The sequence below is a fragment of the Pseudomonas sp. Leaf48 genome, from assembly GCF_001421885.1.
Taxonomy (GTDB): Bacteria; Pseudomonadota; Gammaproteobacteria; order Pseudomonadales; family Pseudomonadaceae; genus Aquipseudomonas.
Window position 1 is genome coordinate 113,867 of record NZ_LMLH01000030.1, and the last position, 55,904, is coordinate 169,770.

53 protein-coding genes and 1 pseudogene (2 of these 54 running past the window's edge) are annotated in these 55,904 nt (G+C 59.7%); 28 read left to right on the top strand and 26 right to left on the bottom strand.

From position 1 onward, the window contains the following. On the top strand, positions 1 to 1,057 hold the 3' portion of the coding sequence (gene amn / locus ASE98_RS21230; RefSeq protein WP_177336991.1) for an AMP nucleosidase. The gene continues 443 nt to the left of window position 1, outside the view; the window shows 1,057 of its 1,500 coding nt (coding positions 444-1,500); its start codon lies beyond the left edge, outside the window; it ends in the stop codon at positions 1,055 to 1,057. A 72-nt stretch (positions 1,058 to 1,129) separates the two neighbouring features. Further along, positions 1,130 to 1,765, top strand: coding sequence for a pseudouridine synthase (locus tag ASE98_RS21235; RefSeq protein ID WP_060543285.1), 636 nt, complete (start codon positions 1,130 to 1,132; stop codon positions 1,763 to 1,765). Here ASE98_RS21235 and ASE98_RS21240 read toward each other — a convergent pair. From ASE98_RS21240 to ASE98_RS26715, 3 genes are all read right to left on the bottom strand, one after another. After that, positions 1,760 to 1,969: a DUF2788 domain-containing protein gene (locus tag ASE98_RS21240; protein WP_039594082.1), complete on the bottom strand. Its 210-nt coding sequence runs from the start codon at positions 1,967 to 1,969 to the stop codon at positions 1,760 to 1,762. The genes ASE98_RS21235 and ASE98_RS21240 overlap by 6 nt on opposite strands. Positions 1,970 to 2,179: 210 nt before the next feature. Next, on the bottom strand, positions 2,180 to 2,659 hold the full coding sequence (locus ASE98_RS21245; protein ID WP_007937367.1) for an Lrp/AsnC family transcriptional regulator: 480 nt from the start codon (positions 2,657 to 2,659) through the stop codon (positions 2,180 to 2,182). A 256-nt stretch (positions 2,660 to 2,915) separates the two neighbouring features. Continuing rightward, a complete protein-coding gene (locus ASE98_RS26715) occupies positions 2,916 to 3,071 on the bottom strand; it encodes a hypothetical protein (RefSeq protein WP_156465539.1) in 156 nt (51 codons plus the stop codon). A gap of 14 nt (positions 3,072 to 3,085) precedes the next feature. On the opposite strand from ASE98_RS26715, the pseudogene ASE98_RS27340 reads away from it, so the two are divergent. Beyond that, positions 3,086 to 3,378 (top strand): annotated as a pseudogene (locus ASE98_RS27340) (hypothetical protein); the annotation flags it as partial. 84 nt (positions 3,379 to 3,462) lie between these two features. On the opposite strand, the gene ASE98_RS26185 reads toward ASE98_RS27340, so the two are convergent. The 3 genes from ASE98_RS26185 to ASE98_RS21260 all read right to left on the bottom strand — a co-directional run bounded on the left by ASE98_RS26185 (position 3,463) and on the right by ASE98_RS21260 (position 5,482). Further along, positions 3,463 to 4,188, bottom strand: coding sequence for a peptidase E (locus ASE98_RS26185; protein WP_162237409.1), 726 nt, complete (start codon positions 4,186 to 4,188; stop codon positions 3,463 to 3,465). Between the two features lie 2 nt (positions 4,189 to 4,190). Continuing rightward, complete coding sequence (locus ASE98_RS21255; protein ID WP_060543286.1) at positions 4,191 to 5,186, bottom strand: ThiF family adenylyltransferase; 996 nt, start codon at positions 5,184 to 5,186, stop codon at positions 4,191 to 4,193. A gap of 62 nt (positions 5,187 to 5,248) precedes the next feature. Then, positions 5,249 to 5,482: a hypothetical protein gene (locus ASE98_RS21260; RefSeq protein WP_060543287.1), complete on the bottom strand. Its 234-nt coding sequence runs from the start codon at positions 5,480 to 5,482 to the stop codon at positions 5,249 to 5,251. A 301-nt stretch (positions 5,483 to 5,783) separates the two neighbouring features. Between ASE98_RS21260 and ASE98_RS21265 the strand changes: the two genes are divergently transcribed. Then, positions 5,784 to 6,863 (top strand): DUF6515 family protein, encoded by a 1,080-nt coding sequence (locus tag ASE98_RS21265; protein ID WP_060543288.1) that lies wholly within the window; start codon positions 5,784 to 5,786, stop codon positions 6,861 to 6,863. On the opposite strand, the gene ASE98_RS21270 is transcribed toward ASE98_RS21265, so the two are convergent. Then, positions 6,848 to 7,753, bottom strand: coding sequence for a cation diffusion facilitator family transporter (locus ASE98_RS21270; RefSeq protein ID WP_060543289.1), 906 nt, complete (start codon positions 7,751 to 7,753; stop codon positions 6,848 to 6,850). The two genes, ASE98_RS21265 and ASE98_RS21270, sit on opposite strands and share 16 nt — an antisense overlap. A 28-nt stretch (positions 7,754 to 7,781) precedes the next feature. Then, positions 7,782 to 8,201: a hypothetical protein gene (locus ASE98_RS21275; protein ID WP_060543290.1), complete on the bottom strand. Its 420-nt coding sequence runs from the start codon at positions 8,199 to 8,201 to the stop codon at positions 7,782 to 7,784. 352 nt (positions 8,202 to 8,553) lie between these two features. Between ASE98_RS21275 and hrpB the strand changes: the two genes are divergently transcribed. Next, a complete protein-coding gene (gene hrpB / locus ASE98_RS21280) occupies positions 8,554 to 11,070 on the top strand; it encodes an ATP-dependent helicase HrpB (protein ID WP_060543291.1) in 2,517 nt (838 codons plus the stop codon). Between the two features lie 115 nt (positions 11,071 to 11,185). Here hrpB and ASE98_RS21285 read toward each other — a convergent pair whose 3' ends face one another. Beyond that, positions 11,186 to 12,265, bottom strand: a complete 1,080-nt coding sequence (locus ASE98_RS21285; protein WP_060543292.1) for an endonuclease/exonuclease/phosphatase family protein — start codon at positions 12,263 to 12,265, stop codon at positions 11,186 to 11,188. Between the two features lie 75 nt (positions 12,266 to 12,340). After that, positions 12,341 to 13,015: a YciC family protein gene (locus tag ASE98_RS21290; RefSeq protein ID WP_060543398.1), complete on the bottom strand. Its 675-nt coding sequence runs from the start codon at positions 13,013 to 13,015 to the stop codon at positions 12,341 to 12,343. A gap of 177 nt (positions 13,016 to 13,192) precedes the next feature. Between ASE98_RS21290 and ASE98_RS21295 the strand changes: the two genes are divergently transcribed. From ASE98_RS21295 to ASE98_RS21305, 3 genes are all read left to right on the top strand, one after another. Next, positions 13,193 to 13,954: a DUF2076 domain-containing protein gene (locus tag ASE98_RS21295; RefSeq protein WP_060543399.1), complete on the top strand. Its 762-nt coding sequence runs from the start codon at positions 13,193 to 13,195 to the stop codon at positions 13,952 to 13,954. A 120-nt stretch (positions 13,955 to 14,074) separates the two neighbouring features. Continuing rightward, a complete protein-coding gene (locus ASE98_RS21300) occupies positions 14,075 to 14,554 on the top strand; it encodes a LabA-like NYN domain-containing protein (protein WP_007946629.1) in 480 nt (159 codons plus the stop codon). Positions 14,555 to 14,576: 22 nt separating this feature from the next. Beyond that, on the top strand, positions 14,577 to 15,188 hold the full coding sequence (locus ASE98_RS21305) for a 3'-5' exonuclease (protein ID WP_060543293.1): 612 nt from the start codon (positions 14,577 to 14,579) through the stop codon (positions 15,186 to 15,188). A 130-nt stretch (positions 15,189 to 15,318) separates the two neighbouring features. On the opposite strand, the gene ASE98_RS21310 is transcribed toward ASE98_RS21305, so the two are convergent. After that, on the bottom strand, positions 15,319 to 15,771 hold the full coding sequence (locus ASE98_RS21310) for an Lrp/AsnC family transcriptional regulator (RefSeq protein ID WP_060543294.1): 453 nt from the start codon (positions 15,769 to 15,771) through the stop codon (positions 15,319 to 15,321). 164 nt (positions 15,772 to 15,935) lie between these two features. Between ASE98_RS21310 and yedA the strand changes: the two genes are divergently transcribed. Both yedA and ASE98_RS21320 read left to right on the top strand, forming a co-directional pair. After that, positions 15,936 to 16,862 (top strand): drug/metabolite exporter YedA, encoded by a 927-nt coding sequence (gene yedA, locus ASE98_RS21315; protein WP_060543295.1) that lies wholly within the window; start codon positions 15,936 to 15,938, stop codon positions 16,860 to 16,862. Positions 16,863 to 16,927: 65 nt separating this feature from the next. Beyond that, positions 16,928 to 18,265 carry a DEAD/DEAH box helicase gene (locus ASE98_RS21320; RefSeq protein ID WP_060543400.1) on the top strand — a complete coding sequence of 446 codons (1,338 nt, stop codon included), beginning with the start codon at positions 16,928 to 16,930 and terminating at the stop codon, positions 18,263 to 18,265. A gap of 188 nt (positions 18,266 to 18,453) precedes the next feature. Here ASE98_RS21320 and ASE98_RS21325 read toward each other — a convergent pair whose 3' ends face one another. Beyond that, positions 18,454 to 19,731, bottom strand: a complete 1,278-nt coding sequence (locus ASE98_RS21325; protein WP_082457605.1) for a TIGR03862 family flavoprotein — start codon at positions 19,729 to 19,731, stop codon at positions 18,454 to 18,456. A 232-nt stretch (positions 19,732 to 19,963) separates the two neighbouring features. Continuing rightward, on the bottom strand, positions 19,964 to 20,884 hold the full coding sequence (locus tag ASE98_RS21330; protein ID WP_060543296.1) for a histone deacetylase family protein: 921 nt from the start codon (positions 20,882 to 20,884) through the stop codon (positions 19,964 to 19,966). Between the two features lie 74 nt (positions 20,885 to 20,958). On the opposite strand from ASE98_RS21330, the gene ASE98_RS21335 reads away from it, so the two are divergent. From ASE98_RS21335 to ASE98_RS21345, 3 genes are all read left to right on the top strand, one after another. Next, the gene (locus tag ASE98_RS21335) at positions 20,959 to 21,528 is read left to right on the top strand and encodes a GNAT family N-acetyltransferase (RefSeq protein ID WP_060543297.1); all 570 of its coding nucleotides are present in this window, start codon (positions 20,959 to 20,961) and stop codon (positions 21,526 to 21,528) included. Between the two features lie 103 nt (positions 21,529 to 21,631). Next, a complete protein-coding gene (gene tesB, locus ASE98_RS21340; protein WP_060543298.1) occupies positions 21,632 to 22,501 on the top strand; it encodes an acyl-CoA thioesterase II in 870 nt (289 codons plus the stop codon). Next, on the top strand, positions 22,498 to 23,091 hold the full coding sequence (locus ASE98_RS21345) for an HAD family hydrolase (protein ID WP_060543299.1): 594 nt from the start codon (positions 22,498 to 22,500) through the stop codon (positions 23,089 to 23,091). The genes tesB and ASE98_RS21345 overlap by 4 nt, the downstream gene beginning before the upstream one ends. A gap of 109 nt (positions 23,092 to 23,200) precedes the next feature. On the opposite strand, the gene ASE98_RS21350 is transcribed toward ASE98_RS21345, so the two are convergent. The 3 genes from ASE98_RS21350 to ypfJ (ASE98_RS21360) all read right to left on the bottom strand — a co-directional run bounded on the left by ASE98_RS21350 (position 23,201) and on the right by ypfJ (ASE98_RS21360) (position 26,029). Further along, a complete protein-coding gene (locus ASE98_RS21350; protein WP_060543300.1) occupies positions 23,201 to 24,160 on the bottom strand; it encodes an alpha/beta fold hydrolase in 960 nt (319 codons plus the stop codon). Beyond that, on the bottom strand, positions 24,161 to 25,054 hold the full coding sequence (ypfJ, locus tag ASE98_RS21355) for a KPN_02809 family neutral zinc metallopeptidase (RefSeq protein ID WP_060543301.1): 894 nt from the start codon (positions 25,052 to 25,054) through the stop codon (positions 24,161 to 24,163). Positions 25,055 to 25,189: 135 nt separating this feature from the next. Further along, positions 25,190 to 26,029: a KPN_02809 family neutral zinc metallopeptidase gene (gene ypfJ, locus ASE98_RS21360; RefSeq protein WP_060543402.1), complete on the bottom strand. Its 840-nt coding sequence runs from the start codon at positions 26,027 to 26,029 to the stop codon at positions 25,190 to 25,192. 176 nt (positions 26,030 to 26,205) lie between these two features. Between ypfJ (ASE98_RS21360) and ASE98_RS21365 the strand changes: the two genes are divergently transcribed. The 3 genes from ASE98_RS21365 to ASE98_RS21375 all read left to right on the top strand — a co-directional run bounded on the left by ASE98_RS21365 (position 26,206) and on the right by ASE98_RS21375 (position 28,864). Beyond that, positions 26,206 to 26,982, top strand: coding sequence for an IclR family transcriptional regulator (locus ASE98_RS21365; protein ID WP_060543302.1), 777 nt, complete (start codon positions 26,206 to 26,208; stop codon positions 26,980 to 26,982). A 180-nt stretch (positions 26,983 to 27,162) separates the two neighbouring features. Further along, positions 27,163 to 27,990, top strand: coding sequence for a DMT family transporter (locus ASE98_RS21370; protein WP_060543403.1), 828 nt, complete (start codon positions 27,163 to 27,165; stop codon positions 27,988 to 27,990). Positions 27,991 to 28,189: 199 nt separating this feature from the next. Continuing rightward, a complete protein-coding gene (locus tag ASE98_RS21375) occupies positions 28,190 to 28,864 on the top strand; it encodes a TetR family transcriptional regulator (protein WP_060543303.1) in 675 nt (224 codons plus the stop codon). A 168-nt stretch (positions 28,865 to 29,032) separates the two neighbouring features. On the opposite strand, the gene ASE98_RS21380 is transcribed toward ASE98_RS21375, so the two are convergent. From ASE98_RS21380 to ASE98_RS21390, 3 genes are all read right to left on the bottom strand, one after another. Then, positions 29,033 to 29,944, bottom strand: coding sequence for a LysR family transcriptional regulator (locus tag ASE98_RS21380; RefSeq protein WP_060543304.1), 912 nt, complete (start codon positions 29,942 to 29,944; stop codon positions 29,033 to 29,035). A gap of 109 nt (positions 29,945 to 30,053) precedes the next feature. Then, positions 30,054 to 31,133, bottom strand: coding sequence for a tRNA (uridine(54)-C5)-methyltransferase TrmA (gene trmA, locus ASE98_RS21385; RefSeq protein WP_060543305.1), 1,080 nt, complete (start codon positions 31,131 to 31,133; stop codon positions 30,054 to 30,056). Beyond that, positions 31,130 to 32,425, bottom strand: coding sequence for an NCS2 family permease (locus ASE98_RS21390; RefSeq protein WP_060543306.1), 1,296 nt, complete (start codon positions 32,423 to 32,425; stop codon positions 31,130 to 31,132). The genes trmA and ASE98_RS21390 overlap by 4 nt, the downstream gene beginning before the upstream one ends. Before the next feature lie 223 nt (positions 32,426 to 32,648). Between ASE98_RS21390 and ASE98_RS21395 the strand changes: the two genes are divergently transcribed. Both ASE98_RS21395 and ASE98_RS21400 read left to right on the top strand, forming a co-directional pair. After that, complete coding sequence (locus ASE98_RS21395) at positions 32,649 to 33,095, top strand: DUF4879 domain-containing protein (protein WP_060543307.1); 447 nt, start codon at positions 32,649 to 32,651, stop codon at positions 33,093 to 33,095. Between the two features lie 68 nt (positions 33,096 to 33,163). Further along, complete coding sequence (locus ASE98_RS21400; protein WP_060543308.1) at positions 33,164 to 33,718, top strand: DJ-1 family glyoxalase III; 555 nt, start codon at positions 33,164 to 33,166, stop codon at positions 33,716 to 33,718. Positions 33,719 to 33,721: 3 nt separating this feature from the next. On the opposite strand, the gene ASE98_RS21405 is transcribed toward ASE98_RS21400, so the two are convergent. Next, entirely contained in the window at positions 33,722 to 34,960 is a 1,239-nt protein-coding gene (locus ASE98_RS21405) for an MFS transporter (protein WP_060543309.1), read from the bottom strand. 480 nt (positions 34,961 to 35,440) lie between these two features. Here ASE98_RS21405 and ASE98_RS21410 point away from each other — a divergent pair, with 480 nt between their 5' ends. The 3 genes from ASE98_RS21410 (at position 35,441) to ASE98_RS26190 (ending at position 38,118) form a co-directional block, all read left to right on the top strand. Further along, positions 35,441 to 36,877 carry a cytochrome ubiquinol oxidase subunit I gene (locus tag ASE98_RS21410; RefSeq protein WP_060543310.1) on the top strand — a complete coding sequence of 479 codons (1,437 nt, stop codon included), beginning with the start codon at positions 35,441 to 35,443 and terminating at the stop codon, positions 36,875 to 36,877. A gap of 3 nt (positions 36,878 to 36,880) precedes the next feature. After that, positions 36,881 to 37,888 (top strand): cytochrome d ubiquinol oxidase subunit II, encoded by a 1,008-nt coding sequence (gene cydB / locus ASE98_RS21415; protein WP_060543311.1) that lies wholly within the window; start codon positions 36,881 to 36,883, stop codon positions 37,886 to 37,888. Positions 37,889 to 37,950: 62 nt separating this feature from the next. After that, positions 37,951 to 38,118: a DUF2474 domain-containing protein gene (locus tag ASE98_RS26190; RefSeq protein WP_082457606.1), complete on the top strand. Its 168-nt coding sequence runs from the start codon at positions 37,951 to 37,953 to the stop codon at positions 38,116 to 38,118. 52 nt (positions 38,119 to 38,170) lie between these two features. Here the strand turns inward: ASE98_RS26190 and ASE98_RS21420 are convergent, their stop codons facing one another. After that, the gene (locus ASE98_RS21420; protein WP_060543312.1) at positions 38,171 to 39,295 is read right to left on the bottom strand and encodes a methyltransferase; all 1,125 of its coding nucleotides are present in this window, start codon (positions 39,293 to 39,295) and stop codon (positions 38,171 to 38,173) included. Between the two features lie 175 nt (positions 39,296 to 39,470). Beyond that, positions 39,471 to 40,175 carry a helix-turn-helix transcriptional regulator gene (locus ASE98_RS21425; RefSeq protein ID WP_060543313.1) on the bottom strand — a complete coding sequence of 235 codons (705 nt, stop codon included), beginning with the start codon at positions 40,173 to 40,175 and terminating at the stop codon, positions 39,471 to 39,473. 300 nt (positions 40,176 to 40,475) lie between these two features. Here ASE98_RS21425 and ASE98_RS21430 point away from each other — a divergent pair, with 300 nt between their 5' ends. Beyond that, complete coding sequence (locus tag ASE98_RS21430) at positions 40,476 to 41,252, top strand: ferredoxin--NADP reductase (protein ID WP_060543314.1); 777 nt, start codon at positions 40,476 to 40,478, stop codon at positions 41,250 to 41,252. 47 nt (positions 41,253 to 41,299) lie between these two features. On the opposite strand, the gene mscL is transcribed toward ASE98_RS21430, so the two are convergent. Then, the gene (gene mscL, locus ASE98_RS21435) at positions 41,300 to 41,713 is read right to left on the bottom strand and encodes a large-conductance mechanosensitive channel protein MscL (RefSeq protein ID WP_060543315.1); all 414 of its coding nucleotides are present in this window, start codon (positions 41,711 to 41,713) and stop codon (positions 41,300 to 41,302) included. Positions 41,714 to 42,335: 622 nt separating this feature from the next. On the opposite strand from mscL, the gene radA reads away from it, so the two are divergent. Next, positions 42,336 to 43,703, top strand: a complete 1,368-nt coding sequence (gene radA / locus ASE98_RS21440; protein ID WP_060543316.1) for a DNA repair protein RadA — start codon at positions 42,336 to 42,338, stop codon at positions 43,701 to 43,703. Between the two features lie 39 nt (positions 43,704 to 43,742). Here the strand turns inward: radA and ASE98_RS21445 are convergent, their stop codons facing one another. Continuing rightward, positions 43,743 to 44,111: a PilZ domain-containing protein gene (locus ASE98_RS21445; protein WP_060543317.1), complete on the bottom strand. Its 369-nt coding sequence runs from the start codon at positions 44,109 to 44,111 to the stop codon at positions 43,743 to 43,745. A 158-nt stretch (positions 44,112 to 44,269) separates the two neighbouring features. Here ASE98_RS21445 and ASE98_RS21450 point away from each other — a divergent pair, with 158 nt between their 5' ends. The 3 genes from ASE98_RS21450 to yjiA all read left to right on the top strand — a co-directional run bounded on the left by ASE98_RS21450 (position 44,270) and on the right by yjiA (position 47,684). After that, positions 44,270 to 46,336, top strand: coding sequence for a carbon starvation CstA family protein (locus ASE98_RS21450; protein WP_060543318.1), 2,067 nt, complete (start codon positions 44,270 to 44,272; stop codon positions 46,334 to 46,336). A gap of 14 nt (positions 46,337 to 46,350) precedes the next feature. Continuing rightward, complete coding sequence (locus ASE98_RS21455; protein WP_008052036.1) at positions 46,351 to 46,548, top strand: YbdD/YjiX family protein; 198 nt, start codon at positions 46,351 to 46,353, stop codon at positions 46,546 to 46,548. 164 nt (positions 46,549 to 46,712) lie between these two features. Then, on the top strand, positions 46,713 to 47,684 hold the full coding sequence (gene yjiA, locus ASE98_RS21460) for a GTPase (RefSeq protein WP_060543319.1): 972 nt from the start codon (positions 46,713 to 46,715) through the stop codon (positions 47,682 to 47,684). 69 nt (positions 47,685 to 47,753) lie between these two features. On the opposite strand, the gene glyA is transcribed toward yjiA, so the two are convergent. Then, entirely contained in the window at positions 47,754 to 49,007 is a 1,254-nt protein-coding gene (gene glyA / locus ASE98_RS21465; protein ID WP_060543320.1) for a serine hydroxymethyltransferase, read from the bottom strand. A gap of 351 nt (positions 49,008 to 49,358) precedes the next feature. Then, the gene (locus ASE98_RS21470; protein ID WP_060543321.1) at positions 49,359 to 53,207 is read right to left on the bottom strand and encodes a bifunctional diguanylate cyclase/phosphodiesterase; all 3,849 of its coding nucleotides are present in this window, start codon (positions 53,205 to 53,207) and stop codon (positions 49,359 to 49,361) included. 289 nt (positions 53,208 to 53,496) lie between these two features. On the opposite strand from ASE98_RS21470, the gene ettA reads away from it, so the two are divergent. Continuing rightward, positions 53,497 to 55,161, top strand: a complete 1,665-nt coding sequence (gene ettA, locus ASE98_RS21475; protein ID WP_060543322.1) for an energy-dependent translational throttle protein EttA — start codon at positions 53,497 to 53,499, stop codon at positions 55,159 to 55,161. Positions 55,162 to 55,534: 373 nt separating this feature from the next. Beyond that, positions 55,535 to 55,904, top strand: the start of a protein-coding gene (gdhA, locus tag ASE98_RS21480; protein ID WP_060543323.1) for an NADP-specific glutamate dehydrogenase. 968 nt of this gene lie beyond the right edge of the window; only the first 370 of its 1,338 coding nucleotides appear in the window; it begins with the start codon at positions 55,535 to 55,537; its stop codon lies off the right edge, out of view.

The following is a 55,904-nucleotide window of genomic DNA, read 5'->3' on the forward strand; positions in this document are numbered from 1 at the left end:
CGTCACCGCTGCGGTGCTGGCGCGGGTGTTCCCCAGTACCGACCTGTCGGCGGCAACCGATGGCATTGCCGACGGACTCTACGATTGGGAAAACACCGACCCACTGCCCCTGGCACTGTTCGATGCCGCACGGGTGGATTTCTCCCTGCGTCGACTGGTGCATTACACCGGCAGTGACTGGCGGCATGTGCAGCCGTGGATTCTGCTGACCAACTATCACCGTTACGTCGACCAGTTCATCGTCCATGGCCTGGAGCAGCTGCGCAACGACCCGCGTTTCGTGCGCATGGTGCTGCCGGGCAACGTGATCATCGAAAAGACCATGGATCACGGGGAAGCCTCGGCAATTGCCGCCGGCGTGGTCTGGCACCGCTACCAGATGCCGGCGTATCACCTGATCGCCAGCGATGGCCATGGCGTGACCCTGGTGAACATCGGCGTCGGCCCGTCCAACGCCAAGAACATCACCGACCATCTGGCGGTGCTGCGTCCGCATTGCTGGCTGATGATCGGCCACTGCGGTGGCTTGCGGCAGTCGCAAACCATTGGCGACTACGTGCTGGCGCACGCCTACATGCGCCGCGACGGGATCCTCGACCGGGTCGTGCCGCCGAACATTCCCATTCCGGCCCTGGCCGAAGTGCAGCTCGCCCTTCAGCAGGCGGCGGCCAATATCACCGGGGAGAAAGGCGATGAACTGAAAAAACGCCTGCGCACCGGTACCGTGCTGACCTACGACGATCGTAACTGGGAACTGCGCTGGGCCCAGGAGCGTCCGTTGATCAACCTGTCCCGCGCCGTAGCCGTGGACATGGAAAGCGGCACCATCGCGGCGCAAGGTTATCGATTGCGGGTGCCTTACGGCACGCTGCTGTGTGTATCGGACAAGCCGCTGCACAGCGAAATCAAGTTGCCGGGTTCGGCGAACGCCTTCTATGAACGCGCGGTCAGCCAGCACCTGAAGATCGGCATCGAAGCGGTGGATCTGTTACGCACCGAGCTCAACTCGTTGCACTCGCGCAAGCTGCGCAGCTTCGACGAACCGCCGTTCCGCTGACGGTTGTCATGGTCATTTGGCGGTCTGGGCACTAGCATTGTCAGCCCAGACCGTTAGATGTTCTTACTTCCCATGCCTCGTCCGCCACGTCCTGCCTCTCGCCGTCCCGGCGCAAATCCTGCGAAACCCGCCCCGCGTCGCGTCGCCAAGGCGCCCCCGACCGAGCCGAAACTGATCCTGTTCAACAAGCCGTTCGATGTGCTGACGCAATTCAGCGACGGCGAAGGGCGCGCGACCCTCAAGGACTTCATCGAGATTCCGGGCATTTACCCGGCAGGACGTCTGGACCGAGATAGCGAAGGCTTGCTGCTGCTGACCAATGACGGCCAGCTTCAGGCGCGGATTGCCGACCCGAAACACAAACTGGCCAAGACCTATTGGGTGCAGGTGGAGGGCGAGCCGAGCGCCGAGCAGTTGCAGCGCTTGCGCGACGGTGTCGAGTTGAATGACGGCATGACCTTGCCCGCCGAGGCGCGGCAACTGCAAGAGCCGCAACTGTGGCCGCGCAATCCACCGGTGCGCTTTCGCAAAAGTGTGCCGACCAGTTGGCTGGAATTGGTGATTCGCGAAGGGCGCAACCGGCAGGTCCGGCGCATGACGGCAGCGGTGGGGTTGCCGACGTTGCGGCTGGTGCGGGTCAGGATCGGCGACTGGACGATCGAAGGGCTCGATCAGGGCCAGTGGAAAGAGGTGCCGGCGCGCTTATAGGGTGCCGCTCTCGATCAGGCCGATCACCACACTCTTGATGATGAAGGCGGCCACGCCAAGACCCAGCACAAAGAACAGAATGAACGAGCCGAACCGCCCGGCCTTGGACTTCTTCGCCAGATCCCAGACGATGAAACCCATGAAAATGATCAGGATGCTGACCAGTCCGGTCATCATCCACTCTTCGAAAACTGCAGGATCCATCGGACATCTCCAGCGCGGGGGCGGCTAAAAGGGCGCGGGGAGTATACGGCACGCTGGGTTGGTGCAGCATGGGCCTGCGGCGGTGTGTCGCAGTCATTCGTCGCCTGTGCCGGCCCCATCGCTGGCAAGCCAGCTCCCGCAAGGTTTAACGCCGATCACAACATTGCGAACGACACAAAACCTGTAGCTGGCTTGCCAGCGATGAGGGACTCAGCTACGCAGATGAGTCAAAGGCAGTTCGGTACTGTTCAAAACCTGATTCAGCACAAAACTCGAACGCACGCTGGTAACGCCTTCAATCCGGGTCAAATGCCCGAGCAGCAGTTTCTGGTAGTGGTCCATATCCGGTACCACGACCTTGAGCTGATAGTCAGCGTCCATCCCGGTCACCAGGCTGCACTCCAGCACTTGCGGCAGGGTGCGAATCGCCGCTTCGAAGTTCTCGAAGCGCTCCGGAGTATGGCGGTCCATGCCGATCAGCACATAGGCAGTGAGGCTCAGGCCAAGCATTTTGCGGTCGAGCAGGGCGACCTGGCGGGAAATGTAGCCGTCATCTTCCAGTTGCTTGACCCGGCGCGAACATGGTGAAGGAGACAGGCCGATGCGCTCGGCCAGCTCCTGGTTGGAGATGCGCGCGTCGCGTTGCAATTCCGCCAAAATGCTCAGGTCGTAACGGTCGAGTTTGCTCATCAATCAGGTCCTTGTCGTAACTATTGCGGCAGATTATGTATCTTGGGTTAAAAATTGCGCAAGTGATGTTTATTTGAGCAATCTTCGCAATCCTTTGTCGCCGCCTCAGGCCTATTCTTATCACCAGAATCACTGCTCGGACAAACAGTCCAGTGCGGCCCGCCCAATCAGGCCCGCCGCGGTCGCCACCCCCACAGGGGATGTGCCGGCCCCCGAGCTACACACTGTCCAGAAGACGGCGTGAGGTGAGCCGACGTCAAAAGCGTCGAGCCAGGACGAAGTTCTCAAGGGGAGGCCGACGGGTCTCCCCTTTTTCTTGTGCGAATAAGCCTCCCCGCCCACCGCTGGCCGGTAAGGCCTGGCTTGCCAGCGATTTTTTGATTTTCACTTCCTCGGTCAGTTCGACATTCATCAAGGTTTTCACTCATGGAATTGCATCTAGAAATCGTCGCCCTCTTTTCCCTCGAATCGGCTTATTAGTCGAAAGATCAGAGCCTGATTTTGCGGGATGATCTGGTCATGGGGGATTTCCGGCGGGATGTGTTTGAGTTGTTGGTGCGTCGGGGAGATGTCGAAACGACCCAGTAAATGAGTGCATGGGTTTGGCGCTGGACGCCATCGGTGGTGTGGACAAGCCGTTGGGGCGGGAACCGCAGGGATTGGCGGCTGAGTCCAGCAATCAAAAAATGGAGCAGCTTGATGCCCCACTAATCTCGCTCACCTCGGCAGAAAACGGGTACCCCCCCGCCATGACGTGGGAGGGTGGATGCAGTCACCCTTTACGTTTGGACGGCTTGCAGGGATTACAATGGCAGTTTTTCACCGGAGGCAAATCGATCAGCGCGCACCTCACCAGACTGCTCTGTGTAGATGTAAGCGTATGCGCGAGGGAGAGAAGTGAAGACTTGAGCGACACCATTCTCCCAGAAGATCGCAGCGCCATTGTCACAAGCAACGGCCCTTTCTCCGGACGAGCCAACAAGATTCAGCAGAGGTTCATGTCTCTGCTCTTTATCGAGGTGAGGGCAGAAAACGCCCGGCAGAAAACCCAGCCCTTCAAGCCGCTTCAGGCTCCAGCTTGAACCTTCAACGGCGCAGAACCGATCCGAGTCGCTAAGCCCTGCTTCATACCAGCAGATCGCTCCAGCACTCAGACCAGACAGGACGGTGCCATTTTGTCCTGCTTGGCGAAGGGCCAGATCGATTCCGTAGTCTCGCCAGATTTTGAGCATCCTTTGCGTATTTCCGCCGCCCACATACACAAGGTCAGCAGTTAGAATTTTTTGTATCGCATCTTGTTGAGAGAAGTTTGATTTTGTAGCCAGGAGAAAATCAACTTTGCACCCAAGCTGCTTGCCATAGACATGCTGAAAAGTTTTACAGTATCCCTCTGCGTCGCCACTTGCGGTTGGGATAAAGAGGGCTTTCGGCTCGCGTTTGTCTGTCTGACTGCAGATAAAATAATCCAGCTCTAAAGTTTCGAGCTGTGAAATTTCACCGCCTCCAATTGTTATAACTTTCACGCTCACCCCTAGTTCAAAAATGCTTCACGACGCGAAAATGGAATCCAAGATAGGCTAAGCCCAGTACTTTCCTTACGCCAAGATGTACTTTCAGGGAACCCTATCGCATGAATTGCGGATGATGCAACCACACCGGCTACTTCTACATTCATTGGCCCAAAACTTGGCCCAATGAAATTTGGGGCCCTTGTCCACATAATTGCGTCAGAATCATCTTCTGTTTGCGCGTCCGGTTTGCCGAACGCTTTCACCAATGCTGTGTACTGGTAGTAGCCGCAGGAGATGGTTAAGAAGCCATGTTTATGCGCTAAATCCTTCAGTTTCTCTTGAGCAACTCCTAGTGGTTCATCAGCTGACAGTACAACCACATCCACACCTCTGGTCAGTTCATCAAGTTGGCTGTCGTCAACTTGCTGCACGAGTGCACGGCAGCTTCTCAGTGAATAGCGACGCTCCAAGGCATTTTTCAATACTTCGACTTTTGGTCGTCCAACATCATTCCTTTCCCAGAGGAACTGCCGATTTAGGTTGCTCGCTTCAATAGTGTCGGGGTCAACAAGGATCAGGTCTTCAATGCCAGCGCCAGCAAGCTGCATGGTAACGAGCGAACCGATGCCGCCACATCCAATAATTAATGCCCGAGCATTTCGGATATGTTCAAATGCTTTGATTAATTCTTGGCAGTTGCGAGAAATACAGCAAAAATAAGATGCAGTTCTACTGGTCTTTTCATTACGCAGGAGCTCACGCGCCGCGAAAACTTGCTCTTCATCGCCAAAAAGAATAGAGCTCGATAAAACCAGAGCTTCGAAGACTGCTTCCTGAGTGGGTGGAAGAGGGACCTGTATAATTCCATTCGGTCCTGCAATGTATGCAAACTCTGCGCCCTTGATGCCCTCGATAACGGCCGGACGTAACAAGCCGACCACTTTATTGTTTGCATAAACAATAGAGTCGGATATCCGTTCATCTCCGACGGATAGAGATTTTATTAGAGAGTCCATTCCAGCCTTCCGTTATATTGCAAAGGAGAGACCAGCGATTGCCGGTCTCGAGTGGAGTAAACTTAGTTGCAAGCAAGCGGGTGCGGCTTCATGAACAGCTTGCAAGTAGTCACAGCAACCATATGCCCTGCTTGTTGCTGGGCTAAGGGAGCTGTTTTGGAGGTAGGGTTGGTAACCAAGACTTGCGACAGATCCTTTACAAGATCTTTGTCAAACGAAGCCTGATTTTCTGCCATGGCAGCAGCGTGGGCTGAAAGAAGGAGGGTTGCAGCGAAAGTTACCGATTTAACATGCATCTTCTATCTCCTGATAGTGCGTATTTCGTGTCAATGACACGTCATTAGCGAGGCTAACCTTGCCTCATTGCGAATGATATCGAGATTCATTATCAAGTGCAATAGTTTGTCACTAACTTGCGGGCGCCCAGAATTCATGGGCAGGCCTACGGAGTCCCGCCACAGGGCCAACCGACTCAATTCTGAACGCGTTTGCTACGCGGCCCTCAATAAATAAACTGCGCGGCGGATAACCTGTCGCAGAACCGGCCCTGGCTTTGCCAGTCTTATGTACAGGCCCTAACCCGCAGTGAGGAAGAGCATGAAGTCGCGCATCTGGCGTTTGGCCGGTGTTGGTTTGCTGTGTGTCAGTGTCACTGCGCAATCGCTGGCCGATCAACCGCAGAACCGGGGTCCCGATGGCGGCCAGCACGGATCTGACGGTCATCAGGGCAACAACCGGGGCGGTGGTGGCAACTATCAAGGGCAACCGCAAAACGGTCAGCCTCACTATCAGCCACCTGCGCAGGGCAACGACGTCATTCGTGGCGACAATAGCCGTCAGTTCGAGCACAACGGCCAGGATCAGCATAACGGCAAGAACCCGAACAATGGTCAGTGGCAGAACCGTCCGCAACCGGATTTGAACAGCCCGGTTCGATCACCGCCGCCCTCACCGCAACTTCCCGCCAACGACCTGCCGATTTCGGGCCGGCCAGACACCGTGCGCCAGACCCAGCAACCGCAGCGTGGGTACTATCAGGATGTGCCGCGACGCAATGACTACAACCAGCGGTGGAATGGCTATATCGGCGCACCTTCCAGCGACAATCATTGGCAGGGGCGACCGGACGGGCACGGCAACGGTTGGGGCCCGGGGCCGAAGTATCGCCCCGGCCAAGTCATCGACCGCTTCCCGGACCGTGATTACCGCGTACCTTACCGTGGCATGGATTACTTCTACTCCGGCGGTTACTGGTATCGCCCATTGGGTCCGCAATATGTGGTGGTGGAGCCGCCGCGTGGTATTCGGGTCAGCTATTTGCCGGACTTTGCCCAGCAGGTCTGGGTGGGTGGGGCGCTGCTGTTTCTCGCGGCCGGCTCGTATTACGCCTATCAGGCCAATACCCAGGATTACGTCGTGGTGGAGCCGCCGGTTGGCAGCGCGCAATCGCAGCCACAATCGGCCGGCAATGGTTATGACGTAGTGGCGTACCCGGTCAACGGCCAGTCACCGGAGCAGGTCAGCCGGGATGGCTACGAGTGCTATCAGTACGCAGTGCAACAGAGTGGTTTCGACCCGCGAACCGCCACCTATCAACCGGACCCGTCGGTGGTGCAAAGCTACCGTCAGGCCCAGGGGAACTGCCTGGGAAGTCGCGGATATCAGGTGACTGAATGAGCCCTGGCAGCGTTCATCACTTCCTGCGGATCGGCGTGCACCAGCACTTCGGCCCGGGGGTAGGCGTCGTGAATTGCCGCGGCTGCCTGATCGCTGATGCCGTGGGCGACTGACAGCGTCAGTTCCCCCGGCAGCTCCAGATGCAACTGCACGAACCATTGGTTGCCGGAGATCCGTGTGCGCAGATCATGTGCACCCAACACCCCGGGCACGCTGCAGGCCAGCTCCAGCATGTGCTGGCTGATATCCGGCGGCAGCTCTTCATCCATCAACACGGTAAAGCTCTCACGGGCGATCTGCACCGCGCTCCAGAAAATGTACGCGGCAATACCCAGGCCGAACCAGGGGTCGATCTGGTGCCAGCCGAACCCGGCGAGCACCAGCGCCACCAGAATGCTGCCGTTGAGCAGCAAGTCCGAACGGTAATGCAGGGAGTCGGCGCGCACGGCATTGGAACCGGTGGCCTTGACCACCCGATGTTGCAGCATCAGCAAGGCCAGGGTCAGCACCAGCGAGAACACAATCACCCCGATGCTGATCCACGGCGCGCCGACCGGCTCAGGATGCTTCAGCCGCTCGAATGCCTGTAGGGCAATCAGCACCGCACTGCCGCCAATGAACAATGCCTGGGCCATGCCCGCCAGCGACTCTGCCTTGCCGTGCCCATAGCGATGATCGTCGTCGGCCGGGCGCAAGGCGTAATGCACCGCCAGCAAGTTGAGCAACGAGGTGACACCGTCGAGGGCCGAGTCAGTAAGCCCGGCGAGCATGCTCACCGAGCCGCTCAACCACCAGGCGATGGCTTTGGCGACGATCAGCGTGCACGCCACGGCTACCGAGGCACGGGTCGCCAGCCGCAGCAGGCGGGCGTGTTCGGAGCTGGAAATCATAAGTGCGGCTTTTCCTCTGATGCGGCGATTACGCCGCAGGTTGCAGGCCGAACATCGCCAGTTGCTGAGTACTGCCCTTGTGCTGGATCAGGCGTGGATCATCCAGCGGCAAGCTGCGACCCAACTCACGCTGCAGAATAGACTGCAACTTGAGGTTATCGACCTTGCCGTCGGCGCCGATGGCTTCCTGGAGTTTTTCCGGGGCCACCTGGGCGGTCTTGCCTGGCTCGAAGTAGATGGCGCCGGTGGCGAAGTCGACGGCAAAGGCAATCAGCCCGGGGATGATGTAGAACAGCAGGCCCACAGCGTCGAGCACGACCACGGCCGGGTCGATCTTGCCGTCGATCTGGCCACGGCGATCGGGGTAGAAGATCGAACCGCAGGCGGTGATCTGGGTCAGCAGGGTGGCGACCAACACACCGCCAATCAGGCGAAAGGGAACACGCATGGCAAATCTCCTGAGTAGAACGTCTAGAGCGTCACTGGTTTGAGCCCAGAGTACGCCAAACAGTTCGCCGTTATACTCGTGCCCGCAGGGCGTGCCCACAGTAAATTGCGGTCGCGTCTCACCCCTACAGAGATAGTTGAGGATGAACGTTGTTTTTTTCAGTTCAACAACGCGTAACGGCTGGCAGTTGTAATCGGGGTTTGGCCCTGCGAGCTGAAGCTGTGGACGCGCCATGCTGCGTTGCGCAGCTTGGTAAGGAAACGACCCTTGCCTGCGTCCCGCGCCTTGCCTGGCACGCCCACTGCTTCAACGCGACTCGCAATTTACTGTGGGCACGCCTTGGGGAGCCAGCATGATTTCTTTGCCAATTGATGAAGTTTTACCCGCCCTGCGTGAAGCCCTGGCGTCACGCCACGAAGCCGTGCTCGAAGCACCACCCGGCGCCGGTAAAACCACCCGCGTGCCATTGGCCTTGCTCAACGAGCCATGGTTGGCCGGGCAGACCATCCTGATGCTCGAACCGCGCCGCTTGGCGGCGCGGGCGGCGGCGGAGCGCCTGGCCAGTGAGCTCGGCGAAAAGGTCGGCGAAACCGTGGGCTATCGGATTCGCCTCGACAGCAAGGTCGGGCCCAGGACCCGCATCGAAGTGGTCACCGAAGGCATTCTCACCCGGCGTTTGCAGGATGATCCGGCGCTGGAAGGCGTGGGTCTGTTGATCTTCGACGAGTTTCACGAGCGCAGCCTCGACGCCGATCTGGCGCTGGCCCTGAGCCTGAACGGCCGGGAGCTGCTCCGTGATGATCAGCCGCTGAAAATCCTGTTGATGTCGGCGACCCTGGAAGGCGAGCGCCTGGCCGGGTTGCTCGATGACGCGCCGATCCTGCGCAGTGAAGGGCGCATGTACCCGGTGGCGATGCGCTGGGGGCGACCGTTCCAGGCCGGAGAATTCATCGAGCCGCGCCTGGTGCAAACCGTTCTCGAAGCCTTGAATGACGAAACCGGCAGCGTGCTGGTGTTTCTGCCGGGGCAGGCGGAAATCCGTCGAGTGCATCAGCAACTGGCCGATGCCCTCGGTGACAATCCACAGATTCTGCTCTGCCCCTTGCACGGTGAACTGGACCTCGCCGCGCAGCGCGCCGCGATTGATCCGGCGCCGACGGGCAAGCGCAAAGTGGTGCTGGCCACCAACATCGCCGAAACCAGCCTGACCATCGACGGCGTGCGGGTGGTGATCGATGCCGGGTTGGCACGGGTGCCGCGCTTCGATCCCGGCAGCGGCATGACCCGTCTTGATACCCAGCGCATTTCCAGAGCCAGTGCTACCCAGCGCGCAGGTCGCGCCGGGCGTCTGGAACCGGGCGTTTGTTATCGCTTGTGGTCCCAGGACCAGCACGAACAATTGGCGGCTTACGGCAGTGCGGAAATTCTCTCGGCGGACCTCGCGGGCCTGGCCTTGCAACTGGGTCGTTGGGGCGTGACACCCGGGCAGTTGGTGTGGCTCGACGTGCCGCCTGCTGCCGCTTACGCCCAGGCCCAGGATCTGCTCGTGCGGCTGGGCGCCCTGGATGGCGAAGCGCTGACCCGTCACGGCCAGGCCATGGCTGAACTGCCGGCGCACCCGCGTATCGCCCATCTGCTCCTGCGCGGCCAGGCACTGGGTTTGGCGGACATGGCCTGCGATGTTGCGGCGCTGTTAGGCGAGCGCGATATCTTGCGCGGTGCCGGCGCCGATCTGCACAGCCGGCTGGTGCTGTTGTCCGGGGAGGAAAAGGCGGCTCGCGGCGCGCAGGGCGGAGTCCAGCGCGCGCGGCAACTGGCGCGCCAATATCGCGGGTACCTGCGTGGCAAGGCGGCGGAGCCGGTTGGCGACCCTGACCACCCGCGCTGGCTTGGAGCCTTACTGGCGCTGGCCTATCCCGACCGGGTTGCCCAGCAACGCCGTGCCGGTGGTGCGGAATATCGCTTGGCCAATGGTCGTGCGGCGCTGTTCGCCGAGGCTGACAGTTTGATGAAGCAGCCCTGGCTGGTGATTGCTGATCTCGGCAGTCGTCAGGGGCAGCGTGAAGAACGGATTTATCTGGCGGCGGATTTCGATCCAGCGCTGTTCGATTCAGTGTTGGCCGAGCAGGTACGCAGCGTCGACCAACTGGACTGGGACGAGCGTGAAGGCGTATTGCGTGCCGAGCGCCAGCGCAAGGTCGGTGAACTGATCCTCAGTCGCGAACCTTTGACCGGCCTCGACGAAAACGCCCGCAGCCAGGCGTTGGTGAACCTGGTGCGACGCAAAGGCCTGGAACTGCTGCCGTGGACCCCGCAGCTGCGCCAGTGGCAGGCGCGGGTGGCGTTGTTGCGGCATCTGGATCTTGCCGGCAAGGGTGAAAGCCAATGGCCAGACGTCAGCGACGCGGCGCTGCTAAAGAACCTGGAACAGTGGCTGATGCCCTATCTGGGCAAGGTCTCGCGGCTCAGCCATTTCGCCAACCTGGACCTGTCGAGCATCGTCCACAATCTGCTGCCATGGCCGCTGCCACAACGGCTGGATGAGCAGGCGCCGCATCACCTGAGTGTGCCCTCGGGCTCGTCGATTCGCCTGGATTACAGCGAGCAGCCACCGATCCTCGCAGTGCGTTTGCAGGAACTGTTCGGCCTGGCCGAAACCCCGCGCATCGCCGGAGGCCGGCAGGTGGTGAAACTGCATCTATTGTCGCCGGCACGACGTCCGGTGCAGGTGACCCAGGATCTGGCGAACTTCTGGGCCAGCACTTACGCCGAGGTGAAGAAGGATCTGAAGGGGCGCTACCCCAAACACTACTGGCCGGATGACCCGCTGGTGGCCGAGGCCACCGCGCGGATCAAACCTCGCAAGTGATCAACCGGGCCCGACGCTGCTCTACGATTTACGCATTTCCCCGTAGGAGCCGGCTTGCCGGCGATGGCGGCCGAATGGGCGAGTCCATTCAATTGCACAGATGCGTGGGTTGAGGCTAAGGGGCTGCCGGCAACAGAAACCGGGCAATCACCGGCAGGTGATCGGAGATGCGCAACGTATCGTCCTGCCGCACCTGCGCCTGCACTCGCTTGATTCGCGGACTGTAGAACAGGTAGTCAACGGTCCGGTCCGGACCGTTCAACCCGGGATCGTTCGGGTAGTGGGTCAGCCACCGTTCGCGGTCGACGCCACCGGCTTCGTTGTTGGTCGGGATCATCGGGTACTTGTCCCACAGCAGGTGCAACGCGCTGTCGGCGGAGTAGGGCGTGCGTTGCTCATCGGGCAGGCGTCGGTACTGGCCCAGCGGCAACAGGTTGAAATCGCCACCGATCAGCCAGGGGGTGCCGCCGCCTTCGTACTTGTCGAGGACTTTGGCTACGGCGCTCACCTGGTTTTGCAGGGTTTTGTCTGCCTGTGTCGCGCGCTCCAGATGGGTATTGAGCACCGCCAATTGTCCGCCGTCACTCAAGGGCAGATAGGCCACCAGCAAGGCATCCCTGGGTTTGAACTGACGGCTGATCGGGTTGCCCGGCGCATTCGGCAGTTGCAGGCGTTCGGCATGGTTGATCTGGTAGCGGCTCAGGGTTGCCAGTTGCCGGCCGACACTGCCGAAAATGTGTGGCTCAGGGACGAAATCGGCTTTCCAGTCGAAGGCGCTGGTGCTGCATGGATAGAGGTCGGCGAGCCGTTCATTGAGCAGTTTGAGCTGGTGCTGGTAAGCGCTGGTCTTGGCGTCGTCGTCGAGTTCCTGCAACAGCACGATGTCCGGCTGCTCGTCGCGAATCACCCGGGCCACTTCGTCGAGGCTGAAGGCCATGTCTTCCGGTGTGGGTCTTTCGTCGGCGCCAGCGGCCAGGTCATTCCAGAACACGTACCGCTTGCCTGCCAGATACTGAACGTTCCACGTCATTACCTTCAGCGCCTGGCCGGGAACCAGGGTCGGTGCCTGCGTACTGCAACTGACGGGCAGCACTTCCCTGGCTTCGGGACGCCAGGTCACGCTGTAGATCAGCATGCCGATTGGTCCGATAACAAACAGCAGGCCCAGCAGGGTGTAGCGCAGTAGACGGGTCATGGCTCGGCTTATAAGCGTTACAGGATTGTTCCCGAGCATACCTGAGAGCGCAGGCGGCACCCAAGGGCAGGGTGGTCAGAGCGGTCTGTCATTTGCGTCGGCGACCGGGCTGATCAGCATGAACAAACGAAACAGCACCACGCTGGTAAACAACTGCAGAAAACTGTGGGCGCTGTCGATCAACAGGGAAATCACAGGATTTTGTGGCTCCGGATAGACCGCCAGTGTGGCGCCCTTGAGCAGCCACAACGGCCCCATGACACAGAGGATGCACAGCAGGATGCGCAGGAAATTACCGCGGGTCATGCGCAGGCTTTCCTTCATCGCCGCCAGTGGCGCCAGGCCACGCAGCACCAGCAGGTATTCGCCGAACGCCAGGGTCACCATCAGGTAGATGCCCGGCAGGAAATACAGCGACAGGCCAAGCAGGATCAGCAAGGTGTTGAGCGCCGTCAGCAGGGCGAAGCGCGGCCACAGGCTTGCAGACATCGCCAGCAGGTCGCGGTTGCGGGGTGATTCGCCACGGCTGCGCGCGTCCAGAAAGAGGATCAGCGCAGCGGTGTACAGCGGATACACCAGCAAGCCGACGATCACACTGATACCGGGGAAACTGTCCGGCTCGGTGGAGTGGTCGACCACTTGCTGCAGCAGCGCCTCCACAATCACCAGAGGCAGGCACAGTTGCACGATCTGTCTCAGATTGCGCTGGAAGAAATACAGGGAGTCACGCAGTACATCTAACGGATTCATCAGTCGGTATCGCAGATTGGAAGCAGTGGCCCACTTTAACCGATGAAGTGCTGCGGCACGCAAACGTAAACGTTCGGTAAAGCTCATTGAAACAACTTGTTTCAGCCTCCATTAAGGTCGGGCACCTTATCCTCTGTGATAAAGGCAACGATTTTCCCGGCAATGTGCGAGGTCGCCATGAACAGCGAAGAACAAACCCTGATCGATGGACTGTTTTCCCGGCTGCAACAGGCCGAAACGGACTCAGCCCCGCGCGACGCCCAGGCTGAGGCGCGGATCAAGGAACACCTGACGCGCCAACCGGCGGCAGGGTATTTCATGACCCAGGCGATTCTGGTGCAAGAGGCGGCAATCAAGAGCCTCGACGAACAGAACAAACAACTGACCCAGCAACTCCAGCAGTTGCAGGACCAACTGCAACAGGCCAAAACCCAGGCAGCCCCGGCACCGGGCAGCGGCGGCTTTCTGTCGAGCATTTTCGGTGGCGGGCCTCGTGAGCCGCAGCCCGCGCCGACCCAGAGTGCGTCGCCCTCCAGCGGTGGCTGGCGCGAGCCAGGGCGGTCGTCATTCGGTGCGCAACAGCCGCAACAGAACTTCGCCGCCCCGCAGCAGGGCTATGCGCCGCAGCAACAGGCTCCGGCAGCGGCCGGCAGCAGCTTTCTCGGCGGTGCGCTGAAAACCGCAGCGGGTGTAGCGGGTGGCGTGATGCTGGCGCAAGGCATCAGCAGCCTGTTCCATCAAAATCAGCAGCCAGAGGTTGTCGAGGTCATCAAGGAAGAGCCCGCCCAGGTCAATGATCAGGGCAACAACGGCTGGGGTGATGACCAGCGCATGGCCGGTAACGACTCCTACAGCAACGATCAAGGCGGTTTCAGCGACGCCGACTACAGCAATGACGACTCGTCGTTCTTCGGCGGCGACGACGATTCCTACGTCTGACGCGCCATTCGTCCGGAGCGCTGCGGCGCTCCAGACCGATTATTCGCGGAACAATCCTTCGGGCTGGCATACTGGGCGACTTTTCGGCCCTGGTGCCTGATTCAGCCTCGAGGAAAACCGGTGAAAAAAATCGCAGTGTTCGCCGATGTCCAGAACCTCTATTACACCGTGCGTCAGGCTTATGGTTGCCACTTCAACTACGCCGCGCTGTGGGCTGACATCAGCAAACAGGGCGAGATAGTCGAAGCCTATGCCTACGCCATCGACCGTGGCGACAGCAAGCAGCAGCAGTTCCAGCAGATCTTGCGCAACCTCGGTTTCACCGTAAAGCTCAAACCCTACATCCAGCGCAGCGACGGCTCGGCCAAGGGCGACTGGGACGTGGGCATAACCCTCGACATCATGGACGCCGCCGACCATGTCGATGAAGTGGTACTGGCTTCCGGCGACGGTGATTTCGACATGCTGCTTGAACGCATCATCAGCAAGCACGGGGTGCAAGCGGTGGCCTACGGCGTGCCGGGCCTGACCGCCAACTCGCTGATCCGCGCCGCCAGTCGCTATGTGCCGATCGAAGGCGCTTTGCTGCTCAAGAATTGATTTTTACGGAGTTGAACCAGGTTTGGAACGCATAGCAGTCATCGACTTTGAAACCACCGGGATCGCCCCGAGCAGCAGCTGCCGGGCCACGGAAATTGCCGTGGTGATCCTTGAACAGGGGCGCATCGTCGAGCGTTACCAGAGCCTGATGAACGCCGGCGTGCGCGTGCCGGCCTTCATCGAGCAACTCACCGGCATCAGCAACGCCATGCTGCGCACCGCGCCGTCGGCCGAGCAGGTGATGAACGAGGTCAACGAGTTCGTCGGCTGCACGCCGTTGCTGGCGCATAACGCGGCCTTCGACCAGAAGTTCTGGGACTTTGAACTGGGGCGGATCAAACGCACCCGCCTGCAGAACTTTGCCTGTTCGCTGCTGCTGGCCCGGCGCCTGATGCCTGCGGCGCCGAACCACAAACTCGGCACCCTCACCACCTTCGCCAACCTGCCCCATACCGGCAAGGCTCACCGGGCCATGGCTGATGCGGAAATGGCGGCCAACCTGACGGCGCACCTGGCCGAGGAACTGCGCCAGAAACACGGCCTGCGCGAGTTGTCCCATGATTTGTTGTGCAAGTTGCAGAAAGTGCCAGCGGCGAAAGTAACCGAGCACCTCAAGCGCTATCGCGGGTTCTGAATACACCGCATAACCCCTGTGGGAGCGGGCTTGCTCGCGAAAGCGCCAGTTCAGTCAATATCATTGTTGAATGACACACCGCTTTCGCGAGCAAGCCCGCTCCCACATTAGACCTATTGTGGTCTTGGGTTTATTTGCCATTCCCCTCGATATGCCCCAACGGCACCCGCTTCTCGATGGCGCTCGATAGCACAATCGACGTCTTGCTGAAGCCAAACGTGGCGATCCGGTTGATCAGCTCCTCCAGCTCCGGCATCGAGCCCACCGCCGCTTGCATGATCACGCACGGGTCGCCGGTCACCCGGTGGCACTCGGTCAATTGCGGAATCTTGATCAGGTCATCGTAGGCCTTCTGGTTGCCGTGCTGGTTCAGGCGCAGTTCGATCACGCACTGGATCGGCAGGCCGAGCTTGGACATGTCGACTTTCGCCTGATAGCCGGTGATCACGCCGCTGGTTTCGAGCTTGGCTACTCGCTCGGCCACGGCCGGGGCGGACAGGTTGACCTTGCGCGCCAGGTCCGCGTAGGACGCGCGACCGTTTTCCAGCAGAGCGCTGAGCAGCATGCGGTCGTACTTATCCATTGGGTTACTCCTGAAAATAGCCGACTTTCGAAAACACGGTTTATAGCGCTGAAGTCCGTGTTTTGAAAAGTGTACTGGCGCTTTAAACAGGTTTTGTAACTTATTTTCCGGCGCTGGCCTTTCTAGAATAGCCGTTCACTTGTACTTGCCTGTGAGCTGCCTCCATGTCCGGCCTTCGTCGCTTTCCCTTACCCTTGATCGCTGCCTTCTTCGCCTTGTATGTGATCTGGGGTTCGACTTACCTGGTGATTCGCATCGGCATGGAATATTGGCCGCCACTGCTGCTCGCCGGGGTCCGCTTTGTCATCGCCGGGTCGTTGATGTATGCCTTCCTGCGCTGGCGCGGGGCACCGGCGCCGACCTGGGCGCAATGGAAAGCCGCCGGGATCATCGGAGTCTTGTTGCTGGCGTGCGGTAACGGCGCGGTCAGCGTGGCCGAGCATACGGGTGTGGCTTCCGGTGTAGCCGCATTGGCGGTGGCGACCGTGCCGCTGTTTACCTTGCTCTGCGGCTATTTCTGGGGCGCGCGAAATACCCGTCTCGAATGGGCCGGAATCGTGCTCGGGCTGGTCGGCATCGGCATGCTCAACTTGGGTTCCAACCTGCAATCTAGCCCGTTGGGGGCGGCCTTGCTGATTTTTGCAGCGGCGACGTGGGCGTTTGGCTCGGTCTGGAGCAAGCATTTGCCGCTGCCCCAGGGGGCGATGGCCAGCGCTGTGGAAATGCTGGTGGGCGGTGTCGTGTTGCTGATTGCCAGCGCAGTCAGCGGTGAGCACCTGGAAAAGGTGCCGCCGATCGAAGGTTGGGCTGCGTTGGCGTATCTGACCGTGTTCGGCTCGATCATCGCCTTCAACGCCTACATGTATCTGTTGAAACATGTGCGCCCGGCAGCAGCTACCAGTTACGCCTACGTCAACCCGGCGGTGGCGGTGCTGTTGGGGATCGTGTTCGTCGGCGAGACCATTGGTATCGAAGAAGCCCTGGCGATGGCGGTGATCATCAGCGCCGTGGTGCTGATCGGATTGCCACAGTGGCGCAAGGCGCCGGTTCAGCGTGCCGCAGCAGTGCCGACAGAATCCCGTGTGAATTAGGGTAAACTGCGCGGCATTGCACATTTGTTATGCACAATCGCGCTGAATTTTCCTACGGTACTCCCATGACTTTCGCCACCCTTGGCCTGATCGAACCTTTGCTGCGCTCCCTTGAGACGCTCGGCTACCAGACCCCGACGCCGGTCCAGGCGCAAGCCATTCCGGCGGTGCTGGCCGGTCGTGACCTGATGGCTGCCGCCCAGACCGGCACCGGCAAGACTGCCGGTTTTGCCTTGCCACTGCTGCAGTTGCTGGCCATGGAAGGGCCGAAAGTCACCGCCAATTCGGTACGCGCGCTGATCCTGGTGCCAACCCGTGAACTGGCCGAGCAGGTTCACGAAGCGGTGCGCCAGTACGCCGAGAATCTGCCGCTGCGTACCTACGCGGTGTACGGCGGTGTCAGCATCAACCCCCAAATGATGAAGCTGCGCAGCGGTGTGGATCTGCTGGTGGCGACGCCGGGGCGCCTGCTCGACCTGTTCCGCCAGAACGCGCTGAAGTTCAATCAGTTGCAAACCCTGGTGCTGGATGAAGCCGATCGCATGCTCGACCTGGGTTTTTCCGAGGAATTGGCGAATATCTATAAAGCGCTGCCGAAAAAACGCCAGACGCTGCTGTTCTCTGCGACCTTCTCCGACGACATCCGCCTGCTGGCCGGGCAAATGCTCAACGACCCGCTGAGCATTGAAGTCAGCCCGCGTAATGTCGCGGCCAATACCGTCAAGCAATGGGTGGTGACGGTGGACAAGAAGCGCAAGCCGGAACTGTTCGTGCACCTGATGCGCAAGAACAAGTGGAAGCAGGTGCTGGTGTTCGCCAAAACCCGCAACGGCGTGGACGCGCTGGTGGAAAAACTCCAGGGCCTGGGCGTCAATGCCGACGGTATCCACGGCGACAAACCCCAGGCGACTCGTCAGCGCGCGCTGGATCGTTTCAAACTCAGTGAAGTGCAGATTCTGGTCGCCACCGACGTTGCCGCCCGTGGTCTGGACATCGAAGACCTGCCGCTGGTGGTCAACTTCGACTTGCCGATCGTCGCTGAAGACTACATCCACCGCATTGGTCGTACCGGGCGTGCGGGTGCAACCGGGGAGGCGATTTCCCTGGTGTGCGCTGATGAAGTGAATTTGCTGTCGGCGATCGAGACCTTGACCCGTCAGACGTTGAAGCGTCAGAACGAGCCGGATTTCGAACCTGAGCACCGGGTGCCGGATACCGATGCCAGTGGCCAGGTGATCAAGAAGCCGAAGAAACCGAAGAAGCCCAAGGCGTCTGGTGGTGGCGGCAAACGCAACCTTGGCAAATGGGTGGATAGCGGGGAGGTGGCGCCGGCGGAGCCTTCGATCAAGCCTGTGCGTAAGGTGCCAGTGTTTAATACGGGGCCGCGTAAGCGTAAGCCTTGATTTGAGTGCCTGGCTTTAGAGCCGCCCTCACCCTAACCCTCTCCCGGAGGGAGAGGGGACTGATCCGGGATTGCTTACGAACTATTGCGACCTGTGATACCGAGTCGAACTCAAATTTTGATGAGTCCCCAATCGGCTCCCTCTCCCTCCGGGAGAGGGCTGGGGTGAGGGGCGGTTTTGACGAGCGATCAAGAACCTGAATTCAACCACTCCAAAATCCCCAACCCCGCAGCCCGCCCACTGGCAAAGCACGCAGTCAGCAAATACCCCCCGGTCGGCGCTTCCCAATCCAGCATCTCCCCCGCGCAAAACACCCCAGGCATCTGCTTGAGCATCAAACGCTCATCCATCGACTCAAACAACACACCACCGGCGCTGCTGATAGCTTCGTCCAGCGGACGGGTTTTCATCAGTGTTACCGGCAAGGCCTTGATCGCTTTGGCCAGCAGGCCTGGATCGGCAAAGGCTTCGGCCGCTGTCAGCTCGCGCAAAAGCGCCGCCTTCACCCCATCAATACCCAACTGACTGTGCAGATGCTTGGCCATCGAGCGTGAACCCCGAGGTTTGCTCAACGCAGTCTGGATCTTATCCACAGGCCGGCCCGGTAGCAGGTCCAGATGAATGGTCGCCGAGCCATGTTGGTTGATGGCTTCGCGGATCGGCGCCGACAGGGCGTAGATCAAACTGCCTTCGATACCCGTTGCGGTAATCACGCATTCGCCCAGCCGTGGCACGTCGTCATTGAGGCCGATGGCGATGTTTTTCAGTGGGGCACCGGCGAATTTGCTGACCATCAATTCGCTCCAGGCTTGCACCTCGAAGCCGCAATTGCTCGGTTGCAAGGGCGCTAGTCCTACACCGTGTTGCTCCAGGGGCAGCATCCACGCGCCGTCCGAGCCCAGGCGTGACCAACTGCCGCCGCCGAGGGCGAGCAGGGTGGCATCGGGATGTAAGGTCTTTTCGCCCTCGGGGCTGTCGATACGCAGTGCGCCGTGGGCATCCCAGCCGAGCCAGCGGTGACGGGTGTGGATAACTACGCCGCTGTCGCGCAGGCGTTTGAGCCAGGCGCGCAGCAGAGGCGCTGCTTTCATGTCGGTGGGAAACACCCGGCCGGAGCTACCGATAAAAGTGTCGATGCCCAGGTCGTGAATCCACTGGCACAGGGCATCGGCACCGAAGCCACGCAGCAGTGGGGCAATGTGCGGCGCGCGTTCGGCGTAACGCGAGAGAAAGGCCGGGTAGGCTTCGGAATGAGTGATGTTCATGCCGCCGACGCCGGCCAGCAGGAACTTGCGTCCGACCGAGGGCATGCCGTCATACAGATCGACCTTGACCCCGGCCTGGCTCAACACCTCGGCGGCCATCAGGCCGGCGGGGCCGCCGCCGATGATGGCGACATGGGCGGGAGAAGAGGTCGGGGCTTGAGTCATGGCTTGCACTGCGGTCTGGCGAGATAAGCCGGATATTCTAGCAGCCCGGATCCCTGTAGGAGCGAGCCTGCTCGCGAAGATATACCCGTCACATTAGCGTTGGCTTACACACTTACGTCATAGCGGAGCCCGGAGCAAGTTGATGAATTTGAGACTGGTTAAAAAACAGCCAGCGCCCTGTAGCCTGCAGATGGCGTGGTCTGTAGTCCCTTTCACTCATGTTATCCACAGGCCGTTCCACAGGCATTGTGGGTAAAGCATCCACAGATCAATGACAGCCTGATGACTGCCAGACCCGTTGCGCACTGTGATGCAGGATGCCATGGCGGCGCGCCAGGGCATGGCGGTCCTTGCTGTAACCACCGCCGATCACGCCGACCACCGGGATATCGCGCCCCAGGCAATGGCGCATCACGCTTTCATCGCGGGCGGCAACACCTTCGTCGGTCAGCTTCAGATAACCGAGGGCATCGTCCTTGTGCACATCGACCCCGGCGTCATACAACACCAGGTCGGGTTGGTAGAGCGGCAGCAGATAGTTGAGCGCATCGTCCACCACTTTCAGGTAGTCGGCGTCACCCATGCCATTGGGCAGCGGGATGTCCCAGTCGCTTTCGGCTTTGCGTGCGGGAAAATTCTTTTCGCAGTGCAGGGAAACGGTTACGGCCTCCGGGGTGTTGTGCAGTATCCGTGCAGTCCCGTCGCCCTGATGCACGTCGCAATCGAAGATCAGCACGCGGTTGACCCGGCCGCTTTGCAGCAGGTAATGGCTGATCACCGCCAGGTCATTGAAGATGCAGAACCCGGCCGGATAGTCGTAATGCGCGTGGTGGGTACCGCCGGCCAGATGACAGGCCAGGCCATGCTCAAGCGCTTGTTCGGCCGCCAGCAATGAGCCGCCGACTGCACGCACGGTGCGCCGGGCCAGGGCTTCGCTCCAGGGTAAACCGAGGCGTCGCTGGTCTTCGCGGGACAGGTCGCCACTCATGTAGCGTTCGATATACGAAGGGTCATGGGCCAGAGCTAGTATCTCGGCAGGGCAGAGTTGTGGACGCAACAGATCGGCGTCCCGGGTCAGGCCGCTGTCCACCAGGTGATCGCGCAACAGGCGAAACTTGTCCATGGGGAAGCGGTGATCAGCCGGGAACTCGGGGCTGTAGTCTTCGTGATAGATCAGCGGTAGCGGCATCATGATTTCGTGTATGAATGATCGAATGATCCTACCAGCGATGTAGACTCGCGGCATGGAAAGAAGGGGGCACGATGGAGCCGATACTGGAACTCGAGAGCGCGAGGCTGCTGATGCGGCAATGGCGCGACGAAGATTTGCCCGAGTTTGCGGCGATGTGCGCCGATCCGCAGGTGATGCGTTATTTTCCAGCGCCTTTGAGCCGACTGGAAAGTGCTGCTTTGATCGGGCGTATTCGTGGGCATTTTGCAGAGCATGGTTTTGGCTTCTGGGCGCTGGAGCGCAAGGACACCGGCCAGTTCATCGGGTTGACCGGGCTGGCCGTGGTGGGTTTTGATGCGCCCTTTGTCCCGGCCACTGAAATCGGCTGGCGCCTGGCTCGCGAGCACTGGGGCCTGGGGTATGCCAGTGAAGCCGCGTGGACCGCTCTGCGTTGCGGGTTTGATCGCCTGCCGCTGAAGGAAATCGTAGCCTTCACCACGCAAACCAATTTGCCGTCGGAGAAGGTCATGCAAGCCATCGGCATGCACCATGCCCCGGCGGACGACTTCGACCATCCGCGACTCGACCCCGATCATCCCTTGCGCCGGCATGTGCTGTATCGCATCAGCCGTGAACAATGGCTGCAAACCTTGCATGGATAAGCTGGCCCGGACGTTTACAATGCCCCCATGGGCCCTGTCCCGAAACTGAATCGACCGTCGCAGCCAAGACTGCGCGGCAATGTGTTGCGTGAGGAGAGTCTGAATGAGCCAAGTGTTGGAAGATCTGGTTGACCTGCTGACTCTGGAACCGATCGAAGAGAACCTGTTTCGTGGTCGCAGCCAGGACCTGGGTTTTCGCCAATTGTTCGGCGGACAGGTACTCGGCCAATCGCTGTCGGCAGCCAGTCAGACGGTGGAAGAGGCGCGTCATGTGCATTCGATGCATGGTTACTTTTTGCGTCCTGGCGACGCCGGTTTGCCGGTGGTTTACCAGGTTGACCGGGTGCGCGACGGTGGCAGCTTCAGTACGCGCCGGGTGACTGCGATCCAGAAAGGCCATCCGATCTTCACCTGCAGCGCCTCGTTCCAGTATGACGAAGAAGGCTTCCAGCACCAGACCGATATGCCGCAAGTGGTCGGTCCGGAAAACCTGCCTTCGGAGTTGGAGATCACCCAGCAACGTGCGCACCTGATCCCCGAAAAAATGCGCGAAAAGCTGCTGTGCCCAAAACCGATCGAATTCCGACCGGTGACCGAGAACGATCCCTACAACCCGCTGCCGTGCGACCCGATCAAGTACGTCTGGTTTCGCGCCGATGGCGCCCTGGCCGACTCGCCGGCGCTGCACAAGTATCTTCTGGCCTATGCGTCGGACTTCGGTCTGTTGGTCACATCGATGCAGCCCCATGGCAAAACAGTGTGGAACAAGGACATGCAGGTCGCCAGCCTCGATCACGCCCTGTGGTTCCACGCCGATCTGCGTGCTGACGACTGGCTGCTGTACGCCATGGACAGCCCGTGGGCCGGCAACTCGCGTGGGTTCTCCCGCGGCAGCGTGTACAACCGCGCCGGGCAACTGGTGGCATCGGTCACCCAGGAAGGGCTGATCCGTCACCGCAAGGACTGGGCGTGAGCCTGGCCGAGGTGCGTCACTGGGTGTTCGACATGGACGGCACCCTGACCGTGGCGGTGCATGATTTCGCGGCGATTCGCGTGGCGTTGGCGATTCCTGCCGAGGACGACATCCTGACCCACCTCGCCGCGCTGCCGGCCGAGGAAGCCGCCGCCAAGCACGCCTGGTTGCTCGAGCATGAACGGGATCTGGCGCTGGGTTCGAAGCCGGCGCCGGGGGCGGTAGAGTTGGTGCGTGAACTGGCCGGGCGCGGTTATCGCCTGGGCATCCTTACGCGCAATGCCCGTGAGCTGGCGCACGTCACGCTTGAGGCCATCGGCCTGGCCGACTGCTTTGCGGTGGAGGATGTGCTGGGCCGCGATGAAGCACCGCCCAAACCACATCCCGGTGGCTTGCTGAAACTGGCTGAAGCCTGGAAGGTGCCGGCCAGCGAGATGGTGATGGTCGGTGACTATCGCTTTGATCTCGATTGCGGGCGAGCGGCGGGGGCGCGAACAGTGCTGGTGAATCTGCCGGATAATCCATGGCCGGAATTGACTGACTGGCATGCGGCGGATTGTGTCGAGTTACGGCAGATGCTCTTGGCTTGAGGGCATTGTTGTCTGCTCTGATGCCTTCGCGAGCAAGCCCACAGTTGATCGCATTCTCCCTGTGGGAGCGGGCTTGCTCGCGAAGGCGCCCGATCAGACAACACAAAACTCACTGCCCAAACAACGCCATCTGCCCCTGCGGTGAACTGAACATCCCATCCCCTTCATGCCCGACCCCGGGCACTTCGATCAGTTGCTGGTTCAATCCGGTTGGGGAAAGGCGCTTCAGATAGTCGAAGTAATTGCGCCCGCGGGCCAGTCGATTCGGGCCCTGGGCCAGGGCCTCGCACCCCTTGTCCAGCGCTGGATGGTTCGGGTCGTTGTCTTGCTGCCCCAACAGGTAAACGACGTCTCGCGTGAGGTACTTTTCCTGCAGCTGCGCGGCAGTTCGTCCTTCGGCGTAGGCAGGCAAATCCGCCAATCCGTACTTCCAGCGATTGAACTGTGGGCAACCGGCGTGGCTGAACACTACAGGGCGGCGTTCATCGAACCAGGCGTAAGAGGACGGGTTGGCAATCACGTAACGCAGCTGCACGCCGGCCGCTTGCAGGGCCGGCTGATCGTGGCCGAGCAGCGCGTATCGCTGAACCACCTGGGCGCCACCAGAGTGACCGGCGATGACGATCTGTTTCACATCGGGAAACTGCTGGCGATCGCCAAGGCGCGCGATGATTTCATCGAGTGCTGCGTAGGAACTGAGGGGGAATGGACCTGTGGATAAGCCGCCGGCCATCCACTCGTTGCCTTGCCAGCGCAGTACTGTATCAGCCACCGGGTGTGCTGCAACGTCGAGTTCGTTGACAAACTGCGGAGCGATCACCAGGGTCGTCGCGCTTTGCCCACCCAGCTCAGCGGCCCGCTCGGCGCTGTGCAAATAGGTTTGGGCATTGCGCAAACGGCCGTGAAGGATGACAAGCACCCGCTCGATTCTGGCCGGGGCCGGGCTGATGCCAACGACCATTTCACCTTCTTTCAACAGCAGGCGTCCGGGACTGAGTTCTTCGACCCCATGCTCGGCCGCCTGGGTACTTGTGCAAGTGATCAACAACACCAACAACCAATTTTTCATCTACAGATTTTTCGCCGCAAAGGTATCGCACTGGCTTACCTGGCCCTGGGCGAAACCGGTTTTGAACCAGCGCACCCGTTGCGCCGATGTACCGTGGGTGAATGAGTCTGGCACTACGCGGCCCTGACCCCGTTGTTGCAAGCGGTCATCGCCGATGGCGTTGGCCGCGTTGAGGGCTTCTTCGATGTCGCCCGGTTCCAGCCAGTTCAGGCGTTTCTGCGCATTGTTGGCCCAGACTCCGGCCAGGCAATCAGCTTGCAGTTCCTGGCGGACCAGCAAACCGCCGTCTCCTTCCATCTGCCGTCCCTGTTGGCGCGCTGCCTGAATTTTTGCCGAAACGCCAAGCAAGGTCTGCACATGGTGCCCGACTTCGTGAGCGATCACGTAGGCCTGAGCGAAGTCACCCGCAGCGGAAAAGCGTTGGGACATCTCCTGGAAGAAACTCATGTCCAGATAGACCTTCTGGTCTGCCGGGCAATAAAACGGACCGGTTGCCGAAGTGGCCAGGCCACAGGCCGAGTTGACGCGATTGCTGAACAGCACCAGGGTCGGGTCCTTGTATTGGCGACCAGCCTGCTGGAATATCTGGCCCCAGGTGTCTTCGGTATCGCCCAGGATCGAGCGCACGAATTCCGCGCCCTCGTCAGTGGCCGGTGGCGCCTTGCCGGGCTGGTGGGTGGCGGGCGCAGATTGCTGTTCCATCTGCCCGGTCAGTTGTCCGAGGATTTGCATCGGGTCCTGTCCGGTGATCCAGCCGATGCCGACGATCAGCACGATAGCCGTCAGGCTCAGACCCTTGCCGCCGCCAAAGCGCATGCCGCCACCGCCACCGCCGCCATCATCGCCACGGGCGTCGACCACGTTGTCGCTGCGCCGGCCTTTTTTCCATAGCATGTGCGAATCCTCTTTTGAACCGGGTAAAGAACCGTGCGCTGAGTGTTGCTGCTCAGCGTAAGCGGCGCCAGTCCGGTCGTCAGACATTGTTGAGGGGCACAGGTTCTGTACGGGGGTGAAGTTCTGGGTGCGCTATTACAGTTCCTCGGCGTTAAAAGTGTCGCAGGTATCGATTTTCCCGCTGGTAAAACCTGCCTTGAACCAGTTTGTCCGTTGCTGCGACGTTCCATGGTTGAACGTTTCCGGGCGCACAGTCCTGTTGGCGGAACGCTGCAAGGAGTCATCGCCAAACGTAGCCGCGGCGTTCAATGCCGCGTCGATGTCTCCTGGCTCCAGCCAGTCGAGGCGTCGTTGCGCATGATGCGCCCAGACCCCTGCCAGGCAGTCGGCCTGCAGTTCCGCCCGGACCTCCAGACCACCATCACCGGTGACTCGCTGGCCATGGTTCAGCGCCTGCTCGAACGGGTCGGACATACCGAGTTCCAGTTGCACGTGATGGCCGACCTCGTGAGCGAGCACGTAGGCCTGGGCGAATTCACCGATCACGGCGTGCTGTTCGCCCATGATTCGAAAGAATTCCAGATCCAGATAGATCCGCTGATCTTGCGGGCAATAAAACGGCCCGGCACTGGAACCGGCAAAACCACAGGCCGAATTCACACTGTTGCTATAGAGGGTGAGGGTAGGCAGCGGGTAGCGTTGTGCGCTTTGGGAAAATAGTTGTGCCCAGGTGTCTTCGGTATCGCCCAATATCGACTGGACGAATTGCAACTGCGGATCATCAAGCGTCTGTGAAGAAGGGGTAATTGATAGGTTGTTCGACGTTGTGTCCAGTGTCGAGTAAACACCCGCGCCTCCCAGCGTGGCGGTAATAGCCAATGCGATGAAGGTCTGTTTCCCTGTGATTTTGCGGGCTTCCTTGCCCTCGCGAGTGTCGTTCACGTTGTCGCTGCGTCTTGCTCTGTTCCATAACATGTCTGCGGTTTCTCCATAGATGAAGGCGGTCACGCCTGCGTCCATGAATAACGCCGTTGGCAAATTTATGCCGGGCAAATATGTAAGGTCAGATTAATCCCGGCGCTAACCTGGTTCCGGATTTCGCATTTGCGCAGCTATATTTTAGAATCGACCAAAGTCTTCAGGAACGTCCCATGGCTGGCAGTCAAATAGAGCGTGTTTTCAGCTTGCTGGAGAGTCTTGCCGGGGACCCGCAGGGGGTGCCGATGCAGACCCTGGCCGAACAACTGGAGATTCCCAAAAGCGCGACTCATCGTCTGCTCGCCGAGCTGATTCGTTTGGGTTACGTGCGCCAGAATCCGGAAAACCTGCGTTATCACTTGTCGACCAGACTGGTTGCCCTGGGTTTTCGCTATCTGGCCGGTAGCGGCGCCGATATCGTTCAGCCGGTGCTCGACCGTCTGGCTCGGGAAACCGGTGAACTGGTGCGCCTTGGCGTGACCCAGGGCGAGCGGCAAGTCTGGATCGCCAAATCCCAGGGCGCCCGCTCGGGCTTGCGTTACGATCCTGACATGGGGCGTGACGCGCCCTTGTTCTACACGGCTTCCGGGCATGCCTGGCTGGCTTGCATGAGTGATGCCCAGGCGTTGTCGCTGGTCGAGCGGCAAGCGGCTCAATTGCCTGCAGACGTGGGGCCGAATGCGCCACGCTCCAACATTGAACTGCTGGAGCGCCTGCGAATGGCGCGGGAACAGGGATATGCCTGGGTCGAGGAAAGCTCTGCGGTGGGTACATCGGCGATCGCCGCGGTGGTGCGCCATCCATTGAATGGGCGGGTAATTGGTGTGCTGAGCATCGCTGGCCCGAGCGCACGCATGCCCGGTGCACGGTTGCACGAGTTGGCACCGACCTTACTGGAGTATGCCCAGGAGCTTTCGGCGGCAAGCCAGGCTTCGGAACTGTTCAGCTGAACGTTCTGTCGACTACAAGTAATGTTCGCTGTTCGCCCACTTTCTTCTGTTGTTCGTGTCATAAAGTGGAACCGGGTTCTAAATTATTAGAGCCTCGCCTCATTCTTAAAAAAGGACCTCGTCTTGACGTCGCCCATCAGCACCCCGCTTTCCGGCGTCAATCAGCCCTTCAAGGGGATCATGCTGATCCTTTTCGCGACTTTCCTGTTCTCCACTCACGATGCCTTGTCGAAATACCTGTCCGGGTTCTACCCGATCGTCATGGTGGTGTGGGCGCGATATGTGGTGCATACCCTGCTGATGGCAGGGATTTTTCTGCCGCAATCGGGGCTGCGGGTCCTGCGCACCAAGCGGCCGATGTTGCAGCTGATCAGGGCGTTGTGCCTGTTGGGAACCAGTCTGTTTTTTACCACCGGCCTGCAGTACATACCGCTGGCTGAAGCGACGGCGGTCAACTTTCTGGCTCCGGTACTGGTGACGGCCTTATCGGTGCCGTTGCTGGGTGAACGGGTGACCCGCGGACAGTGGGTCGCAGTGATTTGCGGGTTCATCGGTGTTTTGATCATCGTGCATCCCGGCGGTGAGTTGTTCACCCCGGCCGTCTTGCTGCCGCTCTGTTCGGCGCTGTTTTTCTGTTTCTACCAACTGCTCACCCGCAAGCTCAGCGAAGTCGACAGCCCGACCACTAGTAACTTCTTCGCCGGGCTGTGCAACACCTTGGTGATGAGTGCGCTGGTGCCGTTCTTCTGGCAGTTCCCGAGTTTGATGCACGCAATCATGATGCTGGCGTTGGGGGCATGCGGGATGACTGCGCATTTGTTCCTGACCCAGGCGTTCCGCCACGCCGCGCCGGCCTTGCTGGCACCCTTCGGCTATTGCCAGATCGTGTTTGCCGGGCTGCTGGGCTGGCTGTTGTTTTCCCACACGCCGACCCTGACCACAGTGGTCGGTATCGCCGTGATCTGTTGCAGTGGTCTGGCAGCCGCATGGCAGCAAAGCCGGCGCTGAGTAGTTATGTCGGTTATGGTGCTGCCAATGTCGCAGTGAGGCTGGCAGCCAAGGCCAGATCCAGAAGAGGTGCCCTTCGTCAGGCGAAGTTGTAGCAAAATCGTAAGCACGGCAACGAAAGCGCCACCCCGCAGCTTCCTTTCTCTGTGTGGCGCGGCCCATAATCGGCTGCTTGTGCAGTGATGGCCGTGAGCCCGCAATGACAACAACTTCAGAACTTCCTCTTGCGCCTGCGGCTGTTGCCGAGCCGCGCAAGAGTCGCAAGAACAACCCGGAAAAGACCCGCGAGAATATCCTGCAAGAGGCTATTGTCGAGTTCGTCCAGCAGGGTCTTTCCGGTGCTCGCGTCGATGCCATCGCCGAGCGCATTCATACCTCCAAGCGCATGATCTATTACTACTTCGGCAGTAAGGAGCAGCTCTATGTCGAGGTGCTGGAAAAACTCTACGGTGATATTCGCAACACCGAAAGTCGCTTGCATCTGGCTGAACTGGCGCCGGTGGATGCGATTCGACGCCTGGTGGAATTCACCTTCGATCACCACGACCACAACGTCGATTTCGTGCGCATCGTCAGCATCGAAAACATCCACAATGCCGAGTTCGTGAAACGCTCCGAAGCGATCAGGGCCATGAACAACACCATTCTCGATTCCCTGAGTGAGATTCTGCGTAGGGGTGTTGAGGCGGGTGTATTTCGGCAGGGGCTAGCGCCGCTGGATGTACATCTGCTGATCAGTTCGTTCTGTTTTCATCGTGTTTCGAACAGACATACCATCGGTGAGATTTTCCAGATCGACTTGCCGGACGAAAGCATCAAGCAGCGTCATCGCGAGATGATTTGCGAGTCGGTGTTGCGCTACCTGCAGGCCTGATGCCTTTGCGGGCAAGCCTGCCCCACAGAGCACTGTTCCTTTGGGAAGGGGCTTGGCGCGATGCTTTTTTTCAGCCTGCGGAGATGAAATGTACCTAATGGTTAATTCGGTCCGTTGAAGCAAAATTTGTCCGGCGTATTCCATGCGGTGATCGAACGCTTTCGTCGTTCAGCGCGGCAGGTGTTCTACCAGGAAGTCGATGAACGCCCGCAGTCGCAATGGCACGTGGCGACTTTGCGGATAGAGCAGCGTGAAGGGCCGTGAGCGTCCGCCATAGGGTTGGAGCACTTCCACCAGCGAGCCTGCGGCCAGCTCGTTTTCGACGATAAAACGATAGGTTTGAAACAACCCCGCCCCATGTTTGGCCAGGGTCACTGCGCCAAGCACATCGTCTGAACAACTGAGATTGCCTTCGGCCAGTATTTCCCGGGGTTTACCCTCGTCATTGAACAGCCAGGCGATGCGCCGCCCACTGCTGGGCAATTCGTACTGTATGCATTCGTGTTGTGCCAGGTCGTCGAGGGTTTGCGGGGTTCCGGCGCGTTTGAGGTAGTCGGGGCTGGCGATCATCACCAATGGGGCGTCTTCAAGCTGCCGGGCGATCAGGCCGGAATCCGGTATGGCGCGCACGCGAATGGCCATGTCATAGCCTTCGCCGACAAAATCGATGTTGCGGTTGCTGATGTGCGACTCGACCTTCACTGCCGGATAGCGCGCGCGAAATCCGGGCAGCAATGGCAGGATTCGATGGTGCGCATAGGTGGTCGGAATACTGATGCGCAATGTTCCGGAGGGCACTTGCTGCTGACCCATGACCTCGCGCTGGGCTTCAACCAGTTGCACCAGTGCCTGGCGACATTCCTCGTAGTAGCGCCGGCCACTGTCGGTCAGTTTGACGCTGCGGGTGGTACGTGCGAACAGGCGTACACCCAGGCGTTCCTCCATGCGCGACACCGAACGGCTCACTGCGGCGGGCGTTACCCCTGCCACTGACGCAGCAGCAGTAAAGCTGCCGGCTTCGGCGGCCAGGCAAAACAGCTCGATGCTGCCCAACTGTAGATCGTCGAATTGTCGCTGCATGATGGCACCGGGCTTTGGATGAAGAGGCGCGACAAGTATTAATCAGGGGGCGGAATACGAATACAAAAAAGCCGTCACTGAGACGGCTTGATTGCATCTGGCAAGGTGATCAACGCCGGGTCAACAACACGCCGGATTCCATGTGATGAGTCCATGGGAACTGGTCGAACATCGCACAGCGGGTGATGCGGTGGGTGTCGTGCAACTGGGCGATGTTGGCCGCCAGGGTCTCCGGGTTGCAGGAGATGTACAGGATGTTGTCGAAGCGCCGGGTCAGCTCGCAGGTGTCCGGGTCCATGCCGGCGCGCGGTGGGTCGACGAACACGCTGCCAAACTCGTAGCTCTTGAGGTCAATGCCGTGCAGACGGCGGAACGGGCGCACTTCGTTCAGGGCTTCGGTCAGTTCCTCGGCGGACAAACGCACCAGGGTGACGTTATCCACGGCGTTTTCGCTGAGGTTGCTCAGCGCCGCATTGACCGAGGTCTTGCTGATTTCGGTGGCCAGCACCTTGCGCACTCGGGTAGCGAGCGGCAGGGTGAAATTGCCGTTGCCGCAATACAGCTCCAGCAAATCGTCGGTGCGATCGCCCAGGGCGTCGTAGGCCCAGTTGAGCATCTTCTGGTTCACCGTGCCGTTGGGCTGGGTGAACGCGCCTTCGGGTTGGCGGTAGCTGAAGGTGCGGCCGCCAACTTCCAGTTTCTCGACCACATAATCGTGACCGATGACTTCGCGTTTGCCTTTGGAACGGCCAATGATGCTGACGTTCAAGTCGCTCGCCAGTTTCGCAGCCGCCATGTGCCAGTGCTCGTCGAGCGGGCGGTGATAGCACAGGGTGATCATCGCATCGCCCGCCAGGGTGGTCAGGAACTCCACCTGAAACAGCTTGTGGCTCAGGGCCGCACTGGCTTGCCAGGCGGCTTTGAGCTGCGGCATCAACTGGTTGATGCGCAGGCTGGCAATCGGAAACTCTTCGATCAGGATCGGCGTACGTTTGTCTTCCTGGGAAAACATTGCGTAGTGCCGCTCGCCGGCTTCGCGCCACAGGCGGAACTCGGCGCGCAGGCGGAAGTTCTTCAGTGGCGAATCGAAGACAGCCGGCTCGGGTGCATCGAACGGGGCCAGCAGGTCACGCAGGCGCGTGACCTTGTCTTCGAGTTGAGCGGCGTAGGCCTGGGAATCAAAAGTCATGCGTTGAACCAACCCAGCTTGATCACGAACAGAATTGACAAGATCACCAGCGCCGGGTTCAGTTCACGGGCGCGGCCCGACAGCACTTTGATCACGGTCCAGGAGATGAAGCCGAAGGCGATGCCGTTCGCGATGGAATAAGTGAATGGCATGGCCAGGGCGGTGACCACGACCGGTGCGGCAACGGTGATGTCTTCCCAGTCTACCTCGGCCAGGCCGGAAGTCATCAGCACGGCCACGAACAACAGCGCAGGTGCAGTGGCGAACGCCGGAACGCTGGCGGCCAGTGGCGAGAAGAACAGCGCCAGCAGGAACAGGATTGCCACCACGATGGCGGTCAGGCCGGTGCGGCCACCGGCACTCACGCCAGCGGCGGATTCGATGTAGCTGGTGGTGGTCGAGGTGCCGAGCAGGGAACCGGCCATGGCCGCGGTGCTGTCGGCGATCAGGGCGCGCCCCATTTTCGGCATGTGGCCGTCCTTGCCCATCAACCCGGCGCGCTTGGCGACGCCGATCAGGGTGCCGGAGTTGTCGAACAGGTCGACGAACAGGAAGGCGAAGATCACGCTGACCAGACCGATGTCCAGGGCACCTTTGATGTCCAGTTGCAGGAAGGTCGGGGCCAGGGACGGCGGCATCGACATCACGCCGCCGAACGGGGTGAAGCCCAGCACGATCGACGCGATGGTCACAGCCAGGATGCCGATCAGCACCGCACCGCGCACGGCGAGGGCTTCGAGGCCGACGATCAGGGCAAAGCCGAGGGTCGCGAGAATAGGCGCCGGTTGTTTCAGGTCACCGAGACCGACCATGGTTGCCGGGTTGCTGACCACGATTCCGGCGTTGTGCAGGGCGATCAGCGCCAGGAACAGGCCGATACCGGCGGCAATCGCCGAGCGCAGCGGCAACGGGATGCTGTTGATGATCCATTCACGGATGCGGAAGATCGACAGCAGAAAGAAGCACACTGCCGAGATGAACACCGCTCCCAGTGCCACCTGCCAGGTGTGACCCATGTGCAGGACCACGGTGTAGGTGAAGAAGGCGTTCAAGCCCATGCCCGGTGCGAGTGCGATCGGGTAGTTGGCGATCAGGCCCATGGTTGTGGAGCCGATGGCCGCCGCCAGACAGGTGGCGACGAACACGGCACCCTTGTCCATGCCGGTCTCGCCGAGGATGCTCGGGTTGACGAACAGAATGTAGGCCATGGCCAAAAAGGTCGTGACGCCCGCCAGAATCTCGGTCCGCACGTTGGTGTTGTGTGCCTTGAGTTGAAACAGCCTTTCCAGCATGTCTGCTCCCCGTGGCGCGCCGGGCGCCGTGAATGTATCGACCTCAACAGCAAAGCACAGACAGCAGAACGCGCCTGGAATTTACTGTGGGCCGGAAAAAGCCGCGCATCATACCAGCAGCGTGGGGCTATGGCTGCTTAAGCCTGCGATGGTTAGCAATGTTTTGCGACGAAGCCAACTGCGCCATACTGCGCGCTGGTTTTTCGGGGTATTCAGGTCCTGCATGAAAAAGCGTCTGGTTAGCGTGTTTGCGGCGATGTTAGCGCTGTTTCTCGGGGTTCAAAGCGCTGCGGCAGCTTCGGCCCCGCCGTTGAGTCAGTTGAAAGTGCTAAAGGTGTCATCGCCGTCCTGTGGCGTTGAAGACATTGCCGAGGGGCAGGCTCAGACCCGCTGCGATCACAGTGGCCCGAACATCATGATTTACGTGCTGGAGGTCGGTTACGGGCGCGAACCCCATGTCGGGCTGGATGGATTCGACGTCAATGGCACCCGCACACCGGTCTGCGCCTTTAAAAACGGCAACCTGACCACTTGCACCCCGGGGGGGAAAACCGTGGGCTATTTGTACGCCTTCGATCTGGCGGGCAAACAGGAAGGCACGTTCACCTTCAGCAATATCTCGCTCAATGCCCCGGGCATCACGATGTCGACGCAGCTTTACATCAAGTAACGGCACGGTTCTAACAGGGGGCAGGAAAGCTGACTACGCTTTAAGGATCATTCCGTGGATCGTAGCCAATGACCTTTCGAGCCTTGATTTCCCTTGCCGAGGGCACTGATGACCTGCAGACAGTCACCCTGATCGATGTGCTGCGCCGCGCCAACGTCGAAGTGGTGGTGGCCAGTACCGAGGGGCGGCGCATGCTCACCTGCGCTCGCGGCACGCGCCTGACCTGCGATGCAATGCTGGTGGATTTGCTGGCGCAGCCATTCGACCTGATCGCCCTGCCGGGCGGTGCCGTCAGCGCACAACACTTGGCGGCCCATCAACCCCTGCAACAATTGATCAAGGACCAGGCGGCGGCCGGACGTTTGTTCGCGGGCATTGCCGAAGCGCCTGCGGTGACGCTGCAAACATTTGGTGTGTTGCGACAACGACGCATGACTTGCCTGCCTTCGGCCAGCCATCAATTGTCAGGCTGTAACTTCGTCGATCAACCGGTAGTGGTCGACGGCAACTGCATCACCGCCCAGGGTTCCGGCGCAGCGCTGGCCTTTGCACTGGCACTGGTGGAGCAGCTCTGCGGCAAGGCCGCGCGTGCGACGGTGGCAGCAGAGTTATTGGTCAAATAAACGTCAGACCTTCGCCTCTTCCTTAGGCTCATGCATGCGGTCACGGCTGGCCAGGGTCGGGAAGAGTTTGACCCAGACTCCGGTCACCACCAGCGTGCCGATCCCGCCCATGACCACTGCGGGCACGGTGCCGAACCAGTGGGCGGTCAGGCCCGACTCGAACTCACCCAATTGATTGGAAGCGCCGATGAACAGGCCGTTCACGGCGCTGACCCGGCCGCGCATTTCGTCCGGGGTTTCCAGTTGTACGAAGGACGCGCGGATCACCATGCTGATCATGTCGGCAGCGCCCAGTACCACCAGCACTGCCAGGGAAAACCAGAACGAAGTCGACAGGCCGAAGGCGATGGTGGCCACACCGAAGATACCCACCGCTGTGAACATGACTCGTCCGACGTTGCGCTCCACGGCAAATCGCGCGAGGAACAGCGACATCAGCAGCGCCCCCACCGCCGGTGCCGAGCGCAACAGGCCCAGCCCCCATGGACCGGTCAGCAGAATGTCCTTGGCAAACACCGGTAGCAATGCCGTCGCGCCACCGAGCAGGACGGCAAACAGGTCGAGGGAGATCGCACCGAGAATGTCCGGACGACTGCGGATGAAACGGATGCCCGCAAGCAGTGAGTCGAGGGTGGCCTTGCCCTTGTTCAGTGGCGTCTGTCGCGCCGGCAGGTTGAGCATCAGCGAACAGGCGATGACATACAGGAGCACCGTCGGGCCATATACCCAGACACTGCCAAAGGCATACAACAAGCCACCGAGGGCCGGGGCAACGATGGTTGCCGATTGCTGGGCCGATTGCGCAGCAGCAACGGCTCGGGGAAACAGGGCGCTGGGCACGATGCTCGGCAGCAAGGCCTGGGTGGTCGGCATTTCGAAGGAGCGCGCGGCACCGAGCAGGAAGGCCAGGATGAAGATCATTTCCCGGGTAACGTGATCGGTAGCGCTGCCGATGGCCAGGGCCAGGGCGATCAGCGCTTGCAGTGACTGGCAAATCGCGGCGACCTTGCGCCGGTCGTAGCGATCCGCGACGTGTCCGGTGTGGAGCATGAACAGCACGCGTGGCGCGAATTCCACCAGGCCGACCAGACCGAGGTCGAGGACGTTTCCGGTCAGTTGATACAGGTTCCAGCCAATCGCCACGGTGAGCATTTGAAAGCCGCTGGCGGTAAAAACCCGCGCCAGCCAGAACGCAATGAAGGGACGGTGGTGACGTAACAGCAAGGGCTCTTGGCTGGGCATCTGCGGGCAAATCTTGGGGGAGGGGAAGGGTGAGGTTATCACCAACCTGTAACAGGAAGTTGCGGCGGCGGAAAATTTAGTTAGCCAGACATCTATTCCAGGCAGCCAATAGTCCCTGTGTGCGGGCTTGCTCGCCAAGAGGGTGGTACATCCAGCATTGATTTCGACTGACACAGCGCATTCGCGAGCAAGCCCGCCCTCACAGGGAAATGGTGTGCAGGCCTCATCAACTCCATGAGGCAACTTGTCACGCGGCAATAGACCACGCGGTTCTTCCCCACAAATGGGACTACGCTTTCAACGTTGATTGATCCAGGTCAATACCCCAAAAGGAATTGATCCGGCGGCCGCAAGGCCAGACCCCTGCGGTGTGATGCCGGTAAAAAAAAGAACGAATTGGAATTCGCCGCACTCGATATCCGTGGGGCCGGGGATGCAGGCTCCCAGCCAGCAGCCGTACTACCTGACAGAGGAAGACTTATGTTCGGTTTAGAGGCACTTGATCTCGCCCGAATCCAGTTCGCGTTCACCATCTCGTTCCACATCCTGTTTCCAGCCATCACTATCGGCCTGGCGAGTTACCTGGCGGTACTCGAAGGTCTGTGGCTGAAAACCCATAACGATACCTATCGTGACCTCTACCATTTCTGGTCGAAGATCTTTGCCGTCAATTTCGGTATGGGCGTGGTCTCCGGCCTGGTGATGGCCTATCAGTTCGGCACCAATTGGAGTCGCTTCTCGGACTTCGCCGGCTCCGTGACCGGGCCACTGCTCACCTATGAAGTGCTCACTGCATTCTTCCTCGAAGCGGGTTTCCTCGGCGTCATGCTGTTTGGCTGGAACAAGGTTGGCCGGGGGCTGCACTTTTTCGCCACGGTGATGGTGGCCATCGGTACGTTGATCTCGACCTTCTGGATCCTCGCCTCCAACAGCTGGATGCAAACCCCGCAGGGTTTCGAAATCGTCAATGGTCAGGTCATTCCCACTGACTGGCTGGCGATCATTTTCAACCCGTCGTTCCCCTATCGCCTGATGCATATGGCCACGGCGGCATTCGTGGCGACGGCATTCTTCGTCGGCTCCTCGGCGGCCTGGCATCTGTTGCGTGGCAAGGACAATCCGGCGATCCGCAAAATGCTGTCGATGGCCATGTGGATGGCGTTGATCGTTGCGCCGATACAGGCGGTGATCGGGGACTTCCACGGCCTCAACACGCTTGAGCATCAACCGGCAAAAATCGCCGCCATCGAAGGGCACTGGGAAAACAAAGGTGATGAGGCGACGCCGCTGATCCTGTTCGGCTGGCCGGACATGAAGGAGGAGAAAACCAGATTTGCTGTCGAGATCCCGTACCTGGGCAGCCTGATCCTGACCCACTCGCTGGACAAACAAGTGCCCGCGCTCAAGGAGTTCCCGCCCGAAGACCGGCCAAACTCGACCATCGTGTTCTGGTCGTTCCGGATCATGGTCGGCCTGGGTTTGCTGATGATCTTCACCGGACTGTGGAGCCTGTGGCTGCGCAAGCGCGACACCCTCTATACCTCGCGCCCTTTCCTGTACCTGGCGTTGTGGATGGGGCCGTCCGGCCTGATCGCGATCCTTGCCGGTTGGTTCACCACTGAAATCGGCCGTCAGCCGTGGGTGGTGTATGGCCTGATGCGCACGGCAGATGCATCTTCCAACCACAGCTTCATGCAGATGAGCATTACCCTGATTCTGTTCGTCGTGGTGTATTTCGCGCTGTTCGGTGCCGGTCTGGGTTACATGATGCGCCTGGTGCGCAAAGGGCCGAAGATCGACGAAGGCAAGGAAACCAACGACGGTGGTCCAGGCCAGAAACGTACACCGGCGCGTCCGCTCTCCGCAGCGGATGACGAGCACACTGATGGCGATGTCAGCCTGACCAGGGAGAATTGACTCATGGGTATTGATCTTCCGCTGATCTGGGCCGTGATCATCATCTTCGGCATCATGATGTACGTGGTCATGGACGGCTTCGATCTGGGCATCGGGATTCTTTTCCCGTTCATTCCCGGCAAGGGCGACCGTGATGTGATGATGAACACCGTCGCGCCGGTCTGGGACGGCAACGAAACCTGGCTGGTGCTGGGCGGTGCAGCACTGTTCGGGGCTTTCCCGCTGGCCTACTCGGTGGTGCTTTCGGCTTTGTACCTGCCGCTGATCCTGATGTTGATCGGGCTGATCTTTCGCGGCGTGGCTTTCGAGTTTCGCTTCAAGGCCAAGGATGACAAACGACATCTCTGGGACAAGGCGTTCATCGGCGGTTCGGTCACCGCAACGTTCTTCCAGGGCGTGGCATTGGGGGCGTTCATCGACGGATTGCCCGTGGTCAACCGGCAGTTTGCCGGCGGTTCGCTGGACTGGCTGACACCCTTCACGATGTTTTGCGGTGCGGCGCTGGTGGTGGCATATGCGTTGCTCGGTTGCACCTGGCTGATCATGAAGACCGAGGGCAAGCTGCAGGAACAGATGCATGACCTGGCGCGGCCACTGGCCTTCGTGTTGCTGGCAGTGATCGGCGTTGTCAGCATCTGGACCCCGCTGACCCACGCAGAGATCGCCGCGCGCTGGTTCACCTTGCCAAACCTCTTCTGGTTCCTGCCGGTGCCGATTCTGGTACTGGTGACGATGTACGGTCTGATTCGCGCCGTGGCCCGCAATGCGCACTACACGCCGTTCCTGCTGACGCTGGTGCTGATTTTCCTCGGCTACAGTGGATTGGGTATCAGCCTGTGGCCGAATATCGTGCCGCCGTCGATCTCGATCTGGGACGCCGCCGCGCCGCCGCAAAGCCAGGGGTTCATGCTGGTCGGCACGCTATTTATCATCCCGTTCATTCTGGGGTACACCTTCTGGAGCTACTACGTATTCCGCGGCAAGGTCACGCACGAAGACGGGTATCACTAGCTCCACGACTTGCCTTTGATGGCGTCGATAACGGCGCCATCGATCTGAAGGAGATCGAAGCAATGAGCAGCAAACCTTCCCTGCGCGAGATTGAAGAAAGCGAAAAAAAGCCGCTGTGGCAGCGGCTCGGCTGGCTGGCCATGATCTGGGTTGGCAGTGTCGGTGCACTGTTCATCGTCGCCAGCCTGATGCGCATGTTCATGAATGCCGCAGGCCTGACCACCCACTGAACTTCCCGTCCCGCTGTCTTCTGGCGCGGATTCACAACCCTGGAGCGGCCGCTTATTTGCGTGCTTTGAGAATCACGAATTTCGGGTTGGCCGCCACCTGTTCGACGCCACGGAACAGCCGCGCCAACTTGCTGTGATAACCCAGGTGTCGGTTGCCGACAATGTACAGCGCGCCGCCCACGACCAACGCTTCCCGGGCTTGCTGGAACATCCGCCAGGCGAGGTAGTCCCCGACGACCTGTTGCTGGTGAAACGGTGGGTTGCACAACACCACGTCCAGCGATTGCGCCTCCTGGCCTGCCAGGCCATCACCAGCACGCACAATCACTTCCCGCTCACCCAGCGCCGCACGCCAGTTTTCGGCGGCCGATTGCACGGCCATGTAGGATTCGTCCACCAATGTGTAATTTGCCTCGGGGTTTTGCAGGGCACTGGCGATCGCTAGCACACCGTTGCCGCAGCCCAGATCGGCAACCCGCGCCGTGCCGAGACTTTTCGGCAGATGTGGCAAAAATGCGCGGGTGCCGATGTCCAGGCCCTCGCGGCAGAACACGTTCGCATGGTTTAGCAATTCGATCGCCGGCTCGTCGATCCGGTAACGGGTGGGGTAGGGCGATGAGGCGGGTGCTTTGGCTTGCGCAGTGGCAATCAACAGGCGGGCTTTTTTCACCGCCAGCGACGCTTGCACCGGGCCTATGTAGCGCTCAAGCAGATCGCCTGCCGCCCGTGGCAGGTGTTTGATCATCGCTGCGGCGATCACTTGGGTACCCGGTTGCAATTGGCCCTGCAGGCGGATCAATTGTTCTTCCAGCAGCGCCAGGGTTTTCGGCACCCGCACCAGCACGCAGTCGAATGGCCCGTTTAGCGGCTCGCTGGCTGGCACGGCGGGTACCGCGTCGAATGACAGGCCGTTGCGTACAAGGTTTTTTTCCAGCCCCTGAAGGGCCAGGAAGGAGTCGCCGCTGCTGACCACCCGGACTTTGCCTGCCAGGCTGGCTGCCAAAGCACCAAAACTGTCGTTGAGCACCAGCACCCGGGTGTCCGCCGCCGGATTCTGCTCGGCCAGGTGGTTCAGCAAATATTCGTCGGCCGCATCGAAAGCTTGCAGTGGTTCGTTCTGCTGTTCGGGCTGGCGGATCAAGTCGAGGCTGGCGAAGGGTGTTTCGAGCAAAGGCATGGGGCGAGGCTCTGGGTAATCAACGGGATTGCCGCTGCCCGGGGGCGCTGAAGCGGGCGGGACTCGCCGAGTGTACTTCGTCGTGCAGGTTCACACGGCAACACTCAGGCAGCAGCCGCAAATGGTACGTTTTTTTACGCTGGATTACCCGCAGGTTTTCCTGGCACCCAGTGGTTCAGATGGCTCTGGACCTGGTTGCAGCGATCACCGCAGCAATCTTGTTATTGACCCCGAGCTTCTCGATGGCCCTGTGCACATGAAAATTGATGGTGCGCTCACTCAAACTGAGGATTCTGGCGATCTCGAAAGCGGTCTTGCCGGTGGCTGACAGTTTCAGGACTTCGACTTCTCGTATTGATAGGGGCGGGTGCGAAGGTTTTTTCGGATATGCCCGGCTTGCCAGGGCATGCAAATGACGGCTGATGAACACCGTAAATCCCAGGTTTTCATACAGTTCATAGGGCGAAATCGGACAATGGCTCCTGGCCAGACTGAGGATGCTGCGCAGACCGGATTCCTCATCATGGATCGCCTGCGACCAACCATGCGGCAAGCCTTGCTGCTGCAACATCTGCCAAAGCCATGGGGTTTTGCAGAAGAGCTGTTCGCTCCAGAGAACGGGCAGCATGGAGTGCTCGCAGTGGTCGGCAATGGGGTCGGGCTGATTGGCATTGTTTTGCGCGTACCGGGCGTTCCAGCCAGAGGGGAAATTGTTAAGCCTCAGAACGTTACAATCGGAGCTGGCAGTGGTTGAGCTGGTTGAGAAGGCGCAAAATTTGTAACCCAGGTTTTTGACGAAATCGAGCGACATTCGAAAAGCGATATTGATGTCTTCAGTGTGTGAGAGTTTCTTGAGTTGTGACTCTTTCCAATGCTCCATTCCTAATCCTCCCTTAAGTGTCCTCTGGGGTGCCACTATGGATCCAATATCTGGCACGCTTCGAGTGTAGGATAATTCCTATATTCTGAGTTGAAACTTTTTGCTCTTAAACAAATGCGGAATATTCAGTTGCAGTCCTGATTTGTGAAAAAGTATTAATATGTCGCGCGGCATTTGATGCGAAACTGTTTTAAACAAAGTTGCGCTTGGCTGTTTAAGTCCATTATGCCACTACACACTGTCGGTGTTATTGCCCGCCATTTTGCGGGACACTGGGTTATCTGTTGAAGGGAGTGCGCCATGACCGTCAGTGAAGAAAAATTTACCCGCCAGACGTTGCTCGATGTACAGCCGGTGACCCCGAACCTGTTCACCCTGCGTGCCACCCGCGATGCGGGGTACCGTTTTCGTGCGGGGCAGTTTGCCCGGCTGGGCGTGGTCAGGGCCGATGGCAGCACGGTATGGCGCGCCTACTCCATGGTTTCGTCGCCCTTCGATGAGTTTCTTGAGTTTTTTTCCATTGTCGTGCCCGGTGGCGAGTTCACCAGTGAACTCAGCCGATTGGGTGTCGGCGATACGTTGCTGGTCGACCGTCAGGCCTTCGGCTACCTGACACTTGACCGCTTTGTGGATGGGCGTGATTTGTGGCTGTTATCCACAGGCACGGGCGTGGCCCCCTTCCTGTCGATCCTGCAGGACTTCGAAGTCTGGGAAAAATTCGAACGCATCATTCTGGTCTACAGCGTGCGTGAAGCCCGTGAGTTGGCGTATCAGGAACTGATCGCGGGACTGGCGAGCCGTGATTATCTGGCCGAGTACGCACACAAGCTGAAATTCATTGCCACGGTCACTCGCGAGCGGCATGTCGGCGCCCTTAACGGGCGAATTACCACGCTGATTGAAAATGGCGAACTGGAGCGTGCTGCCGGTGTGGCGCTGACGCCCGAACACTCGCGCGTCATGTTGTGCGGCAACCCACAGATGATCGATGACACGCGCAAACTGCTCAAGCAGCGGGACATGCATCTGAGCCTCAGCCGGCGACCCGGTCAGGTGGCGGTAGAGAACTTCTGGTAGAAAAAAAACGGCGCCTCGATGGCGCCGTTTTTTGTCCCGCGTTTGGGTCAGGGCGCGTCGTTACGGGCCTTGAGCAGGTCGCGGATCTCCCCCAGCAACACTTCTTCCTTGGTGGGGACCGGTGGCAGGGTTGGGGCCGCTGCTTCTTCGCGCTTCATGCGGTTGACCGCCTTGACGCCCAGGAAGATTGCAAAAGCGACTATGACGAAATCAATGATGGCCTGGATGAATTTGCCGTAGGCCAGCACCACTGCAGGTGCATCACCCTGGGCGGCCTTGAGCGTAACGACCAGGTCGCTGAAGTCCACACCACCGATCAGCAGACCGATGGGGGGCATGATCACATCGCCGACAAACGACGTAACGATCTTGCCGAAGGCGGCACCGATGATGATACCGACAGCCATGTCGATCACATTGCCTTTGACCGCGAAGGCCTTGAACTCGTTTAGCACGCCCATAGGTTATTTCCTTGTTACAGATGAGGTTGATGAGCGCAGTGTAAATCAGCCAGTCGCTTCCTGCTCGAAACAACTGCTTACCTGCGTCTGCCTGCAATCGACCCGGGGCAGGGGGGAAAGTTTGCAAGGTGACCGCGATGGGCCAGGGATCTGGACATCCGCAATGGCGTAGCAGGCGATTTGGCCATCAGTTTAATCGCTTCGTGGCGAACGGATTAAAGTCCGTTTGATTAAGGCTTGTTGCAATCTGATAACGCAGCAGTAATGTCATGTCATCCGGCTGACTAACTAGTTGGTTATTCCAACCGTGGCCCTCAAGTGTCACGGTAATGGGGTCTGATTGGTTGTTGCTTTTGAATCTGTAAATCGGGTTTATTCTTGAATATCAGGTTGTACGTCGGAGTTGATAATGTGCAAGGTATGTATAAGTTTTATGGTGACTGTGCTGAATGTTTTGTGTCTGTTTGTTCAGTTATAAACGAAAATATGTACAGGACATTGCCTGAAGTGCAGGGATTTAATATTCCTGATCATACAAAAGTATTGTGTCTGCCTTCAGGCATCCGGCCACGCTGATCGACGCCAGCTGAGCTATCATCGCGTTTTTTTGCCGGGGGTTCCGATGGCCAAGGCCAAACGCATGTACGGCTGCACCGAGTGCGGCTCAACCTTCCCCAAGTGGGCCGGTCAGTGCGGTGAGTGCGGGGCGTGGAACACGCTCACTGAAACCATGGTGGAAAGCGGCGGGGCCGCAGCTCCGACGGGTCGTACCGGTTGGGCCGGGCAGCAGGCGCAGATCAAGACCCTGGCAGAAGTCAGTGTCGAGGAGATTCCGCGATTCTCCACGGCCTCCAGCGAGCTGGATCGTGTGTTGGGTGGTGGTCTGGTCGATGGCTCCGTGGTGCTGATCGGCGGCGATCCGGGCATCGGCAAGTCGACCATTCTCCTGCAAACCCTGTGCAACCTCGCCACGCGCATGCCCGCGCTGTACGTCACAGGCGAGGAGTCCCAGCAACAGGTGGCCATGCGTGCACGGCGGCTGGGCTTGCCCCAGGACCAACTACGGGTGATGACCGAAACCTGCATCGAAACCATCATCGCCACGGCCCGGATCGAGAAACCGAAAGTCATGGTGATCGACTCGATCCAGACCATTTTCACCGAACAACTGCAATCAGCGCCCGGCGGCGTCTCCCAGGTGCGCGAAAGCGCGGCTTTGTTGGTGCGATACGCCAAGCAGAGCGGTACCGCGATCTTCCTGGTTGGACACGTCACCAAGGAGGGCGCGCTGGCGGGTCCTCGCGTGCTCGAGCACATGGTCGACACCGTGCTGTATTTCGAAGGGGAGTCCGATGGGCGTTTGCGTCTGTTGCGGGCCGTGAAAAACCGTTTTGGGGCGGTCAACGAGTTGGGCGTGTTCGGTATGACCGACAAGGGCTTGAAAGAAGTCTCCAACCCGTCAGCGATTTTTCTTACGCGCGCTCAGGAAGAAGTCCCGGGCAGTGTGGTCATGGCCACCTGGGAAGGCACCCGGCCGATGCTGGTGGAGGTTCAGGCGCTGGTGGACGACAGTCACCTGGCGAATCCGCGACGGGTAACGCTGGGGCTGGATCAGAATCGCCTGGCGATGTTGCTGGCGGTGCTGCACCGCCATGGTGGCATTCCGACCCATGATCAGGACGTGTTTCTCAACGTGGTCGGTGGGGTCAAGGTTCTGGAAACGGCTTCCGACCTGGCACTGATGGCGGCGGTGATGTCCAGTTTGCGCAATCGGCCGCTGCCCCATGATCTGTTGGTGTTCGGCGAGGTCGGGCTGTCCGGTGAAGTACGTCCCGTGCCAAGCGGTCAGGAGCGCCTGAAGGAAGCCGCCAAGCATGGCTTCAAGCGGGCCATCGTGCCTAAGGGCAATGCGCCGAAGGAAGCACCGGCGGGCTTGCAGATTATTGCCGTGACCCGTCTGGAGCAGGCCCTCGACGCACTGTTCGAATAACCACGCCCCTGTAGGAGTTGCCGCAGCCTGCGGCAGCTCCTACAGGGCGATCAGGGCACCCAGTTCGCGCTCAAGCTCTTGCGGGTCACCCAGGTTGAGTTCGATCAACCGCCGCAAGCGTTCAATGGATTCCAGGCTGATGTATCGACATACGAAGCCGAGCTGACCATGATCTTCGTGGGTCAGATGCACATCCATGGTGATTTCGCTGTCATCGCTCAAGTGGATGTCGATCCGGAAGTCATGCGCCTTGTCGCCAAGCCATGGCTCGGGCTGCTCGATCAGCAATCCTTTCAGCGACAAGTCGATCAGCTTCACCGGCCATATGAAGTCGCCCTGGCTCAGTTCGGCTCGGGCATCGAACGCAATACGTTTGAAGCGGCGACGTTCGGCAGGGTGCTCGCTCATGGTGCGATCCTCTGAAATGTACGCAAACTATAGACCGGCATTCTCAAAGGCTGCCAGCGCGCACGCTTCTAGACCAATGTTGGGGTATGGCCTTTACCGTCAGGAGAGCTAAACTCGGAGTGGCTGTCTTTCTTGTCCACTCTGGCCGGAATAATAAAATGAAAAATAATAATAGCCCGCTACGCCATTTACCCTGGCTGGTGCTGGCAATCGTAGGTGCGTGTGCCTTGGGTGTCGTGGCGTTGCGCCGAGGCGAGGCGATCAACGCCTTGTGGATTGTGGTCGCTGCAGTGGCCATCTATCTGGTTGCATATCGTTATTACAGTCTGTTCATCGCCAACAACGTGATGCAACTCGATGCGCGTCGGGCTACTCCCGCCGTGCTCAACAACGATGGTCTGGACTATGTGCCGACCAACAAACACATTCTCTTCGGCCACCACTTCGCCGCCATTGCCGGTGCGGGGCCGCTGGTCGGTCCGGTACTGGCCGCGCAGATGGGCTACCTGCCTGGCACCCTGTGGCTGATCGCCGGGGTGGTGCTGGCCGGCGCGGTGCAGGACTTCATGGTCCTGTTCATGTCGACCCGGCGCAACGGTCGCTCCCTGGGTGACATGGTCCGCGAGGAAATGGGCCGCATCCCCGGCACCATCGCGCTGTTCGGCTGCTTCCTGATCATGATCATCATCCTTGCGGTGCTGGCGCTGATCGTGGTCAAGGCGCTGGCCGAAAGCCCGTGGGGTATTTTCACGGTGATGGCGACCATCCCGATCGCGATGTTCATGGGCATTTACATGCGCTACATCCGCCCGGGCCGCATCGGTGAGATCTCGGTGATCGGCGTGCTGTTGCTGCTCGGCTCGATCTGGCTGGGCGGGGAGATTGCCGCGGATCCGGTGTGGGCCAAGGCATTTACCTTTACCGGCATCCAGATCACCTGGATGCTGATCGGTTACGGTTTTGTGGCGGCGGTATTGCCGGTGTGGCTGATCCTCGCGCCCCGTGACTATCTGTCGACTTTCCTCAAGATCGGCACCATCGTGGCCCTGGCCATCGGCATTCTGGTGACCATGCCCGAGCTGAAAATGCCAGCGTTGACCCAGTTCATCGACGGCACCGGTCCGGTATGGAAGGGCGGTCTGTTCCCGTTCCTGTTCATCACCATCGCCTGTGGCGCCGTGTCGGGTTTCCACGCACTGATCTCCTCCGGCACCACGCCGAAGCTGCTTGATAACGAGGTAAACGCTCGTTACATCGGTTATGGCGGCATGCTGATGGAGTCCTTCGTGGCGATCATGGCCATGGTCGCCGCTTCGGTGATCGAGCCTGGTGTGTACTTCGCCATGAACAGCCCGGCCGCCGTGGTCGGCGGTGATGTGGTGGCAGTGGCGCAAGCAGTCAGCAACTGGGGCTTTGCCATCACCCCGGAAGCCCTGCAAGCGGTAGCTCATGACATTGGTGAAACCACTATCCTGGCCCGCGCCGGCGGTGCGCCGACCCTGGCGGTGGGCATCGCACAGATCCTGCACAGTGTACTGCCAGGTGAAAACACCATGGCGTTCTGGTACCACTTCGCGATCCTGTTCGAAGCGCTGTTCATCCTGACCGCTGTCGACGCCGGTACCCGTGCCGGGCGTTTCATGCTCCAGGACCTGCTCGGCTCTTTCGTTCCGGCACTCAAGCGTACCGAATCCTGGACGGCCAACCTGATCGCCACCGCCGGTTGCGTGGCGATGTGGGGCTGGTTGCTGTACCAGGGCGTGATCGATCCATTGGGTGGTATCAACACCTTGTGGCCGCTGTTCGGCATCTCCAACCAGATGCTGGCCGGGATCGCGCTGATGCTCGGCACTGTCGTGCTGATCAAGATGAAGCGCCAGCGCTATGTGTGGGTCACCATGGTGCCAGCGGTTTGGTTGCTTATCTGCACCACCACTGCCGGCTTCATCAAGCTGTTCGACGCCAACCCGGCGATCGGCTTCCTGGCGCTGGCACGCAAATACAGCGATGCCCTGGCCAATGGTCAGATCCTCGCCCCGGCCAAGGACATCACCCAGATGCAACATGTGATCTTCAACGCCTATACCAACGCAACGCTGACTGCATTGTTCCTGTTTGTGGTGTTCAGCATCCTGTTCTATGCGCTCAAGGTCGGTATTTCCGCCTGGGGCAGCAAAGAGCGTACGGATAAAGAAGCGCCATTCCAGGCCCTGCCGGATGCGTAAACGAGGATTGCAGCATGTTCAATGACCTGAGTCGCCTGGGTAAATACCTCGGTCAGGCCGCGCGCCTGATGGTCGGCATGCCCGATTACGACAACTACGTCGAGCATATGCAGAGCAAACACCCGGACAAACCGGTGATGAGCTACGAGATGTTCTTTCGCGAACGTCAGGAAGCCCGTTACGGTGGCAAGGGTGGGCCGAAGTGTTGTTGATCTGACAGCCTGAGGCCGTAGTTATCCCCGGTGGGAGCGGGCTTGCTCGCGAATGCGGTGTGTCAGTCGACCAATTCTTTGACTGACACACCGCATTCGCGAGCAAGCCCGCTCCCACATTTGTTTTGTGTTGTTTTTTAACTTTGTGAAACAGGAGACTCCATTTGTCCTCTCCCATCCCGGTCACGATCCTCAGCGGCTTCCTCGGCGCCGGCAAGACCACCTTGCTTCGGCATCTGTTGAAAGCCGAGCACGGCCTGAAAATCGCCGTGATCGAGAACGAATTCAGCGATGCCGGTATCGACACCCAACTATTGGGCGACGAACCAGTCCAGGTGATGACGCTGTCCAACGGCTGCGTCTGCTGCACCATCCACACCGATCTGACCAAAGCGCTTTATCTGCTGCTCGAACGCCTCGACAAGGGTGACATCGCCTTCGACCGTCTGGTGATTGAATGCACCGGACTTGCCGACCCGGCTCCGGTGGCGCAAACCTTTTTCATCGACGAAGAACTGCGCGAGCGCTACATCCTCGACGGCATCATCACCCTGGTGGATGCGGCGCACGCCGAGCTGCACCTGACCCAGACCATTGCCCAGGCGCAGATCGGTTTTGCCGACCGCTTGCTGGTGAGCAAGCGCGATCTGGTGGACGAACCGGCCTTTACGGCATTGAGCGAGCGTCTGGCCCGTATCAATCGCCGCGCGCCGATTCGTGTCGTTGACCATGGCAAGATCGACCTGGCCGAATTGCTTGATGTGCGCGGTTTCAACCTGAATGCCGACCTCGGCGGTGGCGTGACATTGCGTCCGGTGAGTACGGCGCCGTCCATCGACCGAATCTCCAGCCTGGTGCTGCGCACTGACAAACCGCTGGATATCGACAAGCTCAGCGAGTTCATGAACGAACTGTTGGAAGACCATGGAAAGCAATTGCTGCGCTACAAAGGGGTCTTGAACATCCTTGGCGAGCCGCGGCGCATGGTGTTTCAAGGGGTATTGAAGCTTTACGGTTTCGACTGGGACACCGAATGGGCCGATGATGAAGCCCGTGAAAGCGTGATCGTGTTCATCGCCGATGATTTGCCGGAAGAGAAAATCCGCGAGGGTTTTGCGCGTGTGGCGGCGGGTTGAGCATTTTTCAGTTGAAAAAAAACCGGCCATCTCTGGCCGGTTTTTTATTGCAGCGGTTTAGCGGGCTGATTAAGCGCCGTACACCGGCAGCTTCTTGCAGATAGCCTTGACCTTCTCGCGAACGGCGTCGATCACCGCTTCATTGTTCAGGTCTGCCAGGATGTCGCAGATCCAGCCGGCCAGTTCCTTGCACTCTGCTTCCTTGAAACCGCGAGTGGTCACAGCCGGAGTGCCGAAGCGCAGGCCGGAGGTGACGAACGGGGAGCGTGGATCGTTTGGTACGGAGTTCTTGTTCACGGTGATGAACGCTTTGCCCAGAGCGGCGTCGGCGTCTTTACCGGAGATTTCCTGCTTGATCAGCGACAGCAGGAACAGGTGGTTTTCAGTACCGCCGGAAACCACGTCGAAACCGCGCTCGATGAACACGCCGGCCATGGCTTTGGCGTTCTTCACCACTTGTTGCTGGTAAGCCTTGAACTCAGGCTGCAGCGCTTCCTTGAAGCAGATCGCCTTGGCAGCGATCACGTGCTCCAGCGGGCCACCCTGGGCGCCCGGGAATACCGCGGAGTTCAGCTTCTTCTCGATGTCGGCGTTGGCGCGAGCCAGGATCAGGCCGCCACGTGGACCGCGCAGGGTCTTGTGGGTGGTGGTGGTCACCACGTCAGCAAATGGCACCGGGTTCGGGTAGACGCCAGCGGCGACCAGACCGGCCACGTGGGCCATGTCGACGAACAGGTAAGCGCCAACCTTGTCAGCGATTTCGCGGAAACGCGGGAAGTCCAGAATCTGAGAATAGGCAGAGAAACCGGCCACGATCATTTTCGGCTTGTGCTCAACCGCCAGGCGCTCGACTTCGTCGTAGTCGATCAGACCGTTGGTGTCGATGCCGTACTGGATGGCGTTGTACAGCTTGCCCGAAGACGAAACGCTGGCACCGTGCGTCAGGTGACCGCCGTGGGCCAGGCTCATGCCCAGGATGGTGTCGCCGGCCGACAGCAGGGCCAGGTAAACGGCACTGTTGGCTTGCGAGCCAGCGTGCGGCTGAACGTTGGCGTAGTCGGCGCCGAACAGCTCTTTGGCGCGATCGATAGCCAGCTGCTCGACGATGTCTACGTACTCGCAACCACCGTAGTAGCGCTTGCCCGGGTAGCCTTCGGCGTACTTGTTGGTCAGTACCGAGCCTTGAGCTTCCATCACCGCAGGGCTGGTGTAGTTTTCCGAAGCGATCAGCTCAATGTGCTCTTCCTGGCGCTGAGCTTCTTGCTCCATGGCGGCAAAGAGATCGGCGTCGTACTTGGCAATAGTCAAATCACGGCTGAACATGGCGGTCCTCAAGGATCGGGGGCAGAAAAGGGGGGCATTCTAACTCAATGGGTTTTAGATGGCATATGAAACGGCATCATGTCGCAGACAAGTGGGCTTCATGACGGGATCAGCGGTGACTGTGGCAAGGGGGCTTGTCGGAATGCCGCATCGCCCCGTTCGGCTGCGCAGTCGTCGCAAATTGCACGGGCCCATGCTGTCTGAAGACATGTGATCGCAGATCAGGGGCCGCTTCGCGCCCCAACGGGGGCAAGCCCCCTCGCCACAAGGCAAGCCCCCTGGCCACAAGGCAAGCCCCTGGCCACAAGGCAAGCCCCTCGCCACAGGGTCGGTCGCCACAGGGCCGGTCAATCAGCCGAATATGAAGATGGCATCGTTGCTGAACCGCGTTTCGAATTTGCCGGCCGGCATTGGCCGGCCGAACAGATACCCCTGAACCTCATCGCAACCATGCTCACGCAGGAAGTCCAGTTGCTCCTGGGTTTCCACGCCCTCGGCGATCACCGCCAGGTTGAGGCTATGGGCCATGGCGATAATCGCCCTGGCAATCTGCGCATCCTGTTCACCCGACGGCAGGCCGTCGACGAAGGTTCGGTCGATTTTCAGCACGTCGATCGGGAATTGCTTGAGGTAGTTGAGCGATGAATAGCCGGTACCGAAGTCGTCGACCGCGATGCTCAGGCCGAGGTTTTTCAGCCCGGCGAGGATCTGCATCGCTTCGCTGACTTCACGCATCAGGATACTTTCGGTCAGTTCCAGCTCCAGGCAGGCGGGTGGCAGGCCGGTTTCCTTGAGAATGGTGGCGATCCGCATACCGAGTTGGCCGTCGGAGAACTGTCGTGCCGAGATGTTCACCGAAACCTTCGGCACGCGCACCTGGGCCAGATGCCAGGTCTTGAGCTGGCGACAGGCCTCGCCGATCACCCAGTCGCCGACATCCACCACCAGCCCCAGCTCCTCGAGCACCGGAATGAAGTCCCCAGGCGGCACCAGCCCGCGCCGCGGATGGCGCCAGCGCAGCAGCGCTTCGGCACCGGTCAGGCGTTTGCCGTCACCGCTGAACTGCGGCTGGTAATACAACACGAACTCGTTCTGTTCCAGCGCATGGCGCAAGTCGCTTTCCAGCTCCAGGCGCTCCAGAGCACTGGCGTTCATGTCCGCCTGATAGAACTGGAAGTTGTTCTTGCCGCGTTCCTTGGCGTGGTACATCGCCGTGTCGGCGTTCTTCATCAGTTGACTGAGTTCATTGCCATCCTGAGGGCTCAGGGCGATGCCGACGCTGGCGGTGACGAAGAACTCGCGACCTTCGAGCACGAACGGTTTTACCAGGCTGGCGAGAATCTGCTCGGCCACGTGAATGGCCCTGGTCAAGGCGACTTCGCGGTTGGCCCGTGGTTGCAGGAGCAAGGTGAATTCGTCGCCACCCATGCGTGCCACGGTGTCGTCATCGTCGACGCAACCGAGCAGGCGCGTGGCCATATCCTTGAGCATGCGATCGCCGGCGGCATGGCCCAGAGAGTCGTTGATCGGTTTGAAACGGTCGAGGTCGAGAAACATCAACACCACCCACGACTTCTGTCGTTCGGCTACCTGCAAGGCTGTGTGCAGACGATCCTGGAACAGCGAGCGGTTGGGCAGATGGGTCAGGGCATCGTAGTAGGCAAGGCGGTGAATGCGTTGCTCGCTGGCCTTGCGCTCGCTGATGTCGGTGAAAAAGCATACATAGCTGGCCAGATCGCCTTCATCGTCGAGTACCGCGGTAATCCCGACCCAGGCCGGATAGTGCTCGCCATTGCGCCGCTTGAGCCAGACTTCGCCTTCCCAGGTGCTGTGCTGGTGCAGTTGCTTGAGCACATAACGCAGATGGGCATCCTGCTGCTCGTCGACCGTCAGCATGTTCGGCAACTGGTCGAGCACTTGCTCCACCGCATACCCGCTGACGCGACTGAAGGCTTCGTTGGCCTGGACGATATAGCCGGCCGGGTCGGTGATCAGGATCGCCGAGGTCGAGTGTTCAAATACGGTGGCGGCCATGCGCAGGTCTTTCTCGGCCCTGCGCTGCTGGCTGATGTCGCGGCCGACCCCGAGCACGCCTTCAAAGGCGTCATGCTCGTCCCACACCAATACCAGTCGCAGTTCGATAGGGATCTTGCGTCCGTCGGCGCGCAGACAGTCAAACAGGAACATCTGCGTTTGCACCTGATTGCGCAGCAACGCCAGTTGTTCGGGTTGATCCAGTGCTTTATTGACCCGCGCCATCAGGCTGGAAATGCCGGTCAATTGTTGCGGGTTGGCGATGGTCGACTGCCAGCCGTTCTGGAAAATCCACTCGGCATCGTAGCCCAGCACCGCTTGCACCGAGGGGCTGACGTAGTTGAGAGACAGGCGGCTGTCGGTGGAGAAGATCACGTCGCTGATGCTTTCGGCGAGCATTCGGTACCGCTGCTCGCTGTCGCGCAAGGACTCGCTGGCTTCAATCTGGTCGGTGATGTCCTTGGCCACACCAATGATCCGCGTGACCTGGTCGTGTTTGTCCCGTGCCAGGGCCTGTTCGCGGATTTCGAAGCGTCGCCATTGGCCGTCGCGATGGCGGAAGCGCAGCTGGCACTGCATCAACTGGCGATAGCCGGCCTGGCGCTGGGTCTGGCGGGAGCGATGGTAGAAGTCGGCGTCTTCGGGGTGCAGGAGGATTTCCCAGAAGTACTCGCCCATCTGGTGCAGTTCGGTGCGGTTGTAGGCGAGTGTCTGGCCCAGATGGTGGTTGCTGAAGATCATGCGTTGGCTGATCACGTCCTGCACATAAAGGTGGTCGGGTACGGTACGCACCACGTCCGACCAGAAGCCTTCTCGCTCCAGTAGCGACAGTTCGACGAGCTTGCGGCTGGTGATGTCAGCGATGCTGAGGATCACTGCATTGTAATCGGCGGGGTCTTCGGGCAGGCGCAGCACCAGCCACAGGTGCTGGTCGCGACCATTGGCGGCCTGCAGCTTGATCTCCAGTTCAAACTGATTGATCTGGTTGAGTACGGTTTCCAGAACCTGGTTGCCGATAGCGATACCATCCAGCGGGTTACCTTCGATCAGCAGTTTCCAGGCCTTGTCGCCGGTATCGACATTGAGCAGTTGCAGCGCAAGCTGGTTGACCTCGGTGATACGCAGTTCCTGCAGCGCGCGCCGGCGTTGCTCCGGGATCTGCAGCCAGGTCTGCAACTGTTCGCTGTCATGCAGCTGCGCCTTGTCGAAGAAACTCTTGAGGCCGGACATGTCGAGCACGCACAAGGCGACGCCTGTGCCTTCGAAAATATCCTGATAACGCCTGCGGCCTTCATTGAGCTGGCGTTGGCGACGGCGCATATTCAGCAAGGCGATAAATGGCAGCATGGAAAAAGCCAGGCCCAGCAGGCACTTGCCGATGAACGCCGGCAACAGCTCTTCCAGCACGCGCTGACGATCAAACAGGCCGCGCAGTTGCCAGTCGCTGCTGCTCAGCGCGACCGTCAGTACGCTGTTGGCAATATCGTCTGCAGTCAATGTGCCCGGGTTGACCTGGGGTAACGTTTCGTCACGGCTGATGATCTGGTGATTGAGGCGGTTTTCTACCAGCCACAACGGACGATTTACCGCTTCGGTCTGCCTGGTCAGGCTGGAGAAGAACGTCGGCGCCAGACGCAACGCCCAGTAGCCCCGGGAGCTTCCGCTGGCTTGATGCAGGAGCAAGTGCACCACCGAGCCATCGCTGGCATTGCTGAAGTAGTGCACCTGGGAGCGACTGCGCCGGACCAGTTCGCTCAGATAATCGCCGTCATCGCTGACCGCAGCGCTGTCACTGATGATCTGTCCGGACGGGCTGAGCAAGGCCAGGCTGCGCAGGTCTGGCAGGGACTGTTGCAGCTTGCGCAGGAGGGCCTGCAGTTCTTCGGCGTCCTGTGGCTGTTCGACAATCGGTAGCAGGTTGAGGGCAATTTGCGCATTGAGTGTCATGTTCAGGCTGACTTGCGCGGCCAGGTCGGCGGTGTAGTCGATGGTGTACTGACGCTGGGTTTTCCGGGTTTCGTGCAGTTGATCGAGCAACTGCCAAAACAACAGGGCCAGCAGCAACAAAACCAGGGCCGCCAGGGTGCCTTTCAGAGGCCCGCGCAGGGGTGAGCCAGGCGCTGCAGTCGGCGCGCTGGAGGTCAGAGGCGAAGGGACGTTGGACAAGCTGTAATCCTGCGGTTTGGCTGGACTGGCGCGACGTGCACTATAAGCCGGACGCCCGAAGGGCGGCTAGCATGCCTTGAGTTGTGGCGAAGTGCCAGTCCTGGGCCGCCGGCTGGACTGCCATCTGTCATTAAGGTAGCTTTACCGGTTACGCGGGAGCGTTCCAGCTCCTAAAATCAGGCTTTTTCAGCGCACCCGTATTGAAATCCATCAAACGGATGACGCGCACGGTCTGGCCGGGCATCGCCCGCGCTCCAATCATTCATCAGTCACTGACCCTAGGTTCTCCATGGCTCAATACGTATTCACCATGCATCGGCTGGGAAAAGTTGTTCCGCCGAAGCGGGAAATCCTGAAAAACATTTCTCTGTCCTTCTTCCCCGGCGCCAAGATCGGCGTGCTCGGCCTCAACGGTTCGGGTAAGTCCACGCTGCTGAAAATCATGGCCGGCGTCGACACCGAATTCGAGGGCGAAGCCCGTCCGATGCCGGAGCTGAACATCGGCTACCTGCCGCAGGAACCGCAACTGGATCCGACCAAGACCGTGCGTGAAGTGGTCGAGGAGGCGGTCAGCGTGATCAAGAACGCCCAGGCACGCCTGGACGAGGTCTACGCGGCTTATGCCGATGAAGATGCTGACTTCGACAAGCTGGCGGCAGAACAGGCCAAGCTCGAAGCCATCCTGCAAGCCAGCGACGGTCACAACCTTGATCGCCAACTGGAAGTCGCCGCCGATGCGCTGCGTCTGCCGGCATGGGACGCCAAGGTCGAATTCCTGTCCGGTGGTGAAAAGCGTCGTGTGGCCCTGTGCCGCCTGCTGCTGTCCGCGCCGGACATGCTGCTGCTCGACGAACCGACCAACCACCTGGACGCCGATTCGGTGGCCTGGCTGGAGCACTTCCTGCACGACTTCCCGGGCACTGTGGTAGCGATCACGCACGACCGTTACTTCCTCGACAACGTCGCCGGCTGGATTCTGGAACTCGACCGCGGCGCGGGCATTCCGTACGAAGGCAACTATTCGGGTTGGCTCGAAGCCAAGTCCGATCGTCTGGCTGCCGAATCCAAGCAGCAGTCGGCCCATGAAAAAGCCATGAAGGAAGAACTGGAGTGGGTGCGCAAAGGCGCCAAGGCCCGCCAGTCGAAATCCAAGGCTCGTCTGCAACGCTTCGAAGAAATGCAGTCGCAGGAATTCCAGAAGCGCAGCGAAACCAACGAGATCTACATCCCGGCCGGTCCACGCCTGGGCGACAAGGTCATCGAGTTCAAGAACGTCTCCAAGGGCTACGGCGATCGCGTGCTGATCGACAACCTGTCGTTCTCCATGCCGAAAGGCGCCATTGTTGGCGTGATCGGTGGTAACGGTGCCGGTAAATCGACCCTGTTCCGCATGCTGATGGGCAAGGAACAGCCGGACTCGGGCAGCATCGAAGTCGGCGAAACCGTGCAGCTTGCCTGTGTGGACCAGAGCCGCGAAGACCTGGACGGCAGCAAGACTGTATTCCAGCAGATCTCCGACGGTTCCGACCAGATCCGCATCGGCAACTACGAGATCCCGTCGCGTACCTACGTCGGTCGCTTCAACTTCAAGGGCGGCGATCAGCAGAAGTTCGTCAAGGACCTGTCCGGTGGTGAGCGCGGTCGCTTGCACCTGGCCCTGACCCTGAAAGAGGGCGGCAATGTCCTGCTGCTCGACGAACCGTCCAACGACCTCGACGTTGAAACCCTGCGTTCCCTGGAAGAAGCCCTGCTGGACTTCCCGGGCGCGGCCATTGTGATCTCTCACGATCGGTGGTTCCTGGACCGCGTCGCGACGCACATCCTGGCGTACGAAGACGACTCGCAAGCGGTGTTCTTCGAAGGTAACTACACCGAGTACGAAGCCGACCGCAAAAAGCGTCTCGGCGAAGCGGCTGCCCAGCCACACCGGGTACGCCACAAAAAACTGGCCTGATTCGGGTTGGTCGCATGAAAACGGAGCCTTCGGGCTCCGTTTTTTTTTTGCCCGGTTTTTTTCAGGTATACCGAATTGAATTCATCGCCGGCAGGCCAGCTCCCACGGAGTTTTGTGCAGACAGCAAATACTGATTCACCCCCAATCCCCTGTGGGAGCTGGTCTGCCAGCGATCGCGTTGTACCTGATGGTGCAAAACACGACTTGTGAATCCCTTTTGCGGTGCAATTTGAGCTCAAAACTCGGATAATTTATATCCTGCGCACCATTTAATTTCACAAATGCGACATATCGCTCTGTTCTTGTGCGCGATCCCTTTGTTAAAGTCCGGCCCAATCGCTCCCAATGACAATAAATTTGCCGAGACTTTTTCATGATCGAATCCGTTGAATCCTTCCTTGCCCGCCTGAAAAAACGCGACCCGGACCAGCCTGAGTTCCATCAGGCAGTGGAAGAGGTCCTGCGCAGCCTGTGGCCGTTTCTCGAAACCAATCCGCACTATCTGACTTCAGGCATTCTGGAGCGCATCTGTGAGCCGGAGCGTGCAGTCGTGTTCCGGGTTTCCTGGGTCGACGATCAGGGCAAGGTGCAGGTCAATCGCGGTTTCCGCATCCAGATGAACAGCGCAATCGGGCCTTACAAGGGCGGTTTGCGCTTCCATCCGTCGGTGAACATGGGCGTCCTGAAGTTCCTCGCGTTCGAGCAGACCTTCAAGAATTCCCTGACCTCGTTGCCGATGGGCG

Bases quoted from the DNA above. Each gene is read 5' to 3' on its own strand.
- ASE98_RS21235 (WP_060543285.1), top strand. From the start codon at position 1,130: ATGCCTCGTCCGCCACGTCCTGCCTCTCGCCGTCCCGGCGCAAATCCT.
- ASE98_RS21240 (WP_039594082.1), bottom strand. From the start codon at position 1,969: ATGGATCCTGCAGTTTTCGAAGAGTGGATGATGACCGGACTGGTCAGC.
- ASE98_RS21245 (WP_007937367.1), bottom strand. From the start codon at position 2,659: ATGAGCAAACTCGACCGTTACGACCTGAGCATTTTGGCGGAATTGCAA.
- ASE98_RS26715 (WP_156465539.1), bottom strand. From the start codon at position 3,071: ATGAATGTCGAACTGACCGAGGAAGTGAAAATCAAAAAATCGCTGGCA.
- ASE98_RS21255 (WP_060543286.1), bottom strand. From the start codon at position 5,186: ATGGACTCTCTAATAAAATCTCTATCCGTCGGAGATGAACGGATATCC.
- ASE98_RS21260 (WP_060543287.1), bottom strand. From the start codon at position 5,482: ATGCATGTTAAATCGGTAACTTTCGCTGCAACCCTCCTTCTTTCAGCC.
- ASE98_RS21265 (WP_060543288.1), top strand. From the start codon at position 5,784: ATGAAGTCGCGCATCTGGCGTTTGGCCGGTGTTGGTTTGCTGTGTGTC.
- ASE98_RS21270 (WP_060543289.1), bottom strand. From the start codon at position 7,753: ATGATTTCCAGCTCCGAACACGCCCGCCTGCTGCGGCTGGCGACCCGT.
- ASE98_RS21275 (WP_060543290.1), bottom strand. From the start codon at position 8,201: ATGCGTGTTCCCTTTCGCCTGATTGGCGGTGTGTTGGTCGCCACCCTG.
- hrpB (WP_060543291.1), top strand. From the start codon at position 8,554: ATGATTTCTTTGCCAATTGATGAAGTTTTACCCGCCCTGCGTGAAGCC.
- ASE98_RS21285 (WP_060543292.1), bottom strand. From the start codon at position 12,265: ATGACCCGTCTACTGCGCTACACCCTGCTGGGCCTGCTGTTTGTTATC.
- ASE98_RS21290 (WP_060543398.1), bottom strand. From the start codon at position 13,015: ATGAATCCGTTAGATGTACTGCGTGACTCCCTGTATTTCTTCCAGCGC.
- ASE98_RS21295 (WP_060543399.1), top strand. From the start codon at position 13,193: ATGAACAGCGAAGAACAAACCCTGATCGATGGACTGTTTTCCCGGCTG.
- ASE98_RS21310 (WP_060543294.1), bottom strand. From the start codon at position 15,771: ATGGATAAGTACGACCGCATGCTGCTCAGCGCTCTGCTGGAAAACGGT.
- yedA (WP_060543295.1), top strand. From the start codon at position 15,936: ATGTCCGGCCTTCGTCGCTTTCCCTTACCCTTGATCGCTGCCTTCTTC.
- ASE98_RS21320 (WP_060543400.1), top strand. From the start codon at position 16,928: ATGACTTTCGCCACCCTTGGCCTGATCGAACCTTTGCTGCGCTCCCTT.
- ASE98_RS21330 (WP_060543296.1), bottom strand. From the start codon at position 20,884: ATGCCGCTACCGCTGATCTATCACGAAGACTACAGCCCCGAGTTCCCG.
- ASE98_RS21335 (WP_060543297.1), top strand. From the start codon at position 20,959: ATGGAGCCGATACTGGAACTCGAGAGCGCGAGGCTGCTGATGCGGCAA.
- tesB (WP_060543298.1), top strand. From the start codon at position 21,632: ATGAGCCAAGTGTTGGAAGATCTGGTTGACCTGCTGACTCTGGAACCG.
- ASE98_RS21350 (WP_060543300.1), bottom strand. From the start codon at position 24,160: ATGAAAAATTGGTTGTTGGTGTTGTTGATCACTTGCACAAGTACCCAG.
- ypfJ (WP_060543301.1), bottom strand. From the start codon at position 25,054: ATGCTATGGAAAAAAGGCCGGCGCAGCGACAACGTGGTCGACGCCCGT.
- ypfJ (WP_060543402.1), bottom strand. From the start codon at position 26,029: ATGTTATGGAACAGAGCAAGACGCAGCGACAACGTGAACGACACTCGC.
- ASE98_RS21365 (WP_060543302.1), top strand. From the start codon at position 26,206: ATGGCTGGCAGTCAAATAGAGCGTGTTTTCAGCTTGCTGGAGAGTCTT.
- ASE98_RS21370 (WP_060543403.1), top strand. From the start codon at position 27,163: ATGCTGATCCTTTTCGCGACTTTCCTGTTCTCCACTCACGATGCCTTG.
- ASE98_RS21375 (WP_060543303.1), top strand. From the start codon at position 28,190: ATGACAACAACTTCAGAACTTCCTCTTGCGCCTGCGGCTGTTGCCGAG.
- ASE98_RS21380 (WP_060543304.1), bottom strand. From the start codon at position 29,944: ATGCAGCGACAATTCGACGATCTACAGTTGGGCAGCATCGAGCTGTTT.
- trmA (WP_060543305.1), bottom strand. From the start codon at position 31,133: ATGACTTTTGATTCCCAGGCCTACGCCGCTCAACTCGAAGACAAGGTC.
- ASE98_RS21390 (WP_060543306.1), bottom strand. From the start codon at position 32,425: ATGCTGGAAAGGCTGTTTCAACTCAAGGCACACAACACCAACGTGCGG.
- ASE98_RS21395 (WP_060543307.1), top strand. From the start codon at position 32,649: ATGAAAAAGCGTCTGGTTAGCGTGTTTGCGGCGATGTTAGCGCTGTTT.
- ASE98_RS21400 (WP_060543308.1), top strand. From the start codon at position 33,164: ATGACCTTTCGAGCCTTGATTTCCCTTGCCGAGGGCACTGATGACCTG.
- ASE98_RS21405 (WP_060543309.1), bottom strand. From the start codon at position 34,960: ATGCCCAGCCAAGAGCCCTTGCTGTTACGTCACCACCGTCCCTTCATT.
- ASE98_RS21410 (WP_060543310.1), top strand. From the start codon at position 35,441: ATGTTCGGTTTAGAGGCACTTGATCTCGCCCGAATCCAGTTCGCGTTC.
- cydB (WP_060543311.1), top strand. From the start codon at position 36,881: ATGGGTATTGATCTTCCGCTGATCTGGGCCGTGATCATCATCTTCGGC.
- ASE98_RS26190 (WP_082457606.1), top strand. From the start codon at position 37,951: ATGAGCAGCAAACCTTCCCTGCGCGAGATTGAAGAAAGCGAAAAAAAG.
- ASE98_RS21420 (WP_060543312.1), bottom strand. From the start codon at position 39,295: ATGCCTTTGCTCGAAACACCCTTCGCCAGCCTCGACTTGATCCGCCAG.
- ASE98_RS21425 (WP_060543313.1), bottom strand. From the start codon at position 40,175: ATGGAGCATTGGAAAGAGTCACAACTCAAGAAACTCTCACACACTGAA.
- ASE98_RS21430 (WP_060543314.1), top strand. From the start codon at position 40,476: ATGACCGTCAGTGAAGAAAAATTTACCCGCCAGACGTTGCTCGATGTA.
- mscL (WP_060543315.1), bottom strand. From the start codon at position 41,713: ATGGGCGTGCTAAACGAGTTCAAGGCCTTCGCGGTCAAAGGCAATGTG.
- radA (WP_060543316.1), top strand. From the start codon at position 42,336: ATGGCCAAGGCCAAACGCATGTACGGCTGCACCGAGTGCGGCTCAACC.
- ASE98_RS21445 (WP_060543317.1), bottom strand. From the start codon at position 44,111: ATGAGCGAGCACCCTGCCGAACGTCGCCGCTTCAAACGTATTGCGTTC.
- ASE98_RS21450 (WP_060543318.1), top strand. From the start codon at position 44,270: ATGAAAAATAATAATAGCCCGCTACGCCATTTACCCTGGCTGGTGCTG.
- ASE98_RS21455 (WP_008052036.1), top strand. From the start codon at position 46,351: ATGTTCAATGACCTGAGTCGCCTGGGTAAATACCTCGGTCAGGCCGCG.
- glyA (WP_060543320.1), bottom strand. From the start codon at position 49,007: ATGTTCAGCCGTGATTTGACTATTGCCAAGTACGACGCCGATCTCTTT.
- ettA (WP_060543322.1), top strand. From the start codon at position 53,497: ATGGCTCAATACGTATTCACCATGCATCGGCTGGGAAAAGTTGTTCCG.